The 57671-nt window shown below is 33.6% G+C and carries 54 protein-coding genes, 1 pseudogene and 1 riboswitch (2 of these 56 running past the window's edge); of the genes and pseudogenes, 15 read left to right on the top strand and 40 right to left on the bottom strand.

What is annotated here, in order from left to right; genetic code table 11:
• Together AC1Q51_RS00790 and topB are read right to left on the bottom strand one after the other, a co-directional pair.
• Positions 1–833, bottom strand: the 5' portion of a protein-coding gene (locus tag AC1Q51_RS00790) for a DUF4153 domain-containing protein (protein WP_097821604.1). It extends 415 nt beyond the left edge of the window; 833 of the gene's 1248 nt are visible here — the first part of the coding sequence; it begins with the start codon at positions 831–833; its stop codon lies off the left edge, out of view.
• Positions 834–1036: 203 nt separating this feature from the next.
• Positions 1037–3181 (bottom strand): DNA topoisomerase III, encoded by a 2145-nt coding sequence (topB, locus tag AC1Q51_RS00785; RefSeq protein ID WP_000766771.1) that lies wholly within the window; start codon positions 3179–3181, stop codon positions 1037–1039.
• A gap of 322 nt (positions 3182–3503) precedes the next feature.
• Here topB and AC1Q51_RS00780 point away from each other — a divergent pair, with 322 nt between their 5' ends.
• Positions 3504–4049 carry a hypothetical protein gene (locus AC1Q51_RS00780; protein ID WP_000458530.1) on the top strand — a complete coding sequence of 182 codons (546 nt, stop codon included), beginning with the start codon at positions 3504–3506 and terminating at the stop codon, positions 4047–4049.
• A 51-nt stretch (positions 4050–4100) separates the two neighbouring features.
• Here AC1Q51_RS00780 and AC1Q51_RS00775 read toward each other — a convergent pair whose 3' ends face one another.
• Positions 4101–5741, bottom strand: a complete 1641-nt coding sequence (locus AC1Q51_RS00775; RefSeq protein ID WP_090976169.1) for a multicopper oxidase family protein — start codon at positions 5739–5741, stop codon at positions 4101–4103.
• 362 nt (positions 5742–6103) lie between these two features.
• Here AC1Q51_RS00775 and AC1Q51_RS00770 point away from each other — a divergent pair, with 362 nt between their 5' ends.
• Positions 6104–6739, top strand: a complete 636-nt coding sequence (locus AC1Q51_RS00770; RefSeq protein ID WP_000687268.1) for a pentapeptide repeat-containing protein — start codon at positions 6104–6106, stop codon at positions 6737–6739.
• 94 nt (positions 6740–6833) lie between these two features.
• On the opposite strand, the gene AC1Q51_RS00765 is transcribed toward AC1Q51_RS00770, so the two are convergent.
• The gene (locus tag AC1Q51_RS00765; RefSeq protein ID WP_061660351.1) at positions 6834–8117 is read right to left on the bottom strand and encodes an aminopeptidase P family protein; all 1284 of its coding nucleotides are present in this window, start codon (positions 8115–8117) and stop codon (positions 6834–6836) included.
• 221 nt (positions 8118–8338) lie between these two features.
• Here AC1Q51_RS00765 and AC1Q51_RS00760 point away from each other — a divergent pair, with 221 nt between their 5' ends.
• Complete coding sequence (locus AC1Q51_RS00760; RefSeq protein ID WP_097821603.1) at positions 8339–9322, top strand: F510_1955 family glycosylhydrolase; 984 nt, start codon at positions 8339–8341, stop codon at positions 9320–9322.
• Positions 9323–9337: 15 nt separating this feature from the next.
• Positions 9338–10054: an urease accessory protein UreH domain-containing protein gene (locus AC1Q51_RS00755; RefSeq protein ID WP_219993459.1), complete on the top strand. Its 717-nt coding sequence runs from the start codon at positions 9338–9340 to the stop codon at positions 10052–10054.
• Between the two features lie 19 nt (positions 10055–10073).
• Here the strand turns inward: AC1Q51_RS00755 and AC1Q51_RS00750 are convergent, their stop codons facing one another.
• Entirely contained in the window at positions 10074–10982 is a 909-nt protein-coding gene (locus AC1Q51_RS00750) for a LysR family transcriptional regulator (protein WP_097821602.1), read from the bottom strand.
• A gap of 143 nt (positions 10983–11125) precedes the next feature.
• Between AC1Q51_RS00750 and AC1Q51_RS00745 the strand changes: the two genes are divergently transcribed.
• Complete coding sequence (locus tag AC1Q51_RS00745) at positions 11126–11833, top strand: alpha/beta fold hydrolase (protein WP_000109165.1); 708 nt, start codon at positions 11126–11128, stop codon at positions 11831–11833.
• Between the two features lie 72 nt (positions 11834–11905).
• Here the strand turns inward: AC1Q51_RS00745 and AC1Q51_RS00740 are convergent, their stop codons facing one another.
• On the bottom strand, positions 11906–12820 hold the full coding sequence (locus AC1Q51_RS00740) for a hypothetical protein (protein WP_492331315.1): 915 nt from the start codon (positions 12818–12820) through the stop codon (positions 11906–11908).
• 246 nt (positions 12821–13066) lie between these two features.
• Between AC1Q51_RS00740 and AC1Q51_RS00735 the strand changes: the two genes are divergently transcribed.
• Positions 13067–13297 (top strand): DUF896 domain-containing protein, encoded by a 231-nt coding sequence (locus AC1Q51_RS00735; RefSeq protein ID WP_492331314.1) that lies wholly within the window; start codon positions 13067–13069, stop codon positions 13295–13297.
• 47 nt (positions 13298–13344) lie between these two features.
• On the opposite strand, the gene AC1Q51_RS00730 is transcribed toward AC1Q51_RS00735, so the two are convergent.
• From AC1Q51_RS00730 to AC1Q51_RS00700, 7 genes are all read right to left on the bottom strand, one after another.
• Positions 13345–13824, bottom strand: coding sequence for a CcdC family protein (locus AC1Q51_RS00730; RefSeq protein WP_492331313.1), 480 nt, complete (start codon positions 13822–13824; stop codon positions 13345–13347).
• Between the two features lie 207 nt (positions 13825–14031).
• Positions 14032–14427 (bottom strand): cytidine deaminase, encoded by a 396-nt coding sequence (locus AC1Q51_RS00725; protein ID WP_000358533.1) that lies wholly within the window; start codon positions 14425–14427, stop codon positions 14032–14034.
• Between the two features lie 33 nt (positions 14428–14460).
• Complete coding sequence (locus tag AC1Q51_RS00720; RefSeq protein WP_002093946.1) at positions 14461–15762, bottom strand: pyrimidine-nucleoside phosphorylase; 1302 nt, start codon at positions 15760–15762, stop codon at positions 14461–14463.
• Between the two features lie 36 nt (positions 15763–15798).
• The gene (locus AC1Q51_RS00715; protein WP_000876190.1) at positions 15799–16980 is read right to left on the bottom strand and encodes a NupC/NupG family nucleoside CNT transporter; all 1182 of its coding nucleotides are present in this window, start codon (positions 16978–16980) and stop codon (positions 15799–15801) included.
• A gap of 99 nt (positions 16981–17079) precedes the next feature.
• Positions 17080–17751 carry a deoxyribose-phosphate aldolase gene (gene deoC / locus AC1Q51_RS00710; RefSeq protein WP_001017444.1) on the bottom strand — a complete coding sequence of 224 codons (672 nt, stop codon included), beginning with the start codon at positions 17749–17751 and terminating at the stop codon, positions 17080–17082.
• Positions 17752–18055: 304 nt separating this feature from the next.
• Positions 18056–19003, bottom strand: coding sequence for a DNA-binding transcriptional repressor DeoR (deoR, locus tag AC1Q51_RS00705; protein WP_000409777.1), 948 nt, complete (start codon positions 19001–19003; stop codon positions 18056–18058).
• A gap of 263 nt (positions 19004–19266) precedes the next feature.
• Positions 19267–19857, bottom strand: coding sequence for a TetR/AcrR family transcriptional regulator (locus AC1Q51_RS00700; RefSeq protein ID WP_000169649.1), 591 nt, complete (start codon positions 19855–19857; stop codon positions 19267–19269).
• 640 nt (positions 19858–20497) lie between these two features.
• On the opposite strand from AC1Q51_RS00700, the gene AC1Q51_RS00695 reads away from it, so the two are divergent.
• Both AC1Q51_RS00695 and AC1Q51_RS00690 read left to right on the top strand, forming a co-directional pair.
• Entirely contained in the window at positions 20498–21151 is a 654-nt protein-coding gene (locus tag AC1Q51_RS00695) for a CPBP family intramembrane glutamic endopeptidase (protein ID WP_492331312.1), read from the top strand.
• Between the two features lie 91 nt (positions 21152–21242).
• Positions 21243–21554, top strand: a complete 312-nt coding sequence (locus AC1Q51_RS00690) for a heavy metal-binding domain-containing protein (protein ID WP_000637518.1) — start codon at positions 21243–21245, stop codon at positions 21552–21554.
• A 275-nt stretch (positions 21555–21829) separates the two neighbouring features.
• Here AC1Q51_RS00690 and AC1Q51_RS00685 read toward each other — a convergent pair whose 3' ends face one another.
• The 4 genes from AC1Q51_RS00685 to AC1Q51_RS00670 all read right to left on the bottom strand — a co-directional run bounded on the left by AC1Q51_RS00685 (position 21830) and on the right by AC1Q51_RS00670 (position 26106).
• On the bottom strand, positions 21830–22453 hold the full coding sequence (locus tag AC1Q51_RS00685; RefSeq protein ID WP_001071936.1) for a GNAT family N-acetyltransferase: 624 nt from the start codon (positions 22451–22453) through the stop codon (positions 21830–21832).
• Between the two features lie 62 nt (positions 22454–22515).
• Positions 22516–23100: a TetR/AcrR family transcriptional regulator gene (locus AC1Q51_RS00680; RefSeq protein WP_000710980.1), complete on the bottom strand. Its 585-nt coding sequence runs from the start codon at positions 23098–23100 to the stop codon at positions 22516–22518.
• A 263-nt stretch (positions 23101–23363) separates the two neighbouring features.
• Positions 23364–24734 carry an alpha/beta hydrolase family protein gene (locus tag AC1Q51_RS00675; protein WP_492331311.1) on the bottom strand — a complete coding sequence of 457 codons (1371 nt, stop codon included), beginning with the start codon at positions 24732–24734 and terminating at the stop codon, positions 23364–23366.
• 142 nt (positions 24735–24876) lie between these two features.
• A complete protein-coding gene (locus AC1Q51_RS00670) occupies positions 24877–26106 on the bottom strand; it encodes an aminopeptidase (protein WP_492331310.1) in 1230 nt (409 codons plus the stop codon).
• Between the two features lie 1213 nt (positions 26107–27319).
• On the opposite strand from AC1Q51_RS00670, the gene AC1Q51_RS00665 reads away from it, so the two are divergent.
• Positions 27320–29095, top strand: coding sequence for a M60 family metallopeptidase (locus AC1Q51_RS00665; protein WP_000378337.1), 1776 nt, complete (start codon positions 27320–27322; stop codon positions 29093–29095).
• A gap of 193 nt (positions 29096–29288) precedes the next feature.
• Here the strand turns inward: AC1Q51_RS00665 and AC1Q51_RS00660 are convergent, their stop codons facing one another.
• From AC1Q51_RS00660 to AC1Q51_RS00640, 5 genes are all read right to left on the bottom strand, one after another.
• The gene (locus tag AC1Q51_RS00660; protein WP_000060529.1) at positions 29289–29468 is read right to left on the bottom strand and encodes a hypothetical protein; all 180 of its coding nucleotides are present in this window, start codon (positions 29466–29468) and stop codon (positions 29289–29291) included.
• A 225-nt stretch (positions 29469–29693) separates the two neighbouring features.
• Positions 29694–30773, bottom strand: coding sequence for a non-hemolytic enterotoxin NHE subunit C (gene nheC / locus AC1Q51_RS00655; RefSeq protein ID WP_492331309.1), 1080 nt, complete (start codon positions 30771–30773; stop codon positions 29694–29696).
• A gap of 107 nt (positions 30774–30880) precedes the next feature.
• Complete coding sequence (gene nheB / locus AC1Q51_RS00650) at positions 30881–32089, bottom strand: non-hemolytic enterotoxin NHE subunit B (RefSeq protein WP_000162968.1); 1209 nt, start codon at positions 32087–32089, stop codon at positions 30881–30883.
• A gap of 37 nt (positions 32090–32126) precedes the next feature.
• A complete protein-coding gene (nheA, locus tag AC1Q51_RS00645; protein ID WP_000751828.1) occupies positions 32127–33287 on the bottom strand; it encodes a non-hemolytic enterotoxin NHE subunit A in 1161 nt (386 codons plus the stop codon).
• A gap of 598 nt (positions 33288–33885) precedes the next feature.
• On the bottom strand, positions 33886–35712 hold the full coding sequence (locus AC1Q51_RS00640) for an APC family permease (RefSeq protein WP_098221588.1): 1827 nt from the start codon (positions 35710–35712) through the stop codon (positions 33886–33888).
• Between the two features lie 144 nt (positions 35713–35856).
• A riboswitch (cyclic di-AMP (ydaO/yuaA leader) is annotated at positions 35857–36003 on the bottom strand.
• A 140-nt stretch (positions 36004–36143) separates the two neighbouring features.
• On the opposite strand from AC1Q51_RS00640, the gene AC1Q51_RS00635 reads away from it, so the two are divergent.
• Complete coding sequence (locus tag AC1Q51_RS00635) at positions 36144–36272, top strand: hypothetical protein (protein ID WP_000031873.1); 129 nt, start codon at positions 36144–36146, stop codon at positions 36270–36272.
• Between the two features lie 64 nt (positions 36273–36336).
• On the opposite strand, the gene panE is transcribed toward AC1Q51_RS00635, so the two are convergent.
• Entirely contained in the window at positions 36337–37281 is a 945-nt protein-coding gene (gene panE / locus AC1Q51_RS00630) for a 2-dehydropantoate 2-reductase (protein ID WP_001221913.1), read from the bottom strand.
• 175 nt (positions 37282–37456) lie between these two features.
• On the opposite strand from panE, the gene AC1Q51_RS00625 reads away from it, so the two are divergent.
• Positions 37457–38932, top strand: coding sequence for a hypothetical protein (locus tag AC1Q51_RS00625; protein ID WP_492331308.1), 1476 nt, complete (start codon positions 37457–37459; stop codon positions 38930–38932).
• Positions 38933–39121: 189 nt separating this feature from the next.
• Here AC1Q51_RS00625 and trhO read toward each other — a convergent pair whose 3' ends face one another.
• The gene (gene trhO, locus AC1Q51_RS00620) at positions 39122–40081 is read right to left on the bottom strand and encodes an oxygen-dependent tRNA uridine(34) hydroxylase TrhO (RefSeq protein ID WP_000246224.1); all 960 of its coding nucleotides are present in this window, start codon (positions 40079–40081) and stop codon (positions 39122–39124) included.
• Positions 40082–40559: 478 nt separating this feature from the next.
• Here trhO and AC1Q51_RS00615 point away from each other — a divergent pair, with 478 nt between their 5' ends.
• Positions 40560–41855: an Nramp family divalent metal transporter gene (locus AC1Q51_RS00615; protein WP_097961192.1), complete on the top strand. Its 1296-nt coding sequence runs from the start codon at positions 40560–40562 to the stop codon at positions 41853–41855.
• Between the two features lie 59 nt (positions 41856–41914).
• On the opposite strand, the gene AC1Q51_RS00610 is transcribed toward AC1Q51_RS00615, so the two are convergent.
• The 3 genes from AC1Q51_RS00610 to AC1Q51_RS00600 all read right to left on the bottom strand — a co-directional run bounded on the left by AC1Q51_RS00610 (position 41915) and on the right by AC1Q51_RS00600 (position 44611).
• Positions 41915–42775 (bottom strand): M23 family metallopeptidase, encoded by an 861-nt coding sequence (locus AC1Q51_RS00610; protein ID WP_492331307.1) that lies wholly within the window; start codon positions 42773–42775, stop codon positions 41915–41917.
• Positions 42776–42846: 71 nt separating this feature from the next.
• Entirely contained in the window at positions 42847–43947 is a 1101-nt protein-coding gene (locus AC1Q51_RS00605) for a sensor histidine kinase (protein ID WP_170954600.1), read from the bottom strand.
• On the bottom strand, positions 43913–44611 hold the full coding sequence (locus AC1Q51_RS00600) for a response regulator transcription factor (protein WP_492331306.1): 699 nt from the start codon (positions 44609–44611) through the stop codon (positions 43913–43915). The genes AC1Q51_RS00605 and AC1Q51_RS00600 overlap by 35 nt, the downstream gene beginning before the upstream one ends.
• 142 nt (positions 44612–44753) lie before the next feature.
• Here AC1Q51_RS00600 and AC1Q51_RS00595 point away from each other — a divergent pair, with 142 nt between their 5' ends.
• Complete coding sequence (locus tag AC1Q51_RS00595) at positions 44754–45284, top strand: GNAT family N-acetyltransferase (RefSeq protein ID WP_000483972.1); 531 nt, start codon at positions 44754–44756, stop codon at positions 45282–45284.
• A 92-nt stretch (positions 45285–45376) separates the two neighbouring features.
• Here AC1Q51_RS00595 and AC1Q51_RS00590 read toward each other — a convergent pair.
• From AC1Q51_RS00590 to AC1Q51_RS00550, 9 genes and pseudogenes are all read right to left on the bottom strand, one after another.
• Positions 45377–45672 (bottom strand): annotated as a pseudogene (locus AC1Q51_RS00590) (hypothetical protein); the annotation flags it as partial.
• A gap of 117 nt (positions 45673–45789) precedes the next feature.
• Positions 45790–47823, bottom strand: coding sequence for a class I SAM-dependent methyltransferase (locus AC1Q51_RS00585; protein ID WP_139213207.1), 2034 nt, complete (start codon positions 47821–47823; stop codon positions 45790–45792).
• A 66-nt stretch (positions 47824–47889) separates the two neighbouring features.
• On the bottom strand, positions 47890–48132 hold the full coding sequence (locus AC1Q51_RS00580) for a hypothetical protein (RefSeq protein WP_141505434.1): 243 nt from the start codon (positions 48130–48132) through the stop codon (positions 47890–47892).
• The gene (locus AC1Q51_RS00575; RefSeq protein ID WP_000838921.1) at positions 48129–48509 is read right to left on the bottom strand and encodes a BA_1872 family lipoprotein; all 381 of its coding nucleotides are present in this window, start codon (positions 48507–48509) and stop codon (positions 48129–48131) included. The genes AC1Q51_RS00580 and AC1Q51_RS00575 overlap by 4 nt, the downstream gene beginning before the upstream one ends.
• 80 nt (positions 48510–48589) lie before the next feature.
• Positions 48590–48874 (bottom strand): DUF4176 domain-containing protein, encoded by a 285-nt coding sequence (locus AC1Q51_RS00570; RefSeq protein ID WP_000531359.1) that lies wholly within the window; start codon positions 48872–48874, stop codon positions 48590–48592.
• 1 nt (position 48875) lies between these two features.
• Positions 48876–49085 (bottom strand): hypothetical protein, encoded by a 210-nt coding sequence (locus tag AC1Q51_RS00565; protein WP_001036914.1) that lies wholly within the window; start codon positions 49083–49085, stop codon positions 48876–48878.
• Positions 49086–49099: 14 nt separating this feature from the next.
• Positions 49100–49972 (bottom strand): WXG100 family type VII secretion target, encoded by an 873-nt coding sequence (locus AC1Q51_RS00560; protein ID WP_023521673.1) that lies wholly within the window; start codon positions 49970–49972, stop codon positions 49100–49102.
• Between the two features lie 58 nt (positions 49973–50030).
• A complete protein-coding gene (locus AC1Q51_RS00555) occupies positions 50031–50831 on the bottom strand; it encodes an ABC transporter ATP-binding protein (protein WP_139213205.1) in 801 nt (266 codons plus the stop codon).
• Positions 50832–51176: 345 nt separating this feature from the next.
• The gene (locus AC1Q51_RS00550) at positions 51177–52805 is read right to left on the bottom strand and encodes a peptide ABC transporter substrate-binding protein (RefSeq protein ID WP_065228631.1); all 1629 of its coding nucleotides are present in this window, start codon (positions 52803–52805) and stop codon (positions 51177–51179) included.
• Positions 52806–53185: 380 nt separating this feature from the next.
• Here AC1Q51_RS00550 and AC1Q51_RS00545 point away from each other — a divergent pair, with 380 nt between their 5' ends.
• Positions 53186–53761 (top strand): TetR/AcrR family transcriptional regulator, encoded by a 576-nt coding sequence (locus AC1Q51_RS00545; protein ID WP_000533752.1) that lies wholly within the window; start codon positions 53186–53188, stop codon positions 53759–53761.
• A gap of 47 nt (positions 53762–53808) precedes the next feature.
• The gene (locus AC1Q51_RS00540) at positions 53809–55029 is read left to right on the top strand and encodes an MFS transporter (RefSeq protein ID WP_492331305.1); all 1221 of its coding nucleotides are present in this window, start codon (positions 53809–53811) and stop codon (positions 55027–55029) included.
• Between the two features lie 149 nt (positions 55030–55178).
• Here AC1Q51_RS00540 and AC1Q51_RS00535 read toward each other — a convergent pair whose 3' ends face one another.
• The 4 genes from AC1Q51_RS00535 to scpC form a co-directional block, all read right to left on the bottom strand.
• On the bottom strand, positions 55179–56504 hold the full coding sequence (locus AC1Q51_RS00535) for a bifunctional S-methyl-5'-thioadenosine deaminase/S-adenosylhomocysteine deaminase (RefSeq protein WP_002093942.1): 1326 nt from the start codon (positions 56502–56504) through the stop codon (positions 55179–55181).
• 54 nt (positions 56505–56558) lie between these two features.
• Positions 56559–56918, bottom strand: coding sequence for a YunG family protein (locus tag AC1Q51_RS00530; protein ID WP_000342909.1), 360 nt, complete (start codon positions 56916–56918; stop codon positions 56559–56561).
• 27 nt (positions 56919–56945) lie between these two features.
• Positions 56946–57389, bottom strand: coding sequence for a GNAT family N-acetyltransferase (locus AC1Q51_RS00525; protein ID WP_000701896.1), 444 nt, complete (start codon positions 57387–57389; stop codon positions 56946–56948).
• Between the two features lie 238 nt (positions 57390–57627).
• Positions 57628–57671, bottom strand: the 3' portion of a protein-coding gene (gene scpC, locus AC1Q51_RS00520) for a succinyl-CoA:acetate CoA-transferase ScpC (RefSeq protein ID WP_071714441.1). The gene runs 1471 nt beyond the window's last position; 44 of the gene's 1515 nt are visible here — the last part of the coding sequence; the start codon falls outside the window, past its right edge; the stop codon is at positions 57628–57630.

Raw genomic sequence — 57671 nt, 5'->3', positions numbered from 1 at the left:
ACCCAAATTACCGTTATAAGATAGATAAGCAACGTGATCAGGACGAGAGGACTAAAAATTTTAGATATGTATGGTGTAATATTTTTAGCAAGCTTAAGATTCATTGATACTAAGTATGCAGCCACAATAGCGAGAGCCGCTGCTCCAAATAAAACAACATTACTAAAATAGAATTCTCCTATATCTAAGTCAACAAAGCTAAATAAACGCATGGTGAATACTGCTAGTATCATTCCGCTCACTGCCATGCTGGCGTAAAGAAGACAATATTCTAAATTAAATTTTATATAGGCTAATCTTGTACTGCCTTTTGAATATTCATTTCCTGTAAACGCAAGCCCTACTAAGACCCATAAAAATATAGGAAGATGTAAATAAGCAAGAATGGTACTGTCTTTATAATTTAATGGCAACGTATTAAGATACATCCCGGAAATAAGGAACAACGCTGCAAGGGAATAAATAATACTTTTTTTTGGAGTATTATTGTAAACAAAATAAGCAGCAATAAAGGGAATTACACCAAAAGCCAAGTTAATTGGAGCAATTGCTTCCTGCTCAACAAAGTGGAAAATGATCCTGGTGCTTATGCCGGCCAGAATAGCTAAAAGGCCCATGAATAAGAAACCTTTTTGAAACAAAGATGTTCTTTCTTTATTTACTTTCTCCTTGAAATGCAACCTTTCATACCAAGCACCTAGAACCTGGGAATCAGGGTTTTGGTCCCATGCTTGTGAGAATGCTTTTTTAAAAGCTTTCGGATCTTTTCTATACATCTTCTCCAACTCATGGGGGTTATCCATATTTTTAACAATCAAATTGTTAATGTTCATAGTTATACCTCCTCTAATTTTAAAAATAAGGTTGTTACCTTTTAACAAAAGCACCTCACTCATTTATTATGATTTGATTTTAATACAAAATTTATCGTTTTACAATAAAAAATTATTATTTAAAGGATTTTTTTTATCGTTAAATTTTAAATAAAAGAAAAACAAAAGAGCATGACAGTTTTATGTCATGCTCTTTTAACAAATTAATTCTCAAATACAAAATTAATCTTATTATCTTTCCACTCTAATTTCGCATCAAACGTTTTCTCGCCCTTTTTAAAACCTTTAATTAAATCAGTCTTTTCACCTTTTAAGAGCTTTGTCATATTCTTTTGCGAAATTGTTTTACTTAATATCTTCTTTGAAATGGTGAAATCACATTGCGTTGTATTATAGTTAGAACAACCGTAAAACGTTGACTTATCAATTACATCACCATCACATTTTTTACAGCTACCAACCTTTTTACCCGTTGTAAATTTCGATCCTTTCCGTTCAATCGATTCAACATGTAGTCCCGTGAAATCCCACTTCTCAGACATTTCCACTGCGTCTTCAATAATTTTAGCTGATAGCTTTTTCGTCTGTTCCATAAATGTAGCTGGTGAAGCTGTACCTTCACCAATTTCCGCAAGACGTTGTTCCCATTTCGCAGTCATTTCCGGTGAAGCTAGTATTTTATCACCAATTGCGGTAATTAATACTTTTCCTTTATCAGTCGCATACACTTGGTTTTTCTTTACATCTATATACTTACGGTCTTTCAGCATCGTAATAATACCTGCGCGAGTCGCTTCCGTACCTAAACCTTCTGTTTTCTTTAATACTTTCTCCAGCTCTTCATTCTCTAAATACTTACCAGCTGTTTTCATTAACGTAATAAGTTGTCCTTCTGTATAGCGCTTCGGTGGCTGTGTTTTTCCTTCTTTCACTTTCACCTTTACAACTTTTCCTTCTTCGCCTTCAGCTACAATTGGAAGAATGGTTTCGTCATCTTTATCGTCTTGGAAAATAACTTTACGCCAACCTTCTTGAATTTGCTGTTTTCCTTTTGAAATGAATTCAGCACGTTCATCTACAAGCGTTACAATCGTTGTATAGTCAAAGATTGCAACTTCATAATGAGCTGCAATAAGCCTTCTTACGATCATATCGTATATTTTCTTTTCATCACCTGATAGTCTGCTTGGGTTTGTAACTTGCTCTGTCGGAATAATTGCGTAGTGATCTGTTACTTTCTTTTCATTTACATAACGCTTGTTATTCATAATGGATTCAACCGGAGCCGGTAATAAGCCTTTATATTCATCAAACTGACTTAACTTCTGTAAAATATCAGGGAACGTCGCTGCTTCTCCTTGTGTAACATAGTTAGAATCTGAACGTGGATAAGAAACAATCCCTTTTTGATAGAGTGCTTGCGTTATATCAAGCGTCTTTTTCGGTGAAAACTTAAAGGCTTTATTTGCCGTTGCTTGCAGTGATGATAAGTTAAATAAAAGCGGCGGCTGAAACTCTTTACGCTCCGTTTTCATTTCCTTCACAACAGCCGGTTTCCCTTGGCAAAATGCCGCAATTTTATTCGCCATATCAGGGTCTTTTAAGCGGGATTCATTATCCTTTTCCCATTTTCCGTCATATTTCTTTCCTTCTATATTAAAGGTTGCAAACACTTCCCAGAAAGGCTCTGACTTAAAGTTTTCAATTTCTTTCTCTCGCTTTACAATCAATGCTAACGTTGGTGTTTGGACACGACCAGCAGAAAATACATCATTCATTCCTTTTTTCTTTAACAAAATACTAAAGACACGTGATGCATTCATACCAACAACCCAGTCAGCGCAAGATCTTGTGTATGCTTCGTAATACGTATTAATTGTATCTGATTCATCAAGTAGATTTTTAAATCCTTGGTAAATAGCTTGCTTCGTTAAAGATGAAATCCATAGACGTTTCATCGGCTTTTGCACGTTACAAAGATTAATAATATTTCGTACAATCAGTTCCCCTTCACGCCCAGCATCGCCTGCGTGAATAATTTCTGTTACCTGTGGATTATGTAACAGCTGTTTCACAACGTTAAATTGCTTATACTTTGACTTTGTTACTTCAAATTGAAAACGCTCTGGAATCATCGGTAATGTATTAAGTGACCATTTTTTCCACTCTGCGTGATAATGCTCTGGATTACATAACTGCGTTAAATGACCAATTGCCCATGTACAGTACGCTCCATTTGGAAATAACTCATTTGCTTCTACTTCTAAATATCCATCTTTCCGGCGATATTTAAACTGTGAAACAAGAGCCAACCCTTGATCTGGTTTCTCGGCAATAATTAATTTCATTTTATAACTCCCTATCTGTATTCCAGTGTTACTTTCATTGTCTATATGTTTAGAAGCGATGATAAAACAACAATCTTATTTATCATTCGCGGTTTGTCTCGCAAATGTGAGACCTATAATATTATACGCTTATTCTTTATGGCTTCACAATAGAAACTCATAATATAACAATTTCTTTCACATGCTTACAATTAAAAAAGACGCCCTAAAAAATCAAGCGTTCCTTTGCTTACATCTATGAAATTGTGCAGATAATATGCAGATATAAATTATCATAAGTACACATATGATGAAATGAACGATAGGACAAGGAGGTATCATAATGTTTGCTTATACGTTAACTACCTTAACACTTTGCTGTACCTCAATTCTTATTGCATCCAATATTTCTAAACGTAAGGGTACCCTAATGGAGTATATGGTATTTATTATGTCTTTTAGTATGAGTATCGGTTTAAGTATTGGTTTTTATTTAGGCATTCTCTTTAAGGGGGAATTACTATATTCTACTTTACTTGCTATTTTAATTAGTGGTTTTATCGGTTTTTTAGTGGGTCTACGTTTTCACCTATATACTGCTTTAGAAGGACTGTTCTCTGGATTAATGGCAAGTATGATGGGAGCAATGATTACAGAAATGTTAAACGCTCAACAAGCTCATAGTATATTGTTCATTAGCCTTTTACTTACTATAACGATTACTATGTCCTGTGTGATTCAATTGTTATCGGAGAACTTTTCTACTTTTATCCAACAGCGTTTTTTGTTATTACTTTCAATTAGTGTAGTAATTATAGTTGCCGTATTCGCGACATTCCCACATCATACTCCTGCACCTTCACCTGGGCATAATCAACATATAAATTAGTACTTGCAACAAAAATGAATAAGCAGCTATCCATAGGATAACTGCTTCCTATTATTCTGGCTTATTAGGAATGTTTTGGTTTGGAACATAGTCAGATTTATAATCTGTATAGTTCACTTCCGTTACCATCCCTGCTGAAGCATGATGTAGGTCGTGACAGTGGAACATCCACTCACCGGGATTGTCTGCTACAAAGGCTACTTCATATTCTTCTCCTGGTTTTAAGTTCAATGTATCTTTTACAATTGGAGAACCTTCTATCGGTTTTCCATCTTTACTCAACACCTGGAAGAAGTGACCATGTAAATGCATTGGGTGATCATCCATTTTAGAACGATTTACCAATTTCACTTTTACTAAATCACCCTTTTTTACTTGAATTGGGTCAATATCCGGAAATACCTTTCCGTTAATTGTATATACCATTTCATTTTCATTCATTTGCGTATTTAAGTCCATATTATATGTGGCAGTATACTCTTGATTTAACGTGAAACTACCTAATTTTTTAGCACCATATTTCGTCATATCTAATTTCGCTAATTTTCCCTTTTCATCTGCTTTATCTTTCATCTCTTTGCTGCCATCATACTCAATAACAGCTTTCATTCCTTTTGCACCTTTATTTTTTGAATGGTCCTCAACATACCACTTCCCAGGATTATTAGCAGTAAATTCAATATCATAACGTTCACCCGGTGCGATTGAAATTACTTTATCCTTTATAACTTTTGGATTGTTTATTGGTTGACCATCTGTCGCAATTACTTTTATATCATGACCGTGAACATGTATATCATGTGATAGATAACCAGCATTAACAAGTCGAAGACGAACTTTATCTCCCTTATTCACTTTCAATGGCACTACTAAATCACCGCTTTTTCCATTGATTGTGAATAAATCATACATACTCATATCATGACCTTCCATCTTCATATTTCCATGGTCCATTCCTGTCATATTGCCAGAGTCTTTTTGATCACTGCCCATGTCCATACCGGAATGATCCATGCCGTTCTTATCGTCATTCTTTTTCGTATTTTCATCACCTTTAGATTTATTACCTATTTGCCCTTTTGTCATTTCTTTTAACTGCTTTTTAATTTCTTCTTTATCTGTAACCCATTCATCCAACATTAATGTGTAATCTTTATCATATTTTTCCTTTGTATCTTCTACAATGAGCGCTCCATACAAACCTCTATCTAATTGATTTACAGAATCTTGATGCGAGTGATACCAGTACGTTCCTGGTACGTTCGCTTCAAATTCGTAAGTGAAACTTTTTCCTGGTTCAACTGCATCTTGTGTCACGCCTGGAATTCCATCCATGTTATTTGGGACAGGATATCCATGCCAATGAATGGATACTGGTACAGATAATTCATTTTTTAATGTCACTTTCACCTTTTCACCTTTTTTCACCCGAATTTCTGGACCAGGAGATGAGCCATTAAATGTCCAGACTGGAACAATAACACCGTTACTTAATTTTTGCTTTTCTTCTTTCGCTATTAAAGTAACTTCTGGTCCTTTTTCAACCTTCAATGGTGTTGTAGCTGTTTCAGTCTGTAGTGTTTTTTTATCATTCATATTTTTATGATCATTTGTTGTATTTGTCGTCACAGAACAGGCAGCAATTAAAAATATTACAGAGACTGTAATGGCTGCTAATACAAATCGCTTCATGGAAAATCCCTCCTTTTTCTTTTTCAAAATCATTATAGAAGTTGATTTTCAAGAAAATAAGGAGATGTAATTAGATCTTACGTAAGCTAATTGGAAGATTACTAAAAGCGGAGACATTACAAGAGGCGAATATTTTAGAAATACAAAATGCTTTCCTTGTAGCGACTATATTAGCCGTTCTCGTATTTGTTTTGACGTTATTTCTTAAGAAACAATAACACTGCTATTATTAAATAAGAAAAATGTAGCTAAAATGCTCTTCACAAAAGAACTTAGATTTTTGTATAATAAGAACTAATGTTCTTTACAGACAATGGACTCAAATTACACAAATATATCAAATAGAAGAGGATTGATATACGATGAAAATTGATAGACCAAAAATTTCACCAGAGTTATCTTCAAAGAATTTTCAAGATATTTTTTATGAAGAAGATCCAACATTAGAAGTGTGTGAAATTATAGACTCCACTTTCGAAAATGAATCTGTAGATAGAGTGCGATTGTATGATGCAGTGATAAAGAATTGTAAATTCACTAATACAGACTTTAGCAATATTGATATTACAGATGTTTGTTTTGAAAACTGCGATTTATCAAATGTTAATTTAAGCAATTCTTCTGTTCATAGAGTCGAATTTAAAAACAGTAAATTAATCGGGGTTAATTTTGCAGAATCTAGCTTAGGAAATGTTAAATTTGAGAATTCAATTTTGAATTTAGCAGCATTTGGGAATTCTAAACTAGAAAAAATTATATTTAATGAAACTTCATTAAATAATGCAGATTTTTTTGACTGTAAACTTAAAAAAGTTGAATTCCAATTATGTAGTCTTGATGAAGCTAATTTTGATCAGACATCACTGAAGGGGATAGATATTAGTTCTTCTACCTTTGATACACTTACAGTTTCAGTGAACGATTTAAGAGGATGTAAAGTATCAACATATCAAGCTGTTCAGTTTGCTACTTTATTAGGATTAATAATTAAAGATTAGTATTTCGAAGAAAAGAACCCTATCCCGAATCATGGATTTTTTAATTGTCCACGATTCGAGATAAAGTTCAAATAAATTAGTGATGACTCTTTTATTATTTAACTACAGCTTGGTTTCCTTTTACATGTTCATTATTTACACTCATAAATTCTTCAATTTCTTCAACTTCTCTAATGATATCTTTTGACAAGTTTTCATACCCGTCTTTCGTTACAAGAATGTCATCTTCAATACGAATTCCAATTGATTCTTCTTCAATATAAAGACCAGGTTCAATTGTTATAACCATACCTTCTTCTAACATTCTATCTTTATATGTTCCTACATCATGTGTATCTAAACCAAGGAAATGGCTGACACCATGATAATAGTATTTTGATAACTCTTCATCTTCTTGAATTAAACCAATTGCTTTACACTCTTCTGCCAGTACCTTTTTTGTATGCTCATTTAATGCAGCGAACTTTAATCCCGGCTTAATAATCTCTGTTGTTTCTTTTAATGCTTTTAATACAATATTATAAATTTGTTTTTGACGACTAGAGAATATTCCATTTGCCGGGAATGTATAACTAATATCAGCGTTATAGTAGTCTTTTTGAGCACCTAAATCTAGCAATACTAAATCACCATTTTGAATTTGTGCATCATTATCTTCATAATGAAGAACTGTAGCATTTTTACCACTTGCCAAAATTGTATTGAACGCATGATGCTTAATGCCAGATGATTTCAGTGTAAAATCAAATTGAGCTTCTAATTCATACTCCATCATGTCTACTTTTGCATGCTTAAGTACGTTGTAAATACCGTCTTTCGTTATAGCAATCGCTTCTTTAATAATTTCAATTTCTTCCTCAGTTTTAAAAACTCGTAATTCACAAATGTTCGGATATACATTACCAATTGTTACGTGTGGATATTTTTCTCTTACATGTTTAGCAAATGCTAATGTTTTTGTCTCCGTACCATTCCACTCGCGACGTTCTATATCTAAATATAGATGCTTCGCATTTTCTGTAAAGAGTATATTTGATACTGCTTTTTCAAAGCTATCTAAATATAAAACTTTCTTTATACCTGAAATTCCCTCTGCTTCTTCGCTAGAAACTGTCTTCCCAACCCATTTTTCCATTACTGGATCTGATTTTTCAATGAAAAGTGTCTCTTCTACACTATTCCCAAACTTTTTCAGCATAAAAATAACATTTGGTTCATCGATTCCCGTTAAGTAGTAAAAATTACGATTCGGTACAAATTTATAATGTGCATCAGCTGACATATGCGGTGCTTGTCCCGCAAATAAAATCGTAACGGATTCATCAGGTAATGTTTTCGTTAGTCTTTCTCTATTTTGAGCAAAAAATGTTGATTTCATAATAATCCCCCTAGTATTCTATGTATGCTTGTGAAACTAATCATCAATACAATTCATTCTATTATTGTTATAATTTTTCGTCAATTAATTATACTCATAGCAAAAGGAGAATTTTCATTACTAGGGCCCCTTCCACGCTAAATTATGCATATCACTCCACAATTTCTTGATATTTATTCCATATACTTAAAATCTCATGTATAGGAAAGGGGTCTACAAATTTGAAACATTATGTAGCAACAGGTTTAGCAATTACTTCTTTATTAATAATTTCTGGATGTTCTAGCAACTTCGAAACAGCACCAGTGAAGAACGAAACGGCGCAATCTCAACCAAAAAATACAGAAACAGCAAATACGAGTCCGCAAGACTTCTATAAAGAAATTACATCTGGAAAAATCGAGCACATTCACGGAATTGGTTATGCAGGAAATATGTCTGGGATTTCTATCGCCACTCATAGCGGGATAAAAGTTTATCAAAATGGAAAATGGTTTAAAACTAAGACTGAGCTACATGATTATATGGGATTTCAGGCAACGAAGAACGGATTCTTTGCCAGTGGTCACCCTGAACCAGGTGCAAATTTAAAAAATCCTTTAGGATTATTGAAAAGTTCTGATGGCGGTAATACCCTTGAAAAGCTAGCGTTTTATGGAGAATCCGATTTTCATAACCTTGCTGTCGGATATAATACGGAAGTAATTTATTTATACAACGAACGCCCTAATTCTAAATTACAACAAGGTTTTTATTTCAGTACGAACAACGGACAAGAATGGAAAAATAGTAAGTTAAAAGGTCTTTCAAGTACGATTCATTCCTTTTCAGTACATCCGAATCAATCTAGTGTAGTCGCGGTAAGTGCTAAAGACGGTGTTTACTTATCTACAGATTACGGAAATACATTTGAACTATTCGCTAAATCACTTGAATCGACCGCAATTACATTAAGTAATGAAGATGTTATTTACGCCCCTATTAATAAGCAAATCGTAACGAAGAAATCAATTGCTACAAATGAAGAAACAAACATACAAATTCCACCTTTAGATTCTAAAGATGCAATTATGTATATTTCACAAAACCCTCAAAATTCAGCCGAAATCGTATTTGCTACAATGAAATCAAATGTATTCCTCTCTACAGATGAGGGTAATACGTGGAAGCAGATTGCTAATGAAGGAACATTCCAATTTAAGTAGAAGGGTGAATATAACGTGTTTTCAACAATAAGTGAATGGAGCTATCAACTCATGTCTCCTTTAATGGATGCCGCGAATGCTACGAAATCTGTACCTCTTTTATTTTCGTTTTTATTAGGCATAGTAGGTACCCTTGCTCCTTGCCAATTAACAGGAAACATTAGTGCTATTACACTTTATAGCAACCAATCTTTACAAAAGGGACATGTATGGAAACATATACTTTTATTCATTTTAGGAAAAATAATGGCTTTTACGACGCTTGGACTATTAGTATGGTTTTTAGGAAAAGAGATTCAGCAAATATTGACTTTGTATTTTCCATGGTTACGAAAAATGATGGGACCCCTATTAATTTTAATGGGGCTACTGTTGTCAGGTATTATAAAAAGAAGATATTTCTTCTCGATTAAATTTATACGAAATCAAAATGAAGTTGGTTCATTTTTACTCGGATTCTTCTTTTCCTTAGCTTTTTGTCCGACTATGTTCGTTCTATTTTTTGGAACGTTAATCCCTTTATCTTTATCATTTAATTACGGGTACTTGTTTCCAACGTTCTTTTCGATAGGAACTGCGCTTCCTATCGTCGTATTAATGTCCTTCATCTCCTATCTGGGATTAAACGGGGCATTACTAAAGAAGAGTAGGAAAATAGGAAATAGCATTCAGCGTATAGCTGGTTTTCTCCTTATTTTAATCGGATTTTATGATACTGCTCTTTATTGGTAATACATACAAAAGATAAGCTCTAGTGAAATGAGCTTATCTTTTGTAATATTATATTCATTTTTTTCTTTTGCTGTAGTTGAGCTAATAAATTCTTAACAAACGCGAGAAACAGCGGGTCATTCTCTTTTTTAGGTGACCATTGCATAATAAGTTGTCGTGGAATTGTAATTTCTATCGGCTGTACAATGAAGTCATGAATAATTTGCTTATGTAGTCCTGATAACGGAACGATTGTTATACCATTAACTTGTATAGTAAGTGCTAATGCTGAACTAATTGATTCTGACTCCATCACTTTATTAACTGTTATTTCATTTTTCATCAAATACGGTTCGAGCACTTCTTTGCAACCAGAAAGTGGCATAATAAAAGGATAATTTTTTATATCATTAATAGTAAGGTTAGGCAGAACTTTTTTTGAAGAAACCATAACATACGGATCTTCACCAATGACATCATAATGAAATCCTTGTATTAAATTTTCTTTTATAGAAATAGAAAAATCTGCACTACCTGATGATAGCCAATCTAACACTTCTTGATAGCTTCCTTCTCGAACTGCAAGTACATATTGACTATGATCAATATTCCCTAGTTGAATACACTCCGCCAAACAATATACAGTAACGGAAGGATACGTAGCTAGTACAATTTTATACAAGCTTTTATTCTTCAACTGGAAAGCTGTTTCCTCAAGTTTTTCATACTCCATTAGAAGTCGATTCACACCAACTAAAAATTCTTTGCCATTTTCAGTTAGAATCGTTCCTTGTCTAGAGCGATCAAATAACGTTATAGCATATCGTTTCTCTAATTTGTTAATAATATGGGTTATTGCTGGCTGTGTCATATGTAATTCCTTTGCTGCCAGACTAATACTATTTAAACGAGCCACATATGTAAAGACTTTAAAATCAAAAACATTCATTCTGTTCTCCTTATATAAAATATATTTATATCATCTATAAATAACCTTCATTATATTTATGAAACCACTTCATTTACACTGAGTATACATCATCAATATTACAAATAGATGAAACTTATATACCCTAGAGGAGTGTTGATTAAATGAGTACTTACATTTTAGTACATGGAGCATGGCAAGGTGAATGGGCATGGGAATTAGTAAAACCTCAACTAGAGGCTTTAGGTCACACTGTTATTACACTAGACTTACCTGGAAGTGGGAAAGATACAACTCCTTCACAAAATATAACGTTAGATTCCTATGTTGATGCAGTAACAGCTAATATAAATCAACAAAATGAAAAGGTTATTCTTGTTGGACATAGTATGGGTGGAATCGTTATTACTCAAACTGCTGAACTTATACCAAATAAAATCGATAAATTAGTATATCTTTGTGCTTTCTTACCACGAAATGGAGAAAGTCTTGGTAGTAAATTAGACGGAGAAGATGGCCCGCAATTCACTATAAATGAAAATGACTTGACTGCTGAACTTATACCTAATCTAATTGAACAAACATTTTTAAATGCTACAGAAGACGGTTCTATTAAAGAAGCATCTTTTAATCAAATGCGTCCTCAACCATTAGGACCCTTCCAACAAGAGCTGAAAATATCTGAAGAAAACTTTGGAGCCATAGATCGCATTTATATTGAAACGACTCTAGATAGAGCGATTCCAATTGATTTTCAGCGCCGAATGAATACAGAAACACCTTGCAAGAAAATTATTACTTTAGAAGCTGATCATTCTCCATTTTTCTCTAAAGCATCGGAACTTGTTCATTACTTAAATGAATTAAACTAAATTTTTCATAAAATAAATAGACACTCACAGGTGTCTATTTATTTTACTAATTAAAAGCTATCTTTACTCTATCTACATTGCCATGCCCTTTTGCTTCATCTCCCACTTTTTATACAGTAGTACTGCACCAAATAAAAATACTCCCGCAACAAATGAAGCTACTGGTAACATCTTTATCATTCCATCTGGAAATACGAGCGGCAATAATGGAAATGCATACACTGCTGGAATACGTACACCAGCAATTTTTAATAAAATAAGCATTAATATCATATTTAATAAAGTGACTACAATCCATGAATCAATCGCAAAGTACAATATTGTTCCAACAGTTGCAGATGTAGTTAATACTACTATTTGTTTAAAAGCCATTTTTTCATTGTACATCGGCTTTTGAAGTGATTCATATACAACAACTAATATTGGTGGAATAACTGCTAATTGTTCATAACCAGTTATCCAACATAAACTAATCCATACGAAATTTAGTATGAGAAATACAGTCATATATTTATACTGTATTTGCACTTTTCGCTTAATACCGTTATTCAATTTAAATATAAGAACACCAACCATTAAAATAAATGTTAAAGCGAATACCGCGATAACAAATGACCATTCCGTCGCATTTGTTACTAATGGTAATAAACCTGTCGCAATAGATGGTGCTAAATTGGATTGAATTACACGTAAAAAAAGCATCATGAATACAAGCGTTAAACTTACTTTCCCTAAATAAGCAATATCCATTTGATTCACCATAAAACCAATCACAGCTGTTATTGAAGGTGCAATGAAGATTTTTTCTGGTTGCCTTAACCATCCTGGCTCACGATACGCCCATAAAGCAATTGCCATCGCTGCTATTTCCGGCAGAATAACTTCCGGATCATTTAATAACAGACCCGCTGTTACCATGGCTAAAATAAATAAAATAGCAATCGTATATGAGATGATTGTTTCTTTCTTTGAAATTACTGCATTCATTATTACATACTCCTTTGTGCTCATTTCTTTCATAATGTAAAACAACTAATTTTATACCCTACTACGGTATTGTATATTAACATCTTTTCTATTTCAAGTATCATTAAGTTATTCACATCCTTTTTCACTCCATGCTCTTACAAAAAAGAAATTTTTATAGACGTTGACACTTAATGAAAGATAGGTTAAAATAACTATACATTAGTAAGTAACTAATGTAATTAATTAAAACTAGAGGTGAATCAAATGAAAAACATTTTATTCCGTATTAACGAATTATCAAAAAAAGAAAAAGCATCTGGATTAACAGTTGATGAAAAACAAGAACAACAAATGCTGCGTCAAAACTATACAAAAACATTTCGTGGAAGCTTAGATTCCATTTTATTAAACACAAAAATTGTTGATCAACATGGTCTTAACGTTACACCAGTTGCATTACAAGATGCTCAAATACGTTTAAAATTAAGCAAATGAGTTCCGCGCTAAAGAATTTCAATAAAACATAAACAGAGCTGGATTTCCTATATAGAAATTCCAGCTCTGTTTATTGTCTTTTCTAATTTAGTAAACGAGCGATACATCGCAATTCTCCACGACACAATCATCGCAAATGCTAGTAAGAAAAACATGCCGCTTAACTCTGCCAAATCAATTGATTGGCTTAAATATGACTTTAATGCCACGCGTACAGCTAATAAGCCTACTAAAATGAATATGAATGCTTTTGACGGTTTCATAAATATATGTTCGCCTTTTATTTCGAACTTAGTTGTTTTAATAAGAAAAATAGAGAAAATAATCCCTATACTAATTGCCTCGACTATTTCTAACGATGTTAATCGAAAACCTGGTAAAAAGTACATCATCGCGCCTGTACTCATAAAAATTGGTGGTAATATAATTTTCTTTTTCGTTACCGGCTTTTTCGCTGCTTTAAAACGTAGAAACATTACCCCAACAGCCATACAAACCGCTATGACACTTGATAAAAGTGCTATCATACTTTCCACTCCTATCTATTTAAATGACTTTTTTAGCAAAATCATAAACCAATAAGTAACTACATGCCGCATTATAGAATTTCTTCATTATATTCCTCCTGCTGTAAACTTTCCATATTCGCTGCAATCATTTTACGCAAAGTTTATGAACGGAATATGAACAAAAAAGCCATTCTGCAATTAATAATTGCAAAATGGCTTTTTAACTTATTTTAAATCGTCAATTGTGAAAGCACCTGGAAGTAATTGCTCAACAGTCACTTCTTTTTCATCACCTTTTACATTCGTTAGTAATACAGGCATTTTCGGATCACAGAATTCAGCAATTACTTGTCTACACGCACCACATGGTGAAATCGGTCCATCAGTTTCTCCTGTAATAACTAAGTAACTAAAATCGCGCTCCCCTTCTGATACCGCTTTAAATATTGCTGTTCTTTCTGCACAGTTACATAAACCATAAGAAGCATTTTCTATATTACAACCAGTATAGATTTTCCCTTCTTTCGTAACTAACGCTGCGCCAACAGGAAATTTAGAATACGGAATATACGCTTTCGATAACATCTTGTTTGCTTCTTCAATATATTTTTTCTTATCCATATTATTTCCCCCTCAAAGTAAATGAAATGATCATTAGTCAGTAATAACTGTATGAACTAATTTAGGAGCCACTGCTGTTTCAGCGATAGAGATGTTCTCATAAATTTTTGCTTTTACATCTTCTACATTTTCACGATTTGCGTAGATTGTTACGAACGGCTCGCCTTCTTTTACTGCATCGCCAACTTTTTTACGTAACATTAATCCTACTGCTAAATCGATTTCATCTTCCTTCGTTGCACGACCTGCACCAAGTAACATAGCTGCAATACCAATCTCATCTGCAACAATGTTAGAAATAACACCTGAAGTTTTTGCAGGTACATCAATTACATACTTCGCTTGTGGCATTTTTTCTGGATTGTCTACAATTGAGCTATCTCCGCCTTGATTGCTTAAGAACTCTTTAAATTTCGCAGTTGCTTTTCCGTTTTTCATCACTTCAATTAGCATTTCACGAGCTTCTTCTAACGTATTTGCTTTTTTCGCAAGTACGACCATTTGACTTCCTAATACAAGTACTAATTCTGTTAAATCTTCTGGACCTTCACCTTTTAACGTATCAATCGCTTCTTTCACTTCTAGAGCATTACCAATCGCAAATCCAAGAGGTTGTGACATATCTGAAATAACTGCCATTGTTTGACGTCCTACGTTATTTCCGATACGTACCATTGCATGTGCTAATTCTTTTGCATCTTCTTCTGTTTTCATAAATGCACCAGCACCTGTTTTTACATCAAGTACGATTGCGTCAGCACCAGCTGCAATTTTTTTACTCATAATTGAACTTGCGATTAAAGGAATTGAGTTAACAGTTCCTGTTACGTCACGTAATGCATAAATCTTTTTATCTGCAGGCGTTAAGTTTCCTGTTTGTCCAATAACAGCTACTTTGTCACGGTTTACAATATCGATGAACTGCTCTTTCGTAATTTCAACGTGGAATCCTTCTACCGCCTCTAATTTATCAATTGTTCCGCCAGTATGTCCTAAACCACGACCAGACATTTTTGCTACTGGTACGTCTAAAGCAGCAACTAATGGTCCTAATACTAAAGTTGTTGTATCACCAACACCGCCAGTTGAATGTTTGTCTACTTTAATTCCTTCAATTGCCGATAAGTCGATCGTTTCTCCAGACTCAACCATCGCCATCGTTAAATCTGCACGTTCGCGATCTGTCATATCTTTAAAGAAGATTGCCATTGCAAGTGCACTCACTTGATAATCAGGAATACTTCCGTCTGTATATCCATTAATAAAGAATTTGATTTCTTCAGTCGTTAATTCTTTGCCGTCACGTTTTTTTGCGATAATATCTACCATTCTCATTACAATCACCATTCCTTTTTATATTATATGAATCTATTAAAATAATAAGCCAACGATTGTTGCTGATAAGAAACTTACTAACGTTGCACCGAATAGTAATTTCAAACCAAATCTTGCGACTACATTCCCTTGCTTTTCATTTAAGCTCTTAACTGCCCCTGCAATAATTCCAATTGAAGAGAAGTTTGCAAATGAAACTAAGAATACAGATATAATCGCTGTCGTTCTATCTGAGAAATTAAAGTTTCCTTGTGCTAAATCTGTCATAGCGACAAATTCATTTGATACTAATTTTGTTGCCATAATATTTCCGGCATTAACTGCTTCATGCCAAGGTACACCCATAATAAATGCAAATGGTGCAAATACATAACCAAGTATTTCTTGGAATGAGATACCAATTACACCTTTAAATACTGCATTAATGAATGCGATAAGAGCAACGAAACCGACTAACATAGCTGCTACTGTGATCGCAACTTTAAATCCGTCTATAATGTATTCACCTAATACTTCAAAGAAAGTCTTTTTCTCTTCTTCTTGCACTTCTAACATATCTTCTTCTTCAGTAACTTCATACGGGTTAATGATAGAAGCGATAATAAAACCACCGAATAAGTTAAGAACTAAAGCGGTTACAACATATTGCGGTTTTAATAACACCATATATGATCCAACGATAGACATTGAAACGGTAGACATTGCAGATGCACATAATGTATACATTCGTTTCTCTGGCAATAATCCTAGTTGTTTCTTAACTGAAATAAACACTTCAGATTGTCCTAAAATCGCAGAAGCAACAGCATTATATGATTCTAGTTTCCCCATTCCATTTACTTTACTTAATGCTAGACCGATAGATTTCACAATAATAGGTAATACTTTAATGTGTTGCAATATACCTATTAGTGCTGAGATAAATACGATTGGCATTAATACACTTAAAAAGAACGAAAACTCTTTTTGATTTACTAATCCACCAAATACAAAATTCACACCGTCAGCAGCATATTTTAATAACTCTCCAAAACCATCTGCTATTCCGCTAATTAATATATTTCCTACACTTGTATTTAATAATAGAAACCCCAAAATGAATTGTAATATAACCATCGTTATGATTGGACGATATTTGACTTTCTTTCTATCATTACTAGCAAGCCAAGCGATACCTAAAATCAATACGAGGCCAAAAACACCGATTAAGTATTTCATAAGCCGTTTCCTCCCATTCGTATCCGCTTACATTTTTTTCAATTATTAAAGCAATAGATATACTTTAAACGTATATCTATTGCTTTAAGCTTTTATCGATTAGTAGTTATCTGTAGCACCTTTTGCATCATTTAATACGATTGCAACACTAGCACTTGCTCCAACGCGAGAAGCTCCAGCAGCTACCATTTTGTCTGCATCTTCACGTGTACGAACACCGCCAGATGCTTTTACACCAACGTTTGGTCCTACTGTTTTACGCATTAATGCGATATCTTCAGCAGTTGCTCCGCCAGTTGAGAATCCAGTTGAAGTTTTTACGAAATCAGCACCAGCTTTTACTGATAATTCACAAGCACGTACTTTCTCTTCATCTGTTAATAGGCAAGTTTCAATGATTACTTTTACAAGAGCTTTTCCTTTTGCTGCTTGTACTACTTCATAAATGTCTTTTTCAACAAATTCGTTATCACCATCTTTTAAAGCGCCTACGTTGATTACCATATCAACTTCAGTTGCACCTTTTGCGATAGCATCTTTTGTTTCAAATGCTTTTGTTTCAGTCGTGCTTGCTCCTAATGGGAAACCGATTACAGTACAAACATCTACATCATGTCCAGCTAATTCTTCAGCAGCTAGCTTCACCCATGTAGGATTAATACAAACAGAAGCGAATTTATATTCCTTTGCTTCTTCGATTACTTTCATAACATCTTCTTTAGTAGTATTAGCTTTTAAAATTGTATGGTCAATTAACTTTGCAATGTTCATTATCTTCACTCCTCATATCTTTTAACAACTTCATTCTAACTCTTAGTTGAACAAATGTAAATACACTTTTGAAATTTTGTTCATTCTTTTTTAAAAGGCATTTTCTTGTAGTAAATAAAGCGCATTCTAACAAAGAACACTTCATATATAATCAAATTTTCTATGTTAACAATGGTAGTATGTATCTCCATATCCATAATTATTTTTAAAAAGGCAATTTGTGTTCAAAAAAGACTCCTATCATTCATACATAACAAAATAAAAGGAGTTCTCAAAATTAACATTTTGAGAACTCCTTTTATTTCTAACCTTTTTGATAATGTAACAGTTCTTTTGCTGTATGCTGATCGATAATTAATACATTTGCATACCCGCCACGTAACGCACCATCAATTGCTTTTATTTTTCTATTACCACCTGCAACTAAAATAGAGCGTTTCTTTAATTTCAGTTCCTCTAACTCAATTCCAATTGTACGCTGATTAATCTCTTCGCTACTAATATTTCCGTCTCCATCAAAGAAACGTGAACAAATGTCACCGACTGATTGTTTTTTGAGTAAACTTGTTTCATCCTTATCGAAATAACCTAATCGGAATAACAGCGCTTCGTCTCGCACTGTTCCTACAGTGAAAACTGCAATATTCGCTTGTTTCCCCATTTCGATAATGTGATGAATATGTCGATCCTGCTCTACTAATTCTTTTGTCACTGCATTATCAAATATAACTGGAAGAGGTAGATTTCTTGGCGTCGTTTGAAAAGCATCTGCAAATAAAGCTATCGTCTCATTCGCATATGTATTTACACTCGAATGACTAATGCCACCTTTTAGCTGGACAACCTCTACCCCTTTTACATGTTGCGGTACGATTTTTCTAGCAATTTCATACATCGTCATTCCCCAGCTTACACCAACAATATCACCGTTTTTAACCGTCTTTTCCATATGCTCAGCAGCATATTTACTTATATACTCTGTAATCGTTGCATATTCCGGTACTGGAGAAAACACAACATGTGCCTCTAACAAGTTGTACTTTTCTTTCAGTAAATTCCCAACGTTATCTAAATCCGCAAATGGATCGGCGATGCTAATTTGAACAAACCCTTTTTCTTTCGCGTACTTTAACAATCTAGAAATCGTCGGTCTTGAAATATTTAATTTGTTAGCAATTTCTTGCTGACTATAATCTGATTGATAATATAATCTTGCAACTTCAACGCTTAATTGTTGTTTATCTTTTTCCATAGTAACTCATTACAAATCCCTTCCTGTATTTCCCTTTCGTTACAAGCATTATACAGCTTTATGCAAAAAAATTCGACTACCGAATTTTATCTAACTGAACTTTTATTCCACTTATTATATACAATGAAACCGTTCAATAAGAAACATAAACCATCGTCTAAAAACTATTCAAACACCCCTCATAAACAGAAGATACTGTTTATGAGGGGTGTTTATTCAATTTAAGTCTATAAAAGTTAAATGAAAGCAATGCAAGTTCTCACTTATTTAGAATAGGAGAAAAGATGATGTTTTATTTGTTCAATAAAATAATGATGGTGTATATTATCGTTAGATACTCGACTTGCCATAATAGCCCCCTCCATTGAAGATGCAAGAAAGGAAGCGAGTGATATAATGTCTACATCTTCTTTAAATTCTTGTTTCTCTATTCCTTCTTTTATGAGAGAAGCCATTAACATTACTGTATCATCATAACCTTTTGCTGCTGCTTTTTGTAATTCTGGAAATACTCCAGTACTTTCAATGGCACTATTAAGTAATGGACAGCCTCCAGCAATAGGAGGATTATTAGCTGCATCTTGATATACAAGGAAAATTGCAAGGATTTTATCAATTGCTGTCTTTTTATTTTCCATTGCTTTATGAAAATGACTCCACATAATCTCACCACTTTTGTCGTAGGCAGCAAGGACAATTTCTTCTTTACTTTTGAATCTACGATAAATAGATCCTTTAGGTAGTTCAGTAGCTGTCATTATATCCTGGATGGATGTGCGAGTTATCCCATTAGTATTAAATAAATATAAAGATGTTTCAATAATTTTTTCTTTAACCTTATCAACTTTAGTCATGCTTTGTAATCCTCCTAATGAAAACGATCCTAATATTCTAGGTAATGTTTACCCTCTATTTTCTTAATTTTTTTGTAAGTATAAATAAGTTTGGAACAGAAATATCTTATCAATTCCTATCTTATGGAAACCTCAAACAATACAGTTTGAAAAGAAGTTAATCAAATTGTATTACCTATATAACTTGAGTGAATTTTCTGTCAAAATAACATGACCAATTGTTTAATTCAGTCATATTATACAACTAATTTTATCTAAAATCGTAGAGTTGTAAAAATATATAGTTAATTTTAACGTATAGACATATGATTATTATATATAATTTTTATTAATATGTTTAGCTAAATTGTTTGAACTACCCCCACTTTCACTTCATTCTATAAAAGATTAACCATTAATGATTACTGGAATTAAATTGTAACAAAGCAACTGAAATATAAATATATTTGCTTTTTTCCATTTTGATTTTGTTAATACTTTATAAAAAGGGTTTAAAAAACTAGAAACTTGTAGTATCATTAGATTTCGATTCGGACCGAACCGTCCGGTTTAGAATCTTATATAAATATATTTAGAAGGAGAGCGTTATGCAGAAAGAAAAATCAAAAATTATAGGTAATTTAATTATGGGGGCAATACAGTGAACTTTATAAAAATGAATAAAAAAGAAATCATTATGCTAATAATCTTTACACTGTTTGTACCATTTCAAATTGGCTTGTACATACTATTTGGCATATCACTTTTAGCTAATGTCAATTTAGTTGAATCAGAATTTGTTCTTAGTGCCATCGGTTTTACTGTACCTGCTATTGTAGGAATCATTTGCTTTAGGAAAGAAATTATTGAAAGTTTTACTTATTTTAAAGAGAAGACAATTTTGAAAATAGTAAGTATTCCTATGGTAGTTTTATTTACGTTAATTGTGGAACAGTGTGTTATGTATTTTCTAGCAACTGGTCAACCAGAGAACCAAGAGCAGCTCCTTGAAACTGGTGCAGAGGTACCTCTTGTATTTACATTGCTTGTATTTGGTATTCTGGGTCCAATACTTGAAGAAATTGTGTTTCGCCACATATTAATAAATCGTTTTTCTTACCATATTGGTACTGCTATTGCATCTATCATTTCGATTATGATTTTTACACTTCTTCATACGAACCACCTTTCGGATATTGCTATTTATTTACCTGGGTCGTTGATACTTACTGCGGCTTATCTTATTTCTAAAAGATCCATTGCATATGTTATAGCGATACACATGTTAAACAATTGCCTTGGTTTCATTCTGTAAGAAACTAGACTTGTTTCTAGTGCCAAAAATACTTTTTCTATGGCATAAGAAAGCTAATCAAAAATTATAATATATTAGGAGAGTGTCAGTCATGATTGTAACAACAACTTCTGGAATTCAAGGTAAAGAGATTATTGAGTATATTGATATTGTAAATGGTGAAGCTATTATGGGTGCAAATATTGTCCGCGATGTATTCGCTTCCGTTCGTGATGTTGTCGGTGGCCGTGTTGGTGCTTATGAAAGTAAGCTAAAAGACGCTCGTGATATTGCAATGGGCGAAATGAAAGAACTTGCAAAAGAAAAAGGTGCGAACGCTATCGTTGGTATTGACGTAGATTACGAAGTTGTTCGTGATGGAATGTTAATGGTTGCTGTCAGTGGTACAGCTGTACGTATATAAGTAAATAAAAAAACGGTTCCCCTTCGAATTTATACTTTGAGGGGGAATCCTGGTTCTGTTGCAGATTTTAAAGAATAAAGAGATGTTGATAAATCATTGTACGTCGAAAAACACAGTTTGAGTGTAAACTGTGTTTTTTTATATAGAGGCCCCATCACTATCAAGCTAAAAATCTTGTGTTAACTTGTGCAAAAAGTCCATTTTTTCGATTTGGGGTAATTTTGAATCCTTAAGTTTATGGGCATGTGGCGTTACCCTAATACTGTACAACTTTTTTATAAACGGTTGTAAGGTTCTACGTTTTTGACCATTCTGTACAACGATAACTTTGGTTTATTGATTTCACCTGTAATCTGGTAGCCTATCCTCTGATACAATTTAATTGCAAGTTGGTTCTCTTTCTTTACTGTCAGAGAGCATTTGGAAAAGCCTTGCAGCGAAGCTTGTTCCTCGGCAAACTCAAGTAGTCTGGTACCTATCCCTAGTCCTCGACTTTCGGGCAGTAAGGCAATTGTTCCGATGTGAAACTCGTCATCTTCTCCCTCCTTCAAGGTAAACATGGAATAAAGCATTTTGATATTCAGAATGTTATAAACAACAAACCCCAGCTTTCGGAACGAAAGCAGTTGTTTAAAAGTGGGCCAGGCAAGACGATTTAAGACGGGTATGGGATAGCAAGTAATCATCCCTAAAGTTTTCCCGTCCATTTGAGCTTCATAGGCGTATTGATGACTAAAACGGTTGTTCCCCTGCCGCCATAGCCTACAAAATATCCCTTCGACTGTGTTCTTCTCCTCAGATCCTGCAAGCGGAAACGCCATGTATTCCAATGCCATTACATTTAGCTGGGCGCCGACCATGGACTGATGAACAGCCTTTACAATAGAGATTTGATTCATTTTCTATTGCTCCTTTTCACTTTCTATATTATTGATATTAATTATCATAGATTTAAATCAGTTCACTCTCCTCTCAACTCATCCTTAGCTTTGAAACCATAATAAAATGTATTTAAAACAAGCTCTGCGGCAGATTTTTTAGCCACATTTCCTTCATGTACCTGTTCCCAGGTATGGAAAAGCAGAGCATAAAGCGTATTTAAAATCCATTCGCTACTAACCGTTTGCTGAAAGTAACCTCTTTGTTGTAACAGTTCAATAACGCGTCGTAAGGGTTCCCTCAGCTTCTCTTCTGCTTCACCTAATTCTTTGTTGTTAAATACAGATGCATCATGACCTAGAAAATAGATTTTGTCACCTAAAGGGATTAACGCTTCAATGAGTTCCGGGATATAGTTTTCGCTTCTTTCCTCATCCAGTGGAATCTGGTTTACAGTATCACTTACCAGTTGTATAGCCCGATGGCCCAAGAACAGCATCAATTTCTCCCTGCTTTCGACGTAGCGATGGAGTGTAGCAATTCCAATTCCCGCATATTCCGCAATTTCATTCATCGAAGCAGTAGGATTTTCAACAAGCAATATAGTAGCTGAATCAAGAATTGCATTAAATCTCGCTTCCTTCAACGCTGACAAGTCTTTCTTCATCGTCAATCTCTCCCTTTTTCTGTATAATGTCGTCATTTTTGATAGATAAATATATCATTTGATATTATAATAAACAATCTCAAATAAAGTGTCCAGCTGCTGAATGTAGCTTTTCAAAAAGAATTATATTCCTGAAACTGATAGTACTTTGAATGTTTCATTTTTAGCATTTCATTATTTAGATAACGATGAAGAAATTAAATTCTTTAATGTAATAAATACAGGAGCCAAAGGAAATGGTACGAGTTACTTTCTGCATAAAGTTATCGGTTTATTTTAAAATTCACTTCCGGGTATTGGGTTATCAGCCTTTTAAGGGTTGAGCCGTCATCCTTCTGTTTTACATACTGGTCAAAAAATGCCAGGCTGAATTCGTTAATAATACGATGAACTTCCTTTGGATTTTCACCTGGGCTCTGCAACAGAGGTGAGAACAAATGTAAATCGGTAAAGCTTGTATGATCCGTATGAGGAATGACCATTGACATACCACCGCCAGCTAACCCGCGTCCGTATCGCTCCCTCACTTCAAAGGGATCTGCTTCATCAGGCTCTTCTGCATTCATGAGCAGAAATGGTTTTCCAATGCCACTTTCAGGCAAGATTTCACCATACAATGTACCATCCATATTGATAGCTGCTTTGACACGAGAATCTTTTGCAAGTATTTGTGCTGCGGTAGCTCCACCGTAAGAGTGGCCAAACATTCCAATTCGCGAGGTATCCAGTCTTCCTGTAAAGAAACCGGTCTCATCGTTTTCGTTAAGTTTCTCTATCTGATTAAGGACAAAGCTGACATCTTCCTCCCATAATTTTATGTGGCTATCTCCTTCATCAGTTAAATTGATGGGCTGTACGTAAGCAGTTCGACCACCTGGAAAGACGGTAGCTGCAGCATCAAAGGTATGATCGATACTTAGAACAATATATCCTTGACTAGCCAACTCCTCAACTTGAAACGTGTTTTGATTACGAAAACCATTAAAACCATGAGAGAAAAGTAATATGGGATAGTGATTCTCTGAGTCTGAGAGTTGTAAATCCATAAACGAATGAGCCTTTACCAATTCCATGTGGCTAAATGCAAATGCAGGAATGGACAATGTTTTTTCCAATCCCTTGGAGAGCTCATTTATGTTACGAATATAAGGTTCTGGATCCCCCTTGCTTTTTTCAGCTGCAGGATACCAAATTTGCACCATCAGTTCGCGCCGATCGTTTGGATTTTTCGAATATGGTTCATTTCTCTGATGATCAACCCAATGATATAGCTTCGTACCCACCCTATGTGGACCAGTTGGTTCTTCAAATGAAAATACTGGCATAAGTAAGGGTAGCGCAACTGCTACAGACAAATAGATACATAGCAACGAAGCCTTAACTATGAATATACCCCAACTTCTAAAGCCCTTTTTCCGCACAGTTAATAAATAGCATAAAATTAAGATAACTGGGGATACATATGCCGGAATCATCTGCCATCTAAAACCTTCTACCAATAGCTGAACTGTAACCATTACAACGGCAACCAAAGTAGCTAATTTAGACCACTTTTTCGTTTCTCTTCCTACTAACAGTATCCAACTTAATAGACTAAAATTCACAACTATCAAAACAACTTCCCAGAAATTCATTGGCATATCTCCTTTGCATGCATTTTACTTCTAATTAAAGAGGTAGTTTTCAGTTTGAGCAAAAGCAGACGAAACACCTATATAGTTGCACCGATTATGCTAATCGTTTCATCCACTCTACTCCTTTATTCAAATTAAAAACTTAAAATGCCCAGCTACCTTTACGGAAAATTGGTTCTACAGTTCCATCTGGTAGAATACCGTCGATGTCCATCTCACTGCTGCCAATCATAAAGTCCTCATGTGTTACTGAAATATTTGCCCCTAACGTTTCAAGCTGATCGTTTTCTAAATCTCTTCCACCCTCTAAGCAAGTTGGATAAGCTTTACCAATCGCTAAATGGTTCGATGCATTTTCATCAAACAATGTATTAAAATATAAAATTCCCGATGCTGAAATTGGTGATTCATGTGGTACAAGTGCTACTTCACCTAAATAGCAAGAGCCTTCATTCACATTAATAAGCTCTTGTAATAAATCATGTCCTACCTGTGCTTCAGCTTTAACAATTTTTCCTTCTTCAAATGTCAGTTTAAAGCCGTCAATAATATTTCCTTGATAAACTAATGGTTTTGTATTGCTTACATAGCCATTTACACCTTGTTTCATCGGTAACGTATAAACCTCTTCTGTCGGCATATTAGCCATAAAGATAGTATCATCAGGAGTTTTACCACCTCCAGTAACCCATTTATGCTGTGGTGCTAATGCAATTGTTAAATCAGTACCTGGCGCTGTATAGTGAAGCTTCATATATTTTTTATCGTTCAGTAGGACCGCACGAGATTCTAAATTTGTTACATGTTCACGCCATTTTTCAATAGCACTGCCGTCACCAATACGAACAGCTTTAAAAATAGCCTCCCATAATGCTGGTACTTGATCCTCAGTTGCTAAACCTGGGAACACCTTCGATGCCCACTTTGGTGAAGGAACTGCTACCATCGACCAAGCTATTGAATCCTTCATTACGGCGTTGCGATTGTTTCTCAGAGCAGCTCCTGCTACCTTTTGATAGGTAGCTAGACAATCAGATGAAATACCTGTAAATTTATCAGGATCTGTAGCATCTATCATTAATAGTGCTCCTTTACGTTCGATCAGCTCATCATTCATTTTGACTATCCACTCTGGGAAGCGATTAAATTCTTCATCTGAGGCATAATCAAAGTAAGCACGTTCCATTTCTTCATCCGAAAAATTAACATGAACACGCCCTGCCCCAGCCTTATAAGCCTCTTTGACAACTATACGGGCGAAATCCAATGTATCTACTGATGTATTGACTAATAAGTATTGCCCTGGTTGAATATTGACACCGATTTTCACCGTAAGTTCTGCATATGCTTGTAATTTTTCTTCAAAAGTCATATTATTTACCTCGCTTTTATCAAATTGGTTTTGAATTCCCCTCACTAACCTGCTTTCATACCATACTTTCTGAACAGGTTTTCTCAGAATTTCTCTTTCCTATTTTTTACATTTTTCATCAAGACATGATAACAACTAATGGATTTTTTCTACTACTCATATATTTACTTTCTAAACTTTGATTCAAATAATATTGGTTTTTTTTCAAAAAATCTAATCGAAGGTATCAAACACTACAACAAATTATAGAGTTCTTTATTGTGAAAGCTCACTCATTTCTTCCCAATCTTTTCAATGTTGCTGCACCTAAAGGCTTTCCATCAATGTGGCGTTTAACATTCTCAATCACTCCTTTCTCTTTATAAAGTTATTTTTGATAGATAAACATATCATTTGATATAAGATTAAATCATTTCAAACGAATTATCAAGTCGTAAAATTTAATTTTTAAAAAATTGGGTAAAAAAAACTATATGAACATGGATTCTATCAAAGGGAGCGATAACGAAAAGATTTTTACGCACACATGGATACGAAATTACTGCTCAAAAATACCCCCTACATTTATCTGCAAGAGGGCTATCTTTTTATTCATTTTTCCAATAAACAAACATGTTTCCACTTTACCAATCTTTTTTCATGTTTATATTATCCTATCTAGATGAAGATATCTCCTAGAGGTAACACCACATGCCCATCAAGTTAAGAGTTTAATTGTTGCCACAAAACGAGAAAACTGAACCGGATTTTTATGAGTAATTATGAAGAGATAGAATTTTAGTTTTGGGGATATTTCAAAAGTTTAGCTTGATGGGTATGTGAATCTCCTCTCTATAACAAATATTTTTTAGTAAATGTTAAAAATTTTGCGAGAGTGTAAATTTTTAACATTTTAATTTTTCTCAATTGTATAACTTTATTTTTGAATTATACTTAATTCGTAATCCTAAAATTAGGAAAGGAGCTTTGAGATAGGACATTTATCTTAAATGTTTACTTGGAGGAGTGATTAAAAAAATCAATGAAGGTAATGTGTTTCTAAATTAATCAGGAAGAGAACTTGAAATGTTACTATGCTTTTTTTACTCATCTAAAAATATCATCAAAATTTTTTAATAAGTGCAAATTTAAAAAATCCACTTTCGGCATTAATGAAAAAGCTGATATTTCGTATATAAGTAATTAATGAATTTGAACGAAAGGACTGATCTATATGGACAGCAGAAAGAATTGTAGATTACAAAAAACTATAAAGGTGTTTGCAACATCCGCTATTTTAGCAACCACGTTATTTGCACCTATTATGTCAAACAATTTAGATGTGCATGCAGAAACTGCACAAACTGCAACTCAATTTGAACAAAGAGAGTTTGACCTTCCAGGTACAGGAAGTTTTTGGGATGAAGCAAAAAGAGAAAAAAGAAGTGAGCAAAAAAATTATATGCCAACAGGCATATATGTGAAACCTAATGAACAGGTTACAATTACAGTATCAGGAACGCAAAAGATTAGAGCCATTATTGGGACACATCAATATGATAAAGAATGGGGAAAAGAAATTGATCTTTCTCCAGGCTCTAATACTATCTCTTCACCAAACGGCGGCGTATTAGGGTTAGATAATTTTCAAAGCACAGGAACAGTTAAGGTGCAAGTAACGCAAGGCGGTAGTCCTATTCCTTTCTTTGTATTAGGGAAACACACAAAAGCTGACTGGATTGCCATGATGAACAACTATCCAAATGCACATGCAGTACAATTGAAATCAGAACGAGCCGTACTAACTGTAACTCGTGATAGTGCCAATAAATATATTGTAAATCAAGATCCTGTGCCCCTATTAAATAAATATGATGATATGATTCGAGCGCAAGACAAGTTAGCAGGGCTATCTGAAACGGATCCTAATCCTTTACATCGTTCAACTCGTCGTATTTGGGCCTTTGTAGAAAATCCTAACGCACAAAGTTGGGGCATGTATGCAAGTTGGGATGGAGCCGTCTTTACGACTGCTGGTGAAGCTATCAAAAGTACTTTAAATGTAAATGAGTTTGGATGGGGACAAATGCATGAAGCGGGACATGCACGACAACAATATCCATGGACGTGGAATGATTTAAGAGGTATGGGTGAAGTAACGAATAATCTATATTCATTAGCTGCATTCAAGAAAATATACCCAAATATACCAACACGTTTAGATACAGAGGGAGATTATAATAGAGCTTTTGCGTATTTAAACCAAACAAATAAAGAATATAAAAATATTGACGACCTGTTTGTAAAACTTGTTATGCTTTGGCAACTTCATTTGGCATATGGGGATGATTTTTATCCAAATCTCCACAAATTATATCGTGAGATACCTGAAGATCAACTTCCCAAAACAGACGAGGATAAAATACAGGCATTTATTTACAATACATCGAAAATAGCAAAACAAAATGTACTGCCATTCTTTGATAAATGGGGATTGAAAGCAACACAAGAAACAAGACAAAAAGTAGAAGCTTTAAACACCCCAACATTAATTGCACCTATATGGGAAGCGACGGATGCTAAACCTGTTAAACCACTTGCTGTATTGTCAAAAAAAATAATGAAGGCAAGTGCAAATAGTGAGGAATCAACGGGCTCAGCTAGTAAGGCGATAGATGGAAAAACAGATACATTTTGGCATAGTACTTGGACACCAAATCAATATCCTTACAATTTGACACTAGAACTTGGTGATACACGTACCATTTCACAATTGGCATATCTTCCAAGGCAAGATTGGTCAGAAAATGGCCGTATTTTAACTTACAATATTTATACGAGTGTAGATGGCATTACGTATGACAAAATATCATCAGGAACATGGGAAAATAATAGTGATAAGAAAACGGCAACATTTACCCCAGTTACTGCAAAGTATGTAAAAGTGGAAGTAACGAAAGGACAGAATGGATTTGCTTCAGCAGCTGAAGTAGATATTTTAGGGTATTAATTATTTTCACTTGTAAATGAGTATATGATCACAGGGTGGATTTTGAAATATTTTGAGGATCTGCCCTGTGATATTTTTTGCGTATTTCATGTTCTGTTTTCACTTTATAATTTCTGATAGGAAATTAAGTGAATAAGTTTCAGTTAATACTAATAAAGTAAAAGTCTATAATGATTCTTCAAAAATTTCTTCCTCAAAAAATCTTTTTTGTTTCAACATTTTTCTGACTACTTAGTTTTTCAAACACTGCTTCTGCTTCTTGACCATAATCTCTAAATGTACCTCCAGCAACAGAATCAATTTCTAAATATTTTTCCTTTGAAATCAGATTAGGAGTTAAGGAACCCTTATTCTCATCTCCTACTAAAGACATGTACATAAATATAAGTAGAAATATAACTAATAATCCTAATGTTATTTTCCCTATTTATTGTCTCCTGTTCTAAAAAAACAGTTTCTGTCTATCATACCAACAATAGGGAATGTCCTTTTAGAATTTATAAAAAATATAAAAATACATGACAAACTTATATATAATTGCAAGTTCAACTCTCACAAAAAACAGGATAAAAAATAAACAGCAGAACTAGTCCACTGTTTACTTTGCCACACCTTCATGTAATTTTTCTGTATAATCCTTTACATCTTTCCAGCTATCTTTCGCTGTATGTAAATCTTCTTTTATAAACGTAAACTCTTCTGGAGAAATTCCTTTTACGTTTTGTAGTAAATTATTATATTTTGCACCTACTGTATACCATTGATTTGATATGTTTTGTAGTGCTGTAATTGCTGCATCAATTGTTTCTGTCATGTTTGTTGTTTTATTTTTTACATCAGTCAAAATTAAGACTTCTGCTTGCGCTCCTGAAATTCTATCTTTTAAATTAGCGATTTCTCTTTCTGCATTTGCGATATCTTTTTTCGCAACCGCAATCATTGGCCCGCCAGCAAGACATGTTATTAATGCTATGCAAAGTACGCCACCAGCAATGACCATATCATTACTCTTTTTAATTGAATCGTTATATGTATTTATTTGTTGCTCTAAAGCTGGAATACCAGCATTCGTACTTGCCAATATCGCTGTTAACTGATTTGTATCCTCTTTGAAACTATTTGTATCTTTCGCCATTCTATCGCGAAAAGCTTTCAAATTTCCTAATAATCCATCTACCTCATTTTGATTCTTTACAATATCCGCATACAACTTTTCTAAATCCGCTTTTAATTTTCCACTATCCTTTTGATCAATCGCTATTAACATGTCATTATAATACGATTGAAAAGTATTATTGTAATTTATAATATTTTGATCTGTTTTCATAATTTGAGGCTTCATATTATTTAACCAATATGCTGCATTAATTTTTGCATCTCTTTGATGCTGAATCATATTCCCTTTAAATTCACTATTAATCGAACTTATTTTACTTAAATCCGTCTCTTGTTGATTTTGAATTAATTTTGCATATGAATCCATTGCAAATATGCTTGATGTCGTTTGTGCCATTACATCTTGGAATCCTGCTGGTCCAAGAGAATAGTTTTTCACATTTTCTTGTAGCACCTTTACATTTTGTTCTGCTGCAAAAGGATGTAAAGGAAATGCGTTACTTGTTGCCACCCCAGCAATCATTACCGCTAAAAGACATTTTTTATAAAAACTTTTCTGCATATTTTTCACCTATTCTCCTTATAAGGATATCAAAAGCTCCTGCTCACAACTGAACAGGAGCTTCAAATCATTCATCAACACTTAACGCTCTAACGATTCGTATTCAATTATGCTTTTTTCGTATCTACTACTTTAATATCTTCAGCATAAATCTTTTCTGCATAGTCTTTAATGTTTTTCCAGCTATCTTTCGCAATGTTTAAATCTTCTTTAATGAAAACTAGGTCGTTTGGACTAATAGAATCTACATTTTGAAGTAAAGAATTGTATTTTGATCCCATTGTGTACCATTGGTTTGAAATATTTTGTAACGCTGTAATTGCAGTATCAATTGTATTTGTTAAATACTCTGTTTGTGTTTTAATGTTCGTTAATCCTGCTACTTCTAATTGCGCAGTTGTAACTTGTCCTGTTATCTTTTGAATTTCTGCTTGTGCATTATCAAGCTCTTTCTTCGCTAATACGATTCCAGCTGTACCACCGCCTACAGCTGCTGCACCACCTGCAATTAATGCTACTCCTAGCGGTGTTCCTGCGCCCGTAGCAATAACTACTGCACCACCGATAATTGCAATTGGTCCTAGAGCTGTCGCAACAGATGAACCGATAATAATTGCATTATATTTACTAATTGCTTCATTGTACGTTGTAATTTGATTTTGCAGAAGCGGAATCCCTGCATCTTGACTAGCTAATATAGATGTAATTTGATTTGCATCACCCTTGAAGTTTTGCGTATCCGAAGTCATTTTATTTCGGAATTTCTTCAAGTCTTCTACTAACTGATCCACTTGTGCTTTATTTTCATTAATACTACTTGATAATCTAGTTAAGCCTTTCGTAAGAGTCGCTTTATCCTTTGCATCAACTGCAGCAACTAAAGTATCATAATAGTTTTGGAATTTCGTATTGTAGTTAATGATATTTTGATTTGTTGAAATAAGCTGTGGTTTTAATACATCTAACCATTGCTTCGCATTTCCTCTAGCTGTATCTTGGTGCTGAATTACTTTCCCTTTTAAAGCCGCATCAACAGACGATACATTTCCAAAGTTAACATTACCTTGTTTAATAATTGTTAAAGCGTACAGATCCATTACTAAAGCATTTGAACCTGTTCTTTCCATTGCATCTTTCAAGCCTTCTGGTCCTAATGAGTATTCTTCATAGTCATTATAAGCTTTTGCTACCGCATGAACTGGAGCTTGTTTCACTGTACTTTCAGCTGCATACGTATGAGCCGGCATAATATTTCCTGCTGCAAATACTGCCATAAGTGCTGATAGAGCCATTACTTTATAAGGTTTTTTTGTCATTTTTCTTCTCTCCCTATATCGCTAATTATTTTTCTGTTTAATGTACTTCAACGTTTGTAACGTAATCTTCAAATTGATTTGTTTGCTTATTCATTTCATCACTTACTTTTTTAATTTGATTGAAATGTTTTTGAAGTAAACTACTGTCTGTATACGTGCCTTCTTCAACATTTGTTTGAATTTGAATCATATTATTATTTAAAACTTTCCAATCCGTTAATAACGTTTCTAAAGTTGTAATTTGACGATCAATTAATTCTGTAAAGCTATTTACTTGATCTTCAACGAATGTAATTTGAGTCGCCTCTGCTTCAGTTTGTGATAACTTTTGAATAAGTGGTAATAACTCTTTTTGCTTTTGTTGAATGCGAAGAGCTGCTTCTCTCGTTTGACTATCTGCAGCATTTACAATTTCATTACTTAAAGTACCAATAGAAACAAAATCGATTGTTTTCGTTTGTGCAGTTTGATTTGTGATTGTAAATACTTGTTTACCGATATTAATAGAACCTTTAATGATTTCTTGAGGTCTATTCAAAATAGTAGTTAGTTCAGCTTGAATTTCCCCTTGAATTCTTTTAATATCTTCTCTTAATTTCACAATATCTCCACTTGATCCTTGCAGTGTTTTTATTGCTTCATCGGCTTTAATTGATAAGTTGTTACTATCTTTGTCTAATACTGTTTTAAATCTATTTAACTCTAATAAATCTTGCTCCATACTCTCTTGGATGCTTTGTACTTGCAATTGTAATTTTCCATATGCACTCATAAAATCTGCTTTTGCTTGCTGATCTTCATTTACGTTTCCTGCTAGTTCATAGAGCTTACTATAATAGCTATTAAATCTAGTGCTGTATCTCATCATTTCTTGATTTAAGTCAATTAGCTTCGGATTATATTCATCAATCCATTCTCTTACATTCGCCTTTGCAAACTTTTGATGATTCGTTAAGCTACTCATCGCATTTACCTTAATGTCTGGCTGTTGCAAGATAATTAATCCGTATGCTTGAATAAGCGGTGATTGTGATCCTAACATTCTAATTGAATTGGATAATGTATTTGGAGCAATTACATTTTGCGCATATACTGTTTTCACTTCTGTTTGCCCCTCCTTAGCGTAAGCGCTTACAGGAATGAAGCAACTCGTAGATACTGCTGTAACCAATAACCCTGTAATTAAAGTCTTTTTCACTTTAACTCCTCCTATGTATTAGCAACTATTACTATCGCATTTTATTATTCTATTTTCTTGCCCATAATTTGAGATGATTAAAATAGAGAACGTTCTCACCGTGATCCATGTATGAACCACCTCTCTCGTATTGCTACAGTACTTACTTATCGTCACAAAACATTTTATTATTTTTCATATGTGTTTAGTACGAATAACATTGTATAAATTTTCTATTTCATCGAAATTCTCACATTCACATAGTGAATATATTACTTAAAAATATTATTCATTTTAAACTAAACAACATGCGTAAATATGAAATTTCGTTTTGTTTTCATATATGTTTTGTACTGTAAGGTCATTTAAACACAGCTGTTTATATAACGTAAAGAAGTATTTTCATTCCCTTTATTTTCAAGCTTTCATGTCCTTATTTCAAAATATAATCCGATTCACTTTATCGATTGAAATATCTATATATCACAACAGAAAACACTACTTGCAAATAACCGATAAAATTATATTAATATAATTTTTAAATCCGTATGCAATTATGCATAGCATATACACAAAAAGGATAGCTTCATTTTCACGAAGCTATCCTTCAAAAATCTTCTTATTTTTTCAAATGATATGGAACTGTCGTAATAACAACATTTCTTTTATAAAGTAAATACGCACGTATGAGTAAACTGGATTGATTATGAAGAATGTTATGCCAACCTTTTTTCGGAATGAACTGTGGTATAACGACCGTAACGCGGTAATTCGATTCACTTGCCTTATACTGCACTGTATCAATGAATTTCGTTAGCGGCTGAATAATACTTCTATAATGAGAATGTAATGTAACAAGCCTTACTTCAGGTTGCCACACCTTCCATTTCTCTTCAAATTTCTTTTCCTCTTCTCTGTCAAAAGCAACATATACAGCGATAACTTGATCTGCAGAAAGAGATTTCGCATAGTTCAATGAATTTTCTACTACATGCGTCATACCTGCTACAGGAACGACAATTACATTCCCCTCAATTGGAATAAGAGGTTCACAAGTTTTTAAACTTAATTGATCACCCACTGCATCATAATGCTTCTTAATTCGATGAAACAAGAAGATAATAGCAGGTAAGAAAATAAGAATCGACCAAACTTGTGCAAATTTAGTTAAAAAGAACATGCTCATTACGATAAAACTAATAACTGCACCTATTAAATTAACCGTTAATTTTAAAGCCCATCCTTCAGGTTTTTCGCGAAGCCACTTTAATACCATCCCTGTTTGAGAAAGTGTAAATGGAATAAATACACCTACTGCATATAACGGAATTAAATGTTCTGTTTGTCCTTGGAAAGCTACAATTAAAATAATCGAAGCAACTCCAAGTATTATAATACCGTTTGAGTAACCTAGACGGTCTCCTCTAATCGTAAACATTCTCGGTATGAATTTATCTTTTGCAAGGTTAACCGCTAATAAAGGAAATGCAGAATAACCTGTATTAGCAGCAAGAATTAATATTAAAGCTGTTGTACCTTGTATGAAATAGTACATGAAATTACGTCCAAATGTTTGTTCAGCAATTTGAGAAACAACTGTTACTTCTTTACTCGGAGTCACTCCGTAATAATAAGCTAAAAATACAATTCCTGAAAATAACACAGCAAGTAATGCACCCATTGCAAGCAATGTTTTTGCAGCATTGTTTGGCGCAGGATCTTTAAAGTTCGGAATTGCATTTGAAATTGCTTCAACACCTGTTAAAGCAGAACTACCTGATGCAAATGCTCTTAGTAATAAAAATAAACTAATCCCTGCAACTGGTGTACCAATCGGCGCATGTAAAGTGGGTGAAACATGACCAGTTAAAATATTATATATGCCCACACCAATTAATATAAATAGTGCTAAAACGAATAAATAAACAGGATATGCTAAAACGGAAGCTGACTCCGTTACTCCCCTTAAATTTAATATCGTAATTAATATAACAAATATAACCGCAATAATTACGTTGTGTGCATGTAAGCTAGGAAACGCAGACGTAATTGCATCTGTACCAGCGGACACACTTACCGCAACAGTTAAAATATAGTCAACTAATAAAGACCCTCCAGCAATTAAGCCTGGATTCATCCCTAAATTTTCTTTTGATACAACATACGCTCCCCCGCCATGCGGATAAGCAAAAATAATTTGACGATAAGATAAAATAAGGGCTGTCAATAATACTAATACCCCAACAGCGATCGGAATGGAATACCAATAAGCGATCGCTCCAACACCTGCTAAAGCAATTAAAATTTGCTCTGGACCGTAAGCAACTGATGACAATGCGTCAGAAGATAAAATAGCTAAAGCTTTCGTTTTATTAAGCTTTTGTTCTCCAAGCTCTGTTGATTTTAACGGTCTTCCAATTAAAAATCTTTTAATAGATGAAACCAATGCTGTCCACTCTCCAATAATTTTGTACGAACTTTTCTGCTTGTTGCAGCCAGTAAACTATTTACTCAGAAAACAAAAAATGTCTACAAGCCATAGCGAAATAGACTTGTAGACATTATTTTTTTTGTCGCACAAGCTCCACCTTCCTTCTCAATATAACGCTTACGAGGTTAGCTGTCGGATTCGGGCCTATGAGTAGCCCTACCTTTTTTAAGGATTCACCCCATCGGATTATGTACTAATCCGTAAAAACGGGTCCCCCGTACCATGCGGTTTCAGCGATTTAGAAAATTGAAACTGTGGATTATAATACTCCTTTATTTTCAAAAAGTAAACAAAAATTTTTAATAAGAAAAAAATTAAAATGATTGTGCATAATCCACTGAGAAATATACATAATGAATACTAAAAAATCCGCAAAGGAGACCCATATGTCTAAAGAAAAGAAGCCTATTTTTTCCGATTCATATTTAGATGCAGTAGCAAATGAAATTAATCAGTTATATGGTAAACGTGAACAGGAAATAAATTTGACAGATAGAACGAAAAGAAATAAATAATTTGTCATACAAAAAAATAAAAAAGATAGCAATACACTTATATATTGCTATCTTTTTTATTTTTTCATACATCTAATTCTATTACAGATTTGTTAAAGGTCATCTCTTCATACACCTTTAAATTTTGATATATAGATTCTAATAATGGTGCCGCTATAGAAAATTTCTCTGCTACATCCAGTAAATATCCTTGCAAGTGCTTCCCTTCAATAAACGACCCCTTTTCCATATCACGTTGCATTGATGACTTCATATCATACGAAATTTTATCAATCGTTTTCATATGTTCCTGGGCAATATTAGCCTTTACTGGAGCTCCTAATACTCTCATGATTTGTACAGATTCCTCAAACACATTACGGATAAAATCACGGCCGCCTTCACTTTCACGGATTGGTCCAATTGGTGCACGCATTAACGTTGTCACACCTGACATTACAGTAATAAATAAATATTTATGCCACATATCTTGCGTAATATTTTCACTTAAAACAAAACTAGATTTCGTACCTGAAAATGCTTTAGAAATATGCTTTACTCTCTCTGAATTTTGAGACTTAATTTCTCCAAACACAAGTCTGTTGGCAGCGCTAGTTTGTACAATTTCTCCTTGATTGTTTAACGTCGTCTCGATAAAGCATAAACCGCCAATTACTTTTTCTTCGCCGAATTCTTTTTGTAATAGCGATAAATGAGCGATACCATTTAACAATGGAATGATTACAGTATTTTCGCCAACAAACGGCTTCAAATCTTGAATTGCCTCGTTTAAGTGATACGCTTTTGTTGAAAATAAAATGACATCAAATGGAGAAGTTCGCTCTTCTTTCGTTATTAATTTCGGTCGGAAGGAAAAATCCCCGTTAACACTTCGGATTACAAGTCCTCTTTCCTCTAATTGTTTTTTCCGTTTACTACGAACAAGAAACGTGACATCTTCTCCCTTCTCGACTAATCTGCCACCAAAAAATCCTCCGACTCCACCAGCGCCTAATACTAAAATCCGCATACAGCATCCCCCTTTTCAAAATACAATTTTATAACTTTTAGTATACATAACATTATACATGTTCCCTGATAAATAAGCTGAATTTTCACTCTCAATTGAGTATAAAAGAGTGGTTATTTTCAAATAAATTTGGGCATGTTGTTTCTATAGCATATATGGAAAGGACACAATGTAGATGGAGGCAATACAATCAATTGAGGAAAAAGGTGTAGCAACAGCTATATTCCAATTTATATTCCCGTTTTCGTTTAAAGCTGGATATGAACAAAATATGTTCCCTTTCTTACAAAAAAACGATTTTTGTCCTTTTCGGCTCGATCATCTCGATGATGAAAATACATATTATGGGGAGTTTAAAGTTTCACATCAAAATATGGAAGCATACTATCTTTCATTTACAAATAAAATTCTCTTTCCTCATTCAGAGCATCAAAAGGGCTTGCAACGTTATTCAAAGGACCTTAACTTAACTGGACATTTAACAACAAACCTTATTTCAATTCCATTCAAGATACACTCTATTGATGTAACACTTTGTCCTTATGAACTTGGCTTCTTAACAATTCGAACAGAAGTAAACACTGCTCCAAACATGACTTTATCTGAAGCAATCGAATTCGCTGCTCGCTTCCGTGTACTTGAAACTAAAAATGATACAAATGAGACTATTTGTATTGAATGTAACGGAAAGAAGTATTCCCAAGTTGAAAAATTCATTTTTGGTTATTTATTTCATGGTGTAACTGATTTCTTTGAAAAGAAGAGATTAAGAAGTTCATACTTTCAAACCTTCCCTTTCTTTGAAGACCAAAGAATGTACGTTCAAACTTTATTGTCACTAAAAGAAGGTATGGAACTTAATGAAGTAGATGTTTATCGTACTTCTAGTCTTTCCGGATTAACAAGTGATGGTAAGCCCTATGTGAGTGCAAATAACCTTCCTTACATTCATGACTATTTAAAAAAACACGCTTACCAGAGATGGGCTCCAAATCGTTATTTCATAATGGAAGAACATATTTTTACATGTGTAACAAATGATGGAGAACGCGAAATCTCTAAACTTGCTAGTCAAATGTTCGGAGAATTTTATTACGCTTTATTATTAAACCTATTTCATAAAATTGTTTTATTAAAAATGGCAAACGCCTATGCTGAGCTAAACATTGAACAAGATACTAATGAAATAGAGAAATTAATTTATTCGATCAATTCGTTCACTGCTAATTATTTTTCTTTAGAATTAGTATCCCAATCACAAAGTGAAGATATTTTCTTTCGCTTAAGAAAACTTTTTAATATTGAGGTTCTATACTCGAATGCGAAACAAAATCTTGATAGTTTGTTTAAATATCAAGAAAATGTCGCCTCTAAAAAAGATAGCCTTTTATTATTAATTTTAACGCTCTACTCTGTAGTGGGCCAAATGTTAGGGTTTACTATGATCGACCTTTTAAGAAACACCGATTCAAACAAAATATCGTCACCTCTTGAGTTTTTCGCTCTATTAATTGCGATTAGCGGCATTGTCATTTCACTTATTTTAGGAGCCCAAAGTTTATACCAATGGGGTCTACAGCATAAACAAAGAAAAGCTTGGGTAAAACAAACGGTACTGTCTGCTGTAAAAGAAAAAGAGGATAAAAACTAAAGAAGGTTATTTTCAAATTCTTGGTGTGCTACAGTAAGTGAAATTTTTATCAGCGATTTTTAAGATATATCAGCGATTTTTTAAATATATCGACTTACCGACAAAAAACGACAAATGACAGGACTGGATAATAAAAAAAGGGTACTCCAAAATAAAACTTGGAGTACCTTTTTATTATACGAATTCAGCTTACTTCCCTGCTTCGATTTTCTCTAATGCAGCAGCTACTTGTTCTTCAGTTAATTCATGTTGTATTACATAGCGGTTACGTGGACTTACACGACATTCATGAGAACATGCACGTAAATATTTCGCTTCGTTTTCTTCAGAACATAAAATTTTCTTATTACATTCTGGATTTGAACAGTTTACATAGCGCTCACATGGTTCACCTGTAAAGTGATCTTTACCAACGATAACATGTTCTTTTTGGTTTACTGGAACAGCGATACGTTCATCAAACACGTAACATTGCCCATCCCAAAGCTCACCTTGTACTTCTGGATCTTTTCCGTACGTTACAATTCCGCCGTGAAGCTGACTTACATCTTCATAACCTTCACGAACTAACCAACCAGAGAATTTCTCACAACGAATTCCACCTGTACAGTATGTTAAAATCTTTTTACCTTCAAGTGTTTCTTTGTTTTCTCTAATCCAATCTGGTAATTCACGGAATGATTCGATATCAGGTTTAATCGCGCCTTTGAAGTGTCCTAAATCAAACTCATAATCATTTCGTGCATCAATGATAACTGTATCTTCTTGTTTCATTGCCTCATAAAAATCTTTTGGCTCTAAATACTTCCCAGTTATTTCGTGTGGGTTAATGTCATCTTCTAGACGAAGTGTAACTAATTCTGGACGAGGACGTACGTGCATTTTCTTGAATGCATGCCCTTCTTCTTCATCTATTTTAAATACGATACCATCAAAACGTGGATCATTATTCATTGCTTCCATGTATTTCTCTGTTTGCTCTACAGTTCCAGAACAAGTTCCGTTAATACCTTCTTTTGCTACAAGAATTCTTCCTTTTAATTCAAGTGAATTACAAAATGCTAAATGCTCTGCAGCAAATTCTTCTGGGTTTTCAATTGTTGTGTACATGTAATATAGTAATACTCTGTATGGTTTTGTAGTTGCCAATGTATTTCTACCACCTATCTAATTTTTAAAATCATGTATAAGTTAACGTTCATATCAAAACATATATAATAAGAAAATGAATCCCATTTTCTTTTCTTTATACTATTTTCTATCAGTTAACAAAAATAAAAAACAAGATTACACATCATAACACTATGGTTATGTTGTAATCCCAATATATTATATATCATACAATTGCAATTCCATCAATTAATATGCTGTATTATCAGCTTTATGTTCACATAAATTTCAAAAACAGCCCTTTAATTCACTATGTTTCCCCATGTCATCACACCATAAACTCCCAATTCATTTTACATTATCACACCATCCATTGCATAAAGGCATATAATTTGCATTAAGGAAACTTTCGTGTTCAAATGAAATTATCACATAACATATTTAAATGTATTGAAATAATGAGTAAGAATAAATACAATAATTTCATCAAGTTAACATTTTAAAGGGGAAAACTACTATGAATAAAGATATAACAAAAGATAAACATCTCCCTTCTGAAAGTACAACTGTACAATCAGCTCACTTAGCTTTAAGTGGAGAAACAAAAGGCTGGAAAAGACTGTTACCATTTTTAGGACCCGCTTTTATCGCGTCCGTTGCTTATATTGATCCTGGCAACTTTGCTACAAATATCGCAGCTGGTTCACAATATGGATATTTACTATTATGGGTAATACTTGCTTCTAACTTAATGGCTGTATTAATCCAAACTTTATCAGCTAAATTAGGAATTGCTACAGGAAACAATTTACCCGAAATAGCTCGTGAAAACTTTCCAAAGCCTGTGTCTATCGGCTTATGGATACAAGGTGAACTAGTTATTATGGCTACAGATTTAGCGGAATTTATTGGAGCTGCTTTGGGGCTTTACTTACTATTTGGAATCCCGATGCTACCTGCCGCTTTAATTACTGCAGCCGGATCATTTATTATTCTTGAGTTTCAACGTAGAGGATTTCGTCCACTAGAAGCTATTATTACAGGAATGATTTTCATTGTAGTAATCGCTTTTGGGATTCAAGTTTTTTATGCAAAACCAGAATTAAGTCCCCTTCTTTCAGGACTATTTATTCCAAAATTCCAAGGTGTAGACAGTATATTACTTGCAGCAGGAATTTTAGGTGCAACAGTTATGCCGCATGCAATATACTTGCATTCTGCATTAACACAACGCCGCGTGGTCGGAACAACTGACGAACAAAAGAAAAAGATTTTTCGTTTCGAATTTATCGATATTATTATTGCAATGGTTATTGCTGGAGCAATTAATGCAAGTATGTTAATTGTTGCTGCTGCACTATTTTTTAAAAACGGCTTGCACGTTGAAGATTTAGATGTTGCTTACACTCAATTTACCAATTTAGTAGGTCCTGTATCAGCTGCATTATTTGGAATTGGACTTTTATCAGCAGGACTATCTAGCTCTTCTGTCGGTACAATGTCGGGTGATATTATTATGCAAGGTTTCATTCGCATGCATATTCCGTTATACTTACGCCGATTTATTACAATGATTCCACCATTAGTTATTATCGCTTTAGGTGTAAATCCAACTTACGCTCTAGTCATGAGCCAAGTCGTCTTATCATTCGGTATTGCATTTGCGCTAGTACCACTTATTATGTTTACAAGTAACAAAAAGATTATGGGTGCACTCGTTAACCACCGTATAACAACATTTATCGCTTGGATAATTGCAGCACTCGTTATCATTTTAAATATCTTCTTACTGTATCAAACATTTGTAGGATAATGAAAAAGGGTATTCCAATTTTAATTTGGAATACCCTTTTTGGATGAAATGATTTTCTTCTAGTTACCACTTATGTATGTCCCTCTTTCCGGCATCATGACACCATTTTCAGTTCGAAAGTAAAGTGGCAATCCTTCCGCAAAAAACATACTTACCTTGGACGGATCTTGCCTTTGATGATGAATATGTAAATGCGGCTCACTTGAACTTCCTGAGTTACCGACTTGAGCAAGAACTTCTCCCTCTCTTACACGTTGTCCTTCTTTCACTTTAATTGACCCTTTCTTTAAATGGGCAAGAATTAAAAATGTGCCTGTTTCATCTAGTCGTAAATAAATATGATTCCCAGCCATTGACTGAAAATTATCCGATCCCGGAACTAAATCTTGTTCATTATTATTAATTGATACCACCGTCCCAGAAGCTGGTGCCATTACTTTCGCTCCATATATTCCGTAATCCTCTAACTTACTACTTTTCACTTCAGCAGGTGGAATGAGAATATCATATGCCCACCTTTCATTTGGTTTTATAACGTGATAGTTCGTTTCTAACCGATCACCACCCCAACCTATTAATACCCGTTCATTCAAAGGAAAACGAACTACTGTTTTAGGACTCATAGATTGTATATCTGCTGGATAAGCAATTCTACCTATATTAGCAAACCAACCGACAGGCCAAGCTCCAATGATAGAAAACAGAATGATTAAAAATAGCGTTCTATCTATCCGCTTTCTAAAAATGCCTTTCCAAAAAAATATTATTACTGATCCTATCAAGAGGAAAACTGAAATAAAACTAAAAGCCTGAATACTCCACCAAACAAAAACTGATGTAACACCATTAGCTACATAAACTAAGATCCAACTTATAATTAAAAAAGAAACTATAATTACTAATAAAAATTTCTTCCACATGTCGCATCCCTACTCTCATATCCTTCTTCTCAATGATACAAAGTAAAAATTACGACATATAAAAGAAATACTTACGACTTTCTTACTTTTTTATACTGCGGTAATTTCACAGTAAAAACTGTTTCTTTATCGTTACTACGTACAGTGATATCCCCTTGATGGAGATCGGCTATACTTTTTGAAATTGCAAGTCCTATTCCTTTCCCGCCCGTATGAGAACTACGTGATTTTTCACTACGATAAAACTTCTCAAAAATGTAAGGAAGGTCCTCTTTCGGAATGCATTGTCCAAAATTTTTAATTTCTACTTCAACATTCATTGTTTTATTGAAAATTTCAATTGCAATTCCCTTTCCATCTCTCCCGTACATAATACTATTACCTATTACATTTTCAAATAGTCTCACTATAAGTGTCACATCAACTTCTACATGTAGCACTTCATCACTTTTAATATAAAAGCTCATATTGGCATCATCTAATTGTGGTACAAAGTCAATCATGATTTGTTCAATTAATGCTTTCATATCTACTTCATCTTTATGTAATTCAATCTCTCTATAATTTATTTGACAGTATTCTAATAAATCATCTACTTGATTTTTTAATTCATAACTTTTTCGCTTTAATATACTTACATACTGTTCACATTCTTCTCCATTCGAATGGAGTTTATTTCCTAACAGGTCCGCATAACCGATTAAAGATGTTACTGGCGTTCGTAAGTCATGAGAAATATTACTAATCATTTCATTTTTCATTTCCTGTGATTTTTTTTCATTTTCAATAGACTCTTTTAAGCTTTTCGCCATTCTATTAACATTTGCTGCTAGTTCACCAATCTCGTCATTTTTCAAAATAGGTATATGTATTTCAAAATTACCGTCACTTATTTCCTTCACGTTCTTGTTAATTTGAGACAACCTTTTCATCAGTGTTTTTGTCATTAATGCAAAGTATGTTGTAGTAAAAATCAAAAAAACTATAAAATATAAAAATGAATATTTTTCCTCTAAAACATTAACCTGACTATATATATTTCCAACCAAAATTTGAAACACTATTATACTTACAGTTGCTAACAAGATGCTACATATGAATGCGATAAAAAACTTAGCTCTAATACCTTGTAATGATTTAATCTTCAAATTTATATCCGACTCCCCAAACATTTTGAATAAACTTCGGTTCTTTTGGATTCTCTTCAATTTTATTTCTCAATCTTGCAATATGAACCATTACTGTATTATTATTTTCATAGGCTCTTTCGTTCCAAACGCTCTCATATATTTCTTCAATTGTGAACACACGATTCCTTGCAGCTGCCATTAAGTGTAAAATATCATATTCAGTTTTCGTAAGATTCATTGTTTCTCCATATAACATTACAGTTCTCGACGCTTCATCTATTTCTAAACCTCTAATATTTATTTTCTTTTCCATTACTTGGACAGCATTTTGGTTGAAATATGTATACCTTCTTAATTGAGCTTTCACTCTTGCGATAAATTCAATTGTACTGAACGGCTTCACAATATAATCATCTGCCCCAGTACTAAATCCAATTACCTTATCGACATCCGATGATTTCGCGCTTAAAAACATAATTGGTAAACTATGTTTCTCTCTAATCCTTCTACACAATTCTATCCCATCCATTTGTGGCATCATAATATCCAAAATAGCAAGTTGAATACTGTTATTATTTATTATTTCTAAAGCCTCTTCTCCGTTATGAGCACTAAAAACTTTAAAACCTTCTTGCATTAGATTCACTTTTATAAATTGAACAATATCTTGATCATCATCTACAATTAAAATTGAATTTTTCTCCATATACAAACCTCTTTTTGAAATATATTCCACAATCAATTTTATCATAAATTAAAACTATACTCCCCTCTTGAATAATCTTTATTTTCAGACTAGATTATATAATAACAACACATTCTAGTTTCAAAAGAAATGGAGTGAAAGCATGTTTCCTATATTGAAAACAGACCGACTCATTTTAAGAGAACTTACCGAAGAAGATGCACCGCGTATACTACAATGCTTTTCTAATACTAATGTACTGCGCTATTATGGCCAAAAACCGTTACAAGATATTGATCAAGTGAAGCAAATCATTCATAATTTTAAGTTGAGTTACAATGCAAGAAGCGGTATAAAATGGGGAATCGAATTAAAAGACACGAAAGAACTCATTGGTACCATTGGTTTTCACGATTGGTCTTCTGAGCATAAACGAGCCAATATAAGTTATGCCTTTTTGCCTGAACACTGGGGAAAAGGATATGCGACTGAAGCTGTTTCTGAGGTTATATCATACGGTTTCCATACGATTCATTTAAAGCGGATTGGAGCAATTGTATTTCTTGAAAATGAAGCTTCCAATAAAGTACTATTAAAATTAGGCTTTGAAAAAGAAGGCGTTCTAAAAAATTATATGTATCAAGATGATGTCCCATATGATACGAATTTTTACGCTTTATTAAAATCGGTTTAATAGAATTCATGTGTAAAAAACTTGTTTTAGTACACTAGATATAGGTAGTGAATTTTTAATGAAGGATGCTAAGTACTATACATTATAAAACATTAAAAAAGGGCTATGAGTAAACTTTTACTCATGCCCCTTTTTATGTTCTTTTTCTGTTTTCGCAATGCTTTTGGAATATGTACGCAAAAGGCTCACTTTCCATTTAATCCCCCGTCATCGCATATGCTCTAGAACGAAATTCCCCACAAACATACCGAAACTCAAAAATACCACACTTCCCCTTATCCTTATCTGGATTACGAAGGTTTTGAAACACAGGGGAGTTTCGATAAATTTCAGCTAGCGATGTTGTTCTAATGTTCCCGGTTTTAATTACCAATACCTTATTTGGATATGTTTCTCAGTATAAAATTAAGAAATTAGGAATTTTTCATTACTCTAAAAACACGCTCTTTAACTGAAGATTATTAAATTAAGTTTTTTAAAATTATATTTTTAAAGGTTTTCAACATCATTGCCTCTTTTCTAAAACCATAAAGAAAGTACTATCTGGTAGCGCAACCGCATTCCCAGACTCATCTGTAAACTCGATTTTCTCGCTAAGATGGTTTGTATATCCATCCTGCAAATAGTTCATAGCTTGAACGATGTTTACTTTATCTCCAAAGATACTCTTTACAAAATCCTTATAATCGTTTGGCGTAAAGATTCCAAACTGCTCCTGCACTTCATGAACGAAGGAGTCCTCGCCCCAAGTATATGTATATAAGAACTCCATTGCATCGTTAACAGGCATTTTGACTGTATTTTCTGCAATTACTTCATACTGGATTGTACGCCCCTTAAATTCATGGGCATACTGCTCTAAGAACTTCATTCCATCTGCATCTTTAAAACGAATCAACCGCATTAACTTTTTATCTTCGGTCATGATGCCATCACGAATGATAATACGACCTCCTCGCTTTAACACCTTATAGGCACTCTGCAGCCCCTTTTTAATAACTTCATGATTGAATTTCTTACCTTCATACTCGATATAAGAGAACAGCTCATGAAGGATAGAAGAATATACAATCGTATCAACCGATTCTTGTTCAAACGAGCTGCTTAAGTTGATTGCATCTCCTTTAATGACGTCCCAAGAACGCCCTTCGTTCTGCTTCTTCTTTTTCAACGTATCAATCACGTTTTCAGAAATATCGATACCGTAGATTCGTTTATTCTCGGTCTCTTCTTCAATCATGTCTAGCATGACACCACCACCAGCTCCGACATCTACAATCGTATCTCCCTTTATATAATCAAGAATAATTCGTTTATCATCAGCCGAGCTATTCATATGCTCCAAATACACTTCTTCGTTATGGAATCTATCATATGCATCCTTTCGTAACCCGAAGAAATCAAACAGCAGCACATTTGCCCGAGCATGCATCATATCTATCTTTTCTGCCTCTACACAGAAGGTAATTAACGCCTCACCTACAGCAGAAAACTGAAACGACACATACGCAGTCTTCATATCTTCATCGACTTTAACCTTAAAAGAAACATGCGTTGTATTCGGTTTCTCGTTCTCACGGTACTCCCGTAGATACTTCTCAATAACCCGCTTACGATACACGTTGTCCTTTTTTTCGCCTTTAAAATCATAATGCAGCTGTTGCATCAATTTCTCGAAATGTATATGCTGAACTTTTCTAGTGCCTATCTCATTCTTTAACATAACAAAAACTGTCCAAATATCCTCAAAGCTAAGAGCATGCATAGACGGTTCTACATACCATAAATCCTTATCAAATAAGAATGTTTGAACGTCACTCTTCTCGCTCCCCATAATTATATCTTTTTCAAATGCTGACTCCTTATGTTTTGGCGTGAGTCTATGTATGCGAGAAGTAAATGGTTCCATATAACCATCAAACAAACCATCAATTGTAATCTTCACATCGTTCTTCACTTCACTCCACAAAGCTTTTGATACGCCCTCAATAATGCATTGGTTAAGATAGTATAGAATCTCCTTTAACCTAACGTCTCCGTATTCTTCTTTATATGTGTTAATTAAATCAATATGGGAGTCCAAACGAGCCTCTCCGCGGATATACTGCCCGATTAATCCATGTGTTCTAATTAAATCTCGAATAAACAAATACTCAATAGCGTTTAAGTTTGTCTCTACACGTTCAATAAACTGAATGTCACTAAAGATATCAGCAGAACCCTCATTATGTACCAATAGATTAATCCCTTTTTTCTTCCATTGCTCCCGCTGTTTTAAAGATCCTACCTTTGCAAGTTCACTATACGTTAGTACCTTTTCAATAATATGATACGCTTCTTCAGCTAAAGGCAATCCATCTAGCACTTGCAGCGTACGGTGTACATAGTACAACACTGCATCTGTTTTTAATGCACCAAGTGCTTGTACATTCTCATAGTTTTGATGTATCTCCTCTGCCTCAATTAGATGTTTTAACCACGTAGGGATTGCAACAGAAATCCCTTCAATGTATGTATTTAGAACTTCAATGCTTTTCAACTTATTTCCCTCCATATATAATCAATATCTGTAGTAAAGTCTGGGACACCTTCTCCAAAAAGAGCATCACCTTATGTCCCTCCCCCTAAATACTACTACTTGCTTTTTACCATCTACATCTCTTTCGAATAAAAATGCATCAAACCCAGTCTTTTTATCATGTAAAAGAGAGATATCAATTTCGTTACTAACATGCCAAGGTTGTAACATATTCTTTTGTTCATCTCTTATTTTAACTTCATTTGTTTTAACAGAATCAACTGAAAATGGAAAAGGCAAGCGGGTGCACTCCACTTGCCATTTTTTCATAGCTTAGTATGTATTTGAATTTCTTTTGCTTTCTCTTTTTCACCCTTCACGCGTACAATTAAATCATATGATCCGGATTTTGGAGCTTCAAAAGAAAGCAAACCTTCTTTTTGAGAAGTGATTTCTTCTTCATAAATAACCTTATCATCTTTTGTAACTTGTAATAAAATTGTACCTTCTTCAACAGCTGCTTCATAAGGGATTTCCACATTTCCTTTTTCAGCTTTAAGCGTTTGTACATCGTAATACCCTTGCAGAGAACCAATTTTCAAAGTCGTTTCGCCATTTTTTTGAACCTTTGTAACTTGTGTTGCTGTATTGCACGCACTTAACAATACAACAAGAGTGAGAATCATAAATAAACGTAATGATTTCATAGAAATTCCCCTTTTTTTATGTATATGAGAATTAAAATCCATTCTTTAACTATTTCAAAAACACCAACACCTAAAAAGAATCACTGCTTTTCTTCAATTTCTTTTTTAAATAATTTTTGAAACTCTAATTCTGTTTCATTAATAAAACCAAGATGTAACACACTAGAAATATCTTCATGATTCAAGAAGAAATTGTACTCTGAAGAAATATTACCATGAGGGAAATAACAACATACATAATCCCATGTTGTTTTTGTTTCAGAATCCATTTGTCTTCTTCCATAAACCATTAATGGATGTTCCCAATCTTTAAACATTACAACAGAACCTATTGGAAGTAATTCTAACTCTAAATTTTGTCCCATCTTATTTCCCACCTCTTAAAATAGCTTTTTTTACAATAAAATACATAATAGAGAATAGTAAACAAGCTCCAATTGTACCGAAAGTTGCAATTGAAATTTTCCCTGCTAATGATTCATTTGGATCTAATGCATTAGGTAAAACTGTCCCAAAAATTGCAATGCAAGCTAATATAACCATAAAATATTTTAAAATTTTCACTTTCTTATTCATACTAATTTTCCCCTTTATTCTTTAATAGCAAATTCTCCACCAAATCCCCATAAACCTACACCAGGACCAAATGGTACATGGAATTTCACTCCACTTTTTCCAGCTTCTAAAGATCCCCCGACTGTCCCAAGTGACGCCGATCCTCCAATTTGTAATTTTTTATCAGAAAATGGAAGTGGGATTTTTATAGCACTCTCATATTTTACCAGAGTAGCTTCAGCTCCTATATGTAAATTCCCATTTTCTACATGAGCACCTAACTCTGCAGTAGCAAGTGCTACTTTAGCTTCAGCTCCCACATTAGATCCTTTAATATTCTCTAGTTCTATTCCAGCTTGAGCTACCGTAAAACCAGCCATTGGTCCAAAAGTTTGTTCCCTCTTGTTTTTATCTTTCACATCAAATTTATCATAAGTACGAGAACTTACAAATGGCTCAGCTTCAACTGTAAGCCCCTTAATGAATAGACCACCAGTTCCCTTTTCATCTACAAGTGATTTTTCATATTTTTCACCATTAATTACATAACCAATTCCTTTTACAACTACTCCAGCTCCCGCTTCAACTGCTGACTTTGAATTCATCAAAAGTGAATCATTTTTAGAGTTTTTAGACGAGTATTCCATATCAGCTTTTTCAAATTTCTCTGCTATACGAAGTAATTCATCTTCTATTTGCTTTATAATATTAAGAAAAGATTCATGTGCTTTATTCATTCTAGGTAGATCATTATAAAAACTTAAACTGGAAGCACCAACCCATCTCATTTGAAGCTTTAATAATTCCCCTTGAATTTTAAAATGACGATCTGATTCTATATTACTAGCATATTTAAAATTCTTTGCAATTCTTCTCAATTCTTCCGGTCTAACTTGTATATTCCCCATGGATATCCCCCTATCCCAATAACGCATTCAAAAAATTTCATCACACAAATTTTTAATCCTAATCATTAAAAACCCTACTTTTTCTTACTTTAATTGTTTCTAAAATGTAGAAAAGAATCCCTAAACCAAATATCTTTTCAGCATTAGAAATATTATTACCTAATTTAATAATAGGTACATTTAATCCGAATCTTTCGCTCCATTCCAAAGGCATATATCCTCTTTTACAGTTTATTAATATCCGGTTATCCATTGTCCGAAAAGAAGTTTCGAAAAAATCAAATTCAACTTCTACTTCACAAATTTTCATCTCTTTTTCATTCATTAAAGAACCACGTACCATTCCAAATCCTTGTATCATATTTTCTTTAAACATCCCTACACAATTATAATTTGAGTCATAAATAGCCCAATCATAGTTTTCAACTTCACTATGAAAATATGCAAGAATTTCCCCATCCTTTGCTTCCAATCCAACAACTTGCTTGTTTTTTAAAAAAGGTAATTTTGAAGAAATTATATCAGTTGGAACTATAGTTGTTCCTACTATATAGGCGCCATCGGGAGTATATAAACCGTAATGTTTATTATTTTGAGGTAATTCTAGTAAAACATAAGTATCAATATCCCAAAACTTCAAATCATTTTTAGCTATATTCTCTTTTAATAAATTCCCTTTTCTTAATTGCCAAAATCCAATTCCCCCAAAAACAAACGAAGCTATAACCATAAATATTATTTCTCCCCAATTAACATCACTCCAACTATTATACAGACAATATAATCCAAAGAGAAAAATCCCTGTCCCAATTAAACACTTAAACCGTCCCCTTTTTTTATAATACTCAAATAATTCCACACAAACACCTCTATCAAATCATCTTAATACCCCAAATTACCTTTTAAGTATACCAAGGACAAAATATATAATCTAATATTTTTTTTATATAATTAAAAACAAACATAGTTACAGAAAAAGAATGTTTGTATGCTGATCTGTACTACATTTCCTTATTCCTTGTATGCTATATTTCTATTCTTCTTTTTACTTAAACAAACTGCTCAATCTTATTTGTTGCAACTTCTTATGAATGTGTACCTACAATTTTGCATTTATCTTCTTTATATGCAGGGAACACCACCAAAGGATTTCCCTGCCCCCTGTAAAAAAAACCTTACTTTTAAAAAGTAAGGTTTTTTGTATTTATTCATTAGCAATATAAGCATTCTTATAAGTATAAATACCACCAAATTGATGCTTTTCAATTCCTTTTACATAATCCTTTTGTACATATGCTGAGCCAATATGATAAAGCGGCGCCACCGCAGCATCTTCTAATAATACCTGCTCGGCTTCTCGCAACGCTTCCCATCGTTTTTCCGTATCTAGTACAAAATCCGTTTTCGCTTTCTTTATTAATTCATCGTAACGAACATTAGAATAATTCATTTTATTATTCGGATTCCCTGTCGTAAATAACTCTAAATAACTAATTGGGTCTTTATAGTCAGGTCCCCAATTTGCCATAGTTATATCGTAATCACCTATTTGTTCTAACTGTAATTTTTGCTTAAATGGCTGTTGTTTAATTTGTATCGTTAACCCTTGCAAATTCTTCTCTAAATCACCTTTTATATATTCTGCCATACGTATTGCGTTATCTTGTTCGAACGTTAAGAACTCTAGGTTTACTTGTTCTACCCCAAGCTCTTTTTTCGCTTCTTCCCAAAGTTTTTTCGCATTTTGCAAATCATATGAGGAAATATCTCCATTTTCTTTTCTAAAATCTTTACCAGTCACTTCATTTACATGACCAACTGGTACAAGTCCACTTGCAGGTTTTGCTCCGTTATTAATAAAGTGAGCAACGAAATCATCTTTATTTAACGCTAATGAAATAGATTGACGCACCTTTTTATTTGCTAACGCGTTATTTTTTTCATTAAAACGAAGCATAGCAATTCCAGGATCACTCGACATATGTAATTCCTTATTCCCTTTATACTTGTCTACAACTTGCGAATTAATAGGTACTCGATCTAAATCTCCGGCTTCATATAAATTTACAGCTGTCATTGTATCCTTTACGATATGAAAGTTTATTTCGTCTAATTTCACTTTCTTTCGATCCCAATATGTAGCATTCTTCTTTAATTGAAACTCTTGTTCATGCTTCCATTTTTCTAATACAAATGGACCGTTATATATGAGATTACTAGGTTCCAATGCATAATTGTTTCCTTGTTCTTTCAAAAATGATTCATGCTGTGGTAAGTATATAGGTAGTGCTAACAACTGTAAAAAATACGGAATTGACTGTTCAAGTTCAACTTCTAACGTATAATTATTTATCGCTTTAACCCCAAGTGCATCAAGAGGCATTGTTCCCTTATTGATCTCTTTCGCATTTTTTACATAAAAGAGCATGGACGCATATTGAGAGGCTGTTTCAGGGTTAATTGCACGTTTCCAAGCAAATATAAAATCATTTGCTGTTACATTATCCCCATTTGACCATTTTGCATCTTTACGCAAGTCAAATGTATATTTCTTACCATCTTCACTTCTTTTAAACGATTTTGCTATGGCTGGAGTAGGCTGATCTTGATCGTTTAATACATATAACCCTTCAAATATATTCTGCATAATGTGTGCTGATGTACCATCTGTTGTTTTCACAGTGTCCAGAGAAGGAATTTCTTCTGATACTGTTACATTTAACACTTGTTTTTTAACCTCTATGTCACTTTTATCCGCTTTATTATTACAAGCTGTTAATAATAAAGATGTAACAAGTGCCATTACCATTAAATGGCTCTTTTTTCGCTTCATGAGTTGTTCTCCTTAAATATAAAATATTATAAAGCGTAATATATTATAGCAGAAATACTAACAGAAAGATGCGACATTCTTTTGAATATTTATTCGTTCAAGAAAAAAACTATCCTTTTAAAAGGATATGGATTACCTTGGAATCTTTTCGATTTTTAACGAAAAAAACATATAAACTAATAGGAGCTTAACTTTTCCTCAATAAAATCGAATTTAATTGTCGCTTCAATACATACTTTCTATTTTATAGCATCTAAATACCACAATACCAAATTAACATTTACGGATATTTTACGAAACTTTCGGAAATTAAGACGAATATTCTGGACTTATCGTTCCGGAATATTTATACTAAGTTACATGAATGGAGGTGTTATAAATTGGGTAGAAGTATTAGTTTTAACAAAGAACACGCTTTAAATAAAGCTATGCATTTATTCTGGGAAAAAGGTTATGATGCTACATATATATCAGATCTTATTGAAACGATGGGTATAAGTCGATCTACTCTCTACGATAGCTTTGGAGATAAGGATGCACTATTTAAACTAGTTTTGGAACATTATAAAAATTATGGCTCTCAAAAGAGAAATTTACTTTTTAGTGGTATAAACACAAAAGCATCACTTAAATCCTTTTTTTATCAACATATTGAAAAATGTTATTCAGGTGAAATTCCAAAAGGTTGTATGATAACTAATTCTTCACTGCTTATTGGACAAATTGACCCTGCCATAGAAGAAATACTCATAAATGATTTTAATGAACTTGAAAAAGTATTTAAGCAAGTTATCGAAGAAGGAAAAAAGAAAGGAGAAATTTCACAAGAGGTTGATACTGAATTAGTTGCATATTCTTTATTAAGTTTAAATCATAGTTTGAATGTAATGTCTAAATATAAAAAAGAGAAAAATTCAGCCTATCATCTAGTAGATAAGACTATTGCAGACCTATAGTCTTTCTTTTTTAATGATTTCGGAATGAACGTTCCAAAAAGAAAGGAATGATAAAATTGACTAAAAAGACAAATTTTCTAATATTTATTTTAGCAATTAGTTGTGGTTCACTTGCTGCAAATATTTATTATGCACAACCAATTGTACAATTCATTGCAAAAGATCTGAACATTTCTTCTGATTTATCTGGATTGCTCACTACTTTGACACAAATTGGGTATGGATTGGGGTTATTTTTTATCGTACCGATGGCTGATTTATTGAAAAGTAAGAAAATAATAGGAATTCTTATCGGGTTAACTATTTTTTCATTAATTGGTACGCTAATTTCGACAAACGGAATTATTTTTTTACTATTAACAACTATAATTGGCATTGGGGCCTGTGCAGCTCAAATGTTAGTTCCACTAACAATGAGAATCATGCCAATTGAAGAGGCAGGTAAATATGTGGGTAAAGTGATGAGTGGTTTATTGATTGGGATTATGATTGCTCGCCCATTATCTATCGGAATAACAGAGTGGTTTAGCTGGAGAATGGTATTTCTTTTTTCATTAATAACCCTAGTTACCGTATTACTGTTAATTCTAAAATTTTTACCCAACTATGAAGTTATCTCAACTAGTAACATGACATATCCAAATTTAATAACTTCTATGGTAAAGCTACTAATAAATACTTCTCCTTTACAACAAAGAGCTTTTTATCACGCATGTTTATTTGCTGCATTTAGCCTTTATTGGACAGCTATTCCAATTTTATTAAGATCAGAGCCATTACATTTTTCAAATAATGAAATTGCATTATTTGGCTTTGTTGCAATTGCTGGAGCTTTATTAACTCCTACTATTGGTAAAATAGCAGATAAAGGTTATATTTTTACAATGACTAATGTATCATTGGCACTCGTACTATTATCGATCGTACTATTATTCTTTGTTCAAGATCATTCACTATTTAGCATAATTTTAATTCTTATCTCAGGTATCTGCATTGATATTGGTGTAGCAGGAAATTTATTATTAGGTCAAAAAATTATCTTTGGTTTGAATCCCGAGATAAGAAACAGACTTAATGGATTATATATGACTATTTTCTTTTTGGGAGGAGCCTTTGGTTCATGGATTGGAAGTTATACTTACTATAAATTTAATAGTGAAGTAACTTTACTCATTGGAGCTGCTTTACCTTTAATCGCCTTAATAGTTCATTTAATACACAATAATACAATAAGTTTATTAAAAACCAAAAATAAATACATGTCCTAACTATCAATGTACTCTAAAACTAGCGTCAACATCTAATTTTTTGGGTAGTGTTAGCATTATCACTTCTGTTGCAAAGTTTTAAAAAATATAGTGAGGTTTACAAATTAGAAATAGGCTGTGGAGAAGATTCTCTCCACAGCCTAAAAAAGTTATCTTTGTAAACCTCGTTTATAACGACTTGCTTCAAATATAATACGCTCTTCATCTAACGTTTTACATTCACCATTCCAAACGACACGTTTTCCGTTAATAATTACATCGCTTATATCTTTACCACTCGCAGCATATACAAGGTGTGATAACACTTCATCTGCTGGTTGTAGATGCGGCTTGTTAGACGGGTCAATCGTAATAAAATCAGCACACTTACCAGCTTCTAGTGACCCTGTTTGTTTCATCCCGATTACTTCCGCAGCTCCTTTTGTCGCAAGAGAAAGAGCTGTTTCAACTGGTAATGCTGTTGCATCTTGGTGAATACCTTTTTGTAATAAAGTCGCTATGCGCATTTCTTCAAACATGTCTAAATTATTGTTAGATGCAACACTATCTGTTGCAATTCCTACTTTTATTCCTGCTTCTAGCATCGCTTTTACATTCGCTATACCAGAACCTAGTTTTAAATTACTATTCGGATTATGAGCTACTCGAACATCATGTTCTGCTAAAAATGCACGCTCATCATCATTTAATACTACACCGTGTGCAATAACTGTTGGGCGTTTAAACAATCCGCAGCTCGCTGCATATTCTACTGGACGTTTTCCGTACTGTGCTTCAATATCACGTACTTCACGCTCTGTTTCAGAAAGGTGGATATGAACCATTGTTTGATTCTCTACTGCAATACGAGCACACTCTTCTAACAATTCTGTACTACATGTATATGGACTATGTGGTGCAACCATCGTAGTTAACATGCCACTTTCTTTATAATAACGCTTCACATATTTCTCAGCTTCTTCAATCGCTTTCTTTTCATCGTCTTTCGTTCCGAAGCTAAATAAAGTCCTTGAAACAGCAGCTCGCATCCCGCTCCTTGATACCGTTTCCATAATTGCGTCTTGATCTACTCCAATTGGATTAAACATGTCAGAGAATGATGTTGTACCACTTTTCACCATCTCAAGTAATCCTAATTCCGTACTAGCGACCGCAAGCTCTGGAGTAAATTGACTTTCCAGTGGCCAAATTCTCGTCTCAAGCCATGGCTGTAATAACATATCATCTCCAATACCTCTTAGGAGACTCATTACAACGTGTGTATGTGTATTTACAAGCCCTGGTAAAACCCACTTTCCTTTCATGTCAATTACTTCATCTACTTCAAAATCATTTGCAAATTCTCCGCTCTTTACATCTATAATTTGATCATTTTCTACAATGATATATCCATTTTCTATCACTTCGTTTTGTTCATTCATCGTTACAATTGTAGCGTTTACATAAGTTGTTTTCAAAAGTATTTCCCCTTTCAACTCTATGAAGTTCCCTTTAATGAAGTTACCACCATTATAGTAACTTATTAAAGATTAAGAGTCAAAAGATAATTTTAATTCTTTCGTTATTTTTCCCTTCAAAATGCTATATTGTTTTTCATTTGTATCTGCAAATGCTTCTTCCCGATTTGACTTTTCATCCATATAATTCAATTTCCCATTGAATTGAGTCTCTGTAAAATCAAATCTCTGTCCATCTATAAAGTTATAAAAGTGCCATACCTCTCTTACTTTTGTCTTTTTAATTTCTCCTCCGTATATGTCTTGAACGACAAGAGCTGTAACACCACATTGTCCCTTTGCTGGGTTTTCAATTGTCCACTTTGAACTCGTTTCAATCGACCACGATTTTATTAGTGCTTCATATATTCTTTTTTCCTTTACATCATCCATTCTAATCTTCCCCTACTATTAATAGTTTTACACATCATATTTCAAAAGAGGCAGTACACGACCCTTAAAGACAGTTGATGGTGTCTCTCCTATTAACTGTGCTCCCATTTTCAAGTAATATCCTTTTGCATTCGGATCACTATCAATTGTAAAACTTTTTAATCCTAGTTCATTGGCTTTTTCTATTACATACTCCCAAAGTATTTTCCCGTAACCTTTTCCTTTGTAATGAGGATGAATGTACAAGAAATCGAGAGCTTTATCATTACGTAAAAATGAGAAAAAACCAATCTTCGCATTATCGTTTTCTAAAACATATACAAAATTATTTTTTATGTACTCCTCCGTAATTGTTAAATCTTCCTTACAAGCAAGTATGAATTCTTCACTATAATTCCACGTTGCTTTTGAATGTAGTGCGAGTTCACTTAATTCATTTGCTTCACTTAATAATGCTTCTCTTATCTTCATGATTCTTTTTCCTCACTTTCAATATGTACACTACTAAATTGATTCGGAAAGCACTTCAAAAAAACCTTTAATTTCCATAAATTAGAAATTAATTTTATAAATCTTTATTATAATCAGTACGATTTTCAACAATTTTTTTAAAGAAAAAGAACACCATCCCTAAAAGTTGGCGTTCTCTTTTTCTAAAATTTAATCTTCAAGCTCACTCATTCGTTTTACTATTTCGTACGATACAAACCTATACAGTTTCTACTACCGCTTCAAGCATTGTTCCATTTTTAG

This window comes from Bacillus sp. MT94 (genome assembly GCF_058792475.1).
The sequence above is the reverse complement of the archived record's forward strand: the minus strand, read 5'-3'. Positions and strand labels throughout refer to the sequence as shown.

Coding starts and splice junctions, on each gene's coding strand:
- AC1Q51_RS00575 (WP_000838921.1), bottom strand. CDS start 48,509: ATGAAATCATTACGTTTATTTATGATTCTCACTCTTGTTGTATTGTTA.
- deoR (WP_000409777.1), bottom strand. CDS start 19,003: ATGGAAAAAGATAAACAACAATTAAGCGTTGAAGTTGCAAGATTATAT.
- AC1Q51_RS00700 (WP_000169649.1), bottom strand. CDS start 19,857: ATGACTAAAGTTGATAAGGTTAAAGAAAAAATTATTGAAACATCTTTA.
- AC1Q51_RS00720 (WP_002093946.1), bottom strand. CDS start 15,762: ATGAGAATGGTAGATATTATCGCAAAAAAACGTGACGGCAAAGAATTA.
- AC1Q51_RS00745 (WP_000109165.1), top strand. CDS start 11,126: ATGAGTACTTACATTTTAGTACATGGAGCATGGCAAGGTGAATGGGCA.
- AC1Q51_RS00625 (WP_492331308.1), top strand. CDS start 37,457: ATGGAGGCAATACAATCAATTGAGGAAAAAGGTGTAGCAACAGCTATA.
- AC1Q51_RS00605 (WP_170954600.1), bottom strand. CDS start 43,947: ATGTTTGGGGAGTCGGATATAAATTTGAAGATTAAATCATTACAAGGT.
- AC1Q51_RS00530 (WP_000342909.1), bottom strand. CDS start 56,918: ATGGATGATGTAAAGGAAAAAAGAATATATGAAGCACTAATAAAATCG.
- nheC (WP_492331309.1), bottom strand. CDS start 30,773: ATGCAGAAAAGTTTTTATAAAAAATGTCTTTTAGCGGTAATGATTGCT.
- AC1Q51_RS00540 (WP_492331305.1), top strand. CDS start 53,809: ATGATAAAATTGACTAAAAAGACAAATTTTCTAATATTTATTTTAGCA.
- AC1Q51_RS00765 (WP_061660351.1), bottom strand. CDS start 8,117: ATGAAATCAACATTTTTTGCTCAAAATAGAGAAAGACTAACGAAAACA.
- AC1Q51_RS00570 (WP_000531359.1), bottom strand. CDS start 48,874: ATGGGACAAAATTTAGAGTTAGAATTACTTCCAATAGGTTCTGTTGTA.
- AC1Q51_RS00635 (WP_000031873.1), top strand. CDS start 36,144: ATGTCTAAAGAAAAGAAGCCTATTTTTTCCGATTCATATTTAGATGCA.
- AC1Q51_RS00780 (WP_000458530.1), top strand. CDS start 3,504: ATGTTTGCTTATACGTTAACTACCTTAACACTTTGCTGTACCTCAATT.
- AC1Q51_RS00670 (WP_492331310.1), bottom strand. CDS start 26,106: ATGACTTTTGAAGAAAAATTACAAGCATATGCAGAACTTACGGTGAAA.
- AC1Q51_RS00675 (WP_492331311.1), bottom strand. CDS start 24,734: ATGAATTTCTGGGAAGTTGTTTTGATAGTTGTGAATTTTAGTCTATTA.
- AC1Q51_RS00750 (WP_097821602.1), bottom strand. CDS start 10,982: ATGAATGTTTTTGATTTTAAAGTCTTTACATATGTGGCTCGTTTAAAT.
- AC1Q51_RS00715 (WP_000876190.1), bottom strand. CDS start 16,980: ATGAAATACTTAATCGGTGTTTTTGGCCTCGTATTGATTTTAGGTATC.
- deoC (WP_001017444.1), bottom strand. CDS start 17,751: ATGAACATTGCAAAGTTAATTGACCATACAATTTTAAAAGCTAATACT.
- nheB (WP_000162968.1), bottom strand. CDS start 32,089: ATGACAAAAAAACCTTATAAAGTAATGGCTCTATCAGCACTTATGGCA.
- AC1Q51_RS00680 (WP_000710980.1), bottom strand. CDS start 23,100: ATGAAGAAAGACTTGTCAGCGTTGAAGGAAGCGAGATTTAATGCAATT.
- AC1Q51_RS00560 (WP_023521673.1), bottom strand. CDS start 49,972: ATGGGGAATATACAAGTTAGACCGGAAGAATTGAGAAGAATTGCAAAG.
- AC1Q51_RS00665 (WP_000378337.1), top strand. CDS start 27,320: ATGGACAGCAGAAAGAATTGTAGATTACAAAAAACTATAAAGGTGTTT.
- AC1Q51_RS00610 (WP_492331307.1), bottom strand. CDS start 42,775: ATGTGGAAGAAATTTTTATTAGTAATTATAGTTTCTTTTTTAATTATA.
- panE (WP_001221913.1), bottom strand. CDS start 37,281: ATGCGGATTTTAGTATTAGGCGCTGGTGGAGTCGGAGGATTTTTTGGT.
- AC1Q51_RS00550 (WP_065228631.1), bottom strand. CDS start 52,805: ATGAAGCGAAAAAAGAGCCATTTAATGGTAATGGCACTTGTTACATCT.
- AC1Q51_RS00565 (WP_001036914.1), bottom strand. CDS start 49,085: ATGAATAAGAAAGTGAAAATTTTAAAATATTTTATGGTTATATTAGCT.
- AC1Q51_RS00660 (WP_000060529.1), bottom strand. CDS start 29,468: ATGTCTTTAGTAGGAGATGAGAATAAGGGTTCCTTAACTCCTAATCTG.
- AC1Q51_RS00615 (WP_097961192.1), top strand. CDS start 40,560: ATGAATAAAGATATAACAAAAGATAAACATCTCCCTTCTGAAAGTACA.
- AC1Q51_RS00735 (WP_492331314.1), top strand. CDS start 13,067: ATGAAAAACATTTTATTCCGTATTAACGAATTATCAAAAAAAGAAAAA.
- AC1Q51_RS00685 (WP_001071936.1), bottom strand. CDS start 22,453: ATGAATCAAATCTCTATTGTAAAGGCTGTTCATCAGTCCATGGTCGGC.
- AC1Q51_RS00775 (WP_090976169.1), bottom strand. CDS start 5,741: ATGAAGCGATTTGTATTAGCAGCCATTACAGTCTCTGTAATATTTTTA.
- AC1Q51_RS00525 (WP_000701896.1), bottom strand. CDS start 57,389: ATGAAGATAAGAGAAGCATTATTAAGTGAAGCAAATGAATTAAGTGAA.
- AC1Q51_RS00740 (WP_492331315.1), bottom strand. CDS start 12,820: ATGAATGCAGTAATTTCAAAGAAAGAAACAATCATCTCATATACGATT.
- AC1Q51_RS00725 (WP_000358533.1), bottom strand. CDS start 14,427: ATGGATAAGAAAAAATATATTGAAGAAGCAAACAAGATGTTATCGAAA.
- AC1Q51_RS00770 (WP_000687268.1), top strand. CDS start 6,104: ATGAAAATTGATAGACCAAAAATTTCACCAGAGTTATCTTCAAAGAAT.
- topB (WP_000766771.1), bottom strand. CDS start 3,181: ATGAAATTAATTATTGCCGAGAAACCAGATCAAGGGTTGGCTCTTGTT.
- AC1Q51_RS00730 (WP_492331313.1), bottom strand. CDS start 13,824: ATGATAGCACTTTTATCAAGTGTCATAGCGGTTTGTATGGCTGTTGGG.
- AC1Q51_RS00600 (WP_492331306.1), bottom strand. CDS start 44,611: ATGGAGAAAAATTCAATTTTAATTGTAGATGATGATCAAGATATTGTT.
- AC1Q51_RS00580 (WP_141505434.1), bottom strand. CDS start 48,132: ATGAAAAAATGGCAAGTGGAGTGCACCCGCTTGCCTTTTCCATTTTCA.
- AC1Q51_RS00690 (WP_000637518.1), top strand. CDS start 21,243: ATGATTGTAACAACAACTTCTGGAATTCAAGGTAAAGAGATTATTGAG.
- AC1Q51_RS00595 (WP_000483972.1), top strand. CDS start 44,754: ATGTTTCCTATATTGAAAACAGACCGACTCATTTTAAGAGAACTTACC.